At 60.9% G+C, this 57,466-nt stretch carries 51 protein-coding genes (1 of these 51 cut by a window edge); 17 read left to right on the top strand and 34 right to left on the bottom strand.

The genetic code is table 11. The annotated features are described in order from the left end of the window. Positions 1 to 311 precede the first annotated feature (311 nt). The 3 genes from gltX (at position 312) to ACQZ5K_RS19950 (ending at position 5,560) form a co-directional block, all read left to right on the top strand. Positions 312 to 1,769, top strand: a complete 1,458-nt coding sequence (gene gltX, locus ACQZ5K_RS19940) for a glutamate--tRNA ligase (RefSeq protein ID WP_448741187.1) — start codon at positions 312 to 314, stop codon at positions 1,767 to 1,769. 247 nt (positions 1,770 to 2,016) lie between these two features. After that, positions 2,017 to 3,516: a lysine--tRNA ligase gene (gene lysS / locus ACQZ5K_RS19945; RefSeq protein WP_174040420.1), complete on the top strand. Its 1,500-nt coding sequence runs from the start codon at positions 2,017 to 2,019 to the stop codon at positions 3,514 to 3,516. A 304-nt stretch (positions 3,517 to 3,820) separates the two neighbouring features. After that, positions 3,821 to 5,560 (top strand): patatin-like phospholipase family protein, encoded by a 1,740-nt coding sequence (locus ACQZ5K_RS19950; protein ID WP_448741188.1) that lies wholly within the window; start codon positions 3,821 to 3,823, stop codon positions 5,558 to 5,560. Between the two features lie 52 nt (positions 5,561 to 5,612). Here ACQZ5K_RS19950 and ACQZ5K_RS19955 read toward each other — a convergent pair whose 3' ends face one another. Continuing rightward, entirely contained in the window at positions 5,613 to 6,515 is a 903-nt protein-coding gene (locus tag ACQZ5K_RS19955) for a hypothetical protein (RefSeq protein WP_448741267.1), read from the bottom strand. 314 nt (positions 6,516 to 6,829) lie between these two features. On the opposite strand from ACQZ5K_RS19955, the gene ACQZ5K_RS19960 reads away from it, so the two are divergent. From ACQZ5K_RS19960 to ACQZ5K_RS19980, 5 genes are all read left to right on the top strand, one after another. Then, complete coding sequence (locus ACQZ5K_RS19960) at positions 6,830 to 7,720, top strand: metal ABC transporter substrate-binding protein (RefSeq protein ID WP_162927615.1); 891 nt, start codon at positions 6,830 to 6,832, stop codon at positions 7,718 to 7,720. Beyond that, entirely contained in the window at positions 7,717 to 8,625 is a 909-nt protein-coding gene (locus ACQZ5K_RS19965) for a manganese/iron ABC transporter ATP-binding protein (protein WP_448741189.1), read from the top strand. The genes ACQZ5K_RS19960 and ACQZ5K_RS19965 overlap by 4 nt, the downstream gene beginning before the upstream one ends. After that, a complete protein-coding gene (locus tag ACQZ5K_RS19970) occupies positions 8,606 to 9,466 on the top strand; it encodes a metal ABC transporter permease (protein ID WP_077985025.1) in 861 nt (286 codons plus the stop codon). Before ACQZ5K_RS19965 ends, ACQZ5K_RS19970 begins: the two co-directional genes overlap by 20 nt. After that, positions 9,463 to 10,317 carry a metal ABC transporter permease gene (locus ACQZ5K_RS19975; RefSeq protein WP_448741190.1) on the top strand — a complete coding sequence of 285 codons (855 nt, stop codon included), beginning with the start codon at positions 9,463 to 9,465 and terminating at the stop codon, positions 10,315 to 10,317. The genes ACQZ5K_RS19970 and ACQZ5K_RS19975 overlap by 4 nt, the downstream gene beginning before the upstream one ends. 108 nt (positions 10,318 to 10,425) lie before the next feature. Then, positions 10,426 to 10,599 (top strand): DUF1328 domain-containing protein, encoded by a 174-nt coding sequence (locus tag ACQZ5K_RS19980; RefSeq protein ID WP_003499086.1) that lies wholly within the window; start codon positions 10,426 to 10,428, stop codon positions 10,597 to 10,599. 57 nt (positions 10,600 to 10,656) lie between these two features. Here the strand turns inward: ACQZ5K_RS19980 and ACQZ5K_RS19985 are convergent, their stop codons facing one another. Continuing rightward, positions 10,657 to 11,388 (bottom strand): SDR family oxidoreductase, encoded by a 732-nt coding sequence (locus ACQZ5K_RS19985; protein ID WP_448741191.1) that lies wholly within the window; start codon positions 11,386 to 11,388, stop codon positions 10,657 to 10,659. Between the two features lie 198 nt (positions 11,389 to 11,586). Between ACQZ5K_RS19985 and ACQZ5K_RS19990 the strand changes: the two genes are divergently transcribed. Beyond that, positions 11,587 to 12,360 carry an IclR family transcriptional regulator gene (locus ACQZ5K_RS19990; RefSeq protein ID WP_137005572.1) on the top strand — a complete coding sequence of 258 codons (774 nt, stop codon included), beginning with the start codon at positions 11,587 to 11,589 and terminating at the stop codon, positions 12,358 to 12,360. A 106-nt stretch (positions 12,361 to 12,466) separates the two neighbouring features. Here the strand turns inward: ACQZ5K_RS19990 and tal are convergent, their stop codons facing one another. Further along, positions 12,467 to 13,432: a transaldolase gene (tal, locus tag ACQZ5K_RS19995; protein WP_065656345.1), complete on the bottom strand. Its 966-nt coding sequence runs from the start codon at positions 13,430 to 13,432 to the stop codon at positions 12,467 to 12,469. 206 nt (positions 13,433 to 13,638) lie between these two features. Between tal and ACQZ5K_RS20000 the strand changes: the two genes are divergently transcribed. Then, on the top strand, positions 13,639 to 14,613 hold the full coding sequence (locus ACQZ5K_RS20000; RefSeq protein WP_065656361.1) for a sugar-binding transcriptional regulator: 975 nt from the start codon (positions 13,639 to 13,641) through the stop codon (positions 14,611 to 14,613). A gap of 152 nt (positions 14,614 to 14,765) precedes the next feature. On the opposite strand, the gene ACQZ5K_RS20005 is transcribed toward ACQZ5K_RS20000, so the two are convergent. Both ACQZ5K_RS20005 and ACQZ5K_RS20010 read right to left on the bottom strand, forming a co-directional pair. After that, positions 14,766 to 15,638 (bottom strand): methylated-DNA--[protein]-cysteine S-methyltransferase, encoded by an 873-nt coding sequence (locus tag ACQZ5K_RS20005; protein ID WP_448741192.1) that lies wholly within the window; start codon positions 15,636 to 15,638, stop codon positions 14,766 to 14,768. Between the two features lie 259 nt (positions 15,639 to 15,897). Next, complete coding sequence (locus ACQZ5K_RS20010; RefSeq protein ID WP_003523126.1) at positions 15,898 to 16,380, bottom strand: DUF2244 domain-containing protein; 483 nt, start codon at positions 16,378 to 16,380, stop codon at positions 15,898 to 15,900. 37 nt (positions 16,381 to 16,417) lie between these two features. Between ACQZ5K_RS20010 and nth the strand changes: the two genes are divergently transcribed. Then, complete coding sequence (gene nth / locus ACQZ5K_RS20015) at positions 16,418 to 17,200, top strand: endonuclease III (protein ID WP_080853582.1); 783 nt, start codon at positions 16,418 to 16,420, stop codon at positions 17,198 to 17,200. Here nth and ACQZ5K_RS20020 read toward each other — a convergent pair. Then, positions 17,162 to 17,899, bottom strand: a complete 738-nt coding sequence (locus ACQZ5K_RS20020) for a sulfate transporter family protein (RefSeq protein WP_448741193.1) — start codon at positions 17,897 to 17,899, stop codon at positions 17,162 to 17,164. The two genes, nth and ACQZ5K_RS20020, sit on opposite strands and share 39 nt — an antisense overlap. Before the next feature lie 298 nt (positions 17,900 to 18,197). Between ACQZ5K_RS20020 and ACQZ5K_RS20025 the strand changes: the two genes are divergently transcribed. Then, complete coding sequence (locus ACQZ5K_RS20025) at positions 18,198 to 19,031, top strand: MurR/RpiR family transcriptional regulator (RefSeq protein ID WP_125146079.1); 834 nt, start codon at positions 18,198 to 18,200, stop codon at positions 19,029 to 19,031. 212 nt (positions 19,032 to 19,243) lie between these two features. On the opposite strand, the gene ACQZ5K_RS20030 is transcribed toward ACQZ5K_RS20025, so the two are convergent. From ACQZ5K_RS20030 to ACQZ5K_RS20080, 11 genes are all read right to left on the bottom strand, one after another. Further along, on the bottom strand, positions 19,244 to 20,818 hold the full coding sequence (locus ACQZ5K_RS20030) for an FGGY-family carbohydrate kinase (RefSeq protein WP_448741268.1): 1,575 nt from the start codon (positions 20,816 to 20,818) through the stop codon (positions 19,244 to 19,246). A gap of 60 nt (positions 20,819 to 20,878) precedes the next feature. After that, entirely contained in the window at positions 20,879 to 21,598 is a 720-nt protein-coding gene (locus tag ACQZ5K_RS20035; RefSeq protein WP_448739268.1) for an HAD family hydrolase, read from the bottom strand. A gap of 7 nt (positions 21,599 to 21,605) precedes the next feature. Next, complete coding sequence (locus tag ACQZ5K_RS20040; protein ID WP_448741194.1) at positions 21,606 to 23,090, bottom strand: mannitol dehydrogenase family protein; 1,485 nt, start codon at positions 23,088 to 23,090, stop codon at positions 21,606 to 21,608. A 61-nt stretch (positions 23,091 to 23,151) separates the two neighbouring features. Continuing rightward, entirely contained in the window at positions 23,152 to 23,928 is a 777-nt protein-coding gene (locus ACQZ5K_RS20045) for an L-iditol 2-dehydrogenase (RefSeq protein ID WP_448741195.1), read from the bottom strand. Beyond that, positions 23,925 to 24,923: an ABC transporter ATP-binding protein gene (locus tag ACQZ5K_RS20050; RefSeq protein ID WP_448741196.1), complete on the bottom strand. Its 999-nt coding sequence runs from the start codon at positions 24,921 to 24,923 to the stop codon at positions 23,925 to 23,927. Before ACQZ5K_RS20050 ends, ACQZ5K_RS20045 begins: the two co-directional genes overlap by 4 nt. A 12-nt stretch (positions 24,924 to 24,935) precedes the next feature. Continuing rightward, positions 24,936 to 25,760 (bottom strand): carbohydrate ABC transporter permease, encoded by an 825-nt coding sequence (locus tag ACQZ5K_RS20055; RefSeq protein WP_003525171.1) that lies wholly within the window; start codon positions 25,758 to 25,760, stop codon positions 24,936 to 24,938. Positions 25,761 to 25,772: 12 nt separating this feature from the next. Further along, positions 25,773 to 26,645 carry a carbohydrate ABC transporter permease gene (locus ACQZ5K_RS20060; protein ID WP_104679882.1) on the bottom strand — a complete coding sequence of 291 codons (873 nt, stop codon included), beginning with the start codon at positions 26,643 to 26,645 and terminating at the stop codon, positions 25,773 to 25,775. A 174-nt stretch (positions 26,646 to 26,819) separates the two neighbouring features. Beyond that, a complete protein-coding gene (locus ACQZ5K_RS20065; RefSeq protein WP_065655300.1) occupies positions 26,820 to 28,133 on the bottom strand; it encodes an ABC transporter substrate-binding protein in 1,314 nt (437 codons plus the stop codon). A gap of 144 nt (positions 28,134 to 28,277) precedes the next feature. Continuing rightward, positions 28,278 to 29,231 (bottom strand): sugar-binding transcriptional regulator, encoded by a 954-nt coding sequence (locus ACQZ5K_RS20070; protein WP_003524928.1) that lies wholly within the window; start codon positions 29,229 to 29,231, stop codon positions 28,278 to 28,280. 262 nt (positions 29,232 to 29,493) lie between these two features. Then, positions 29,494 to 31,344 (bottom strand): ABC transporter ATP-binding protein, encoded by a 1,851-nt coding sequence (locus ACQZ5K_RS20075; protein ID WP_448741197.1) that lies wholly within the window; start codon positions 31,342 to 31,344, stop codon positions 29,494 to 29,496. Between the two features lie 48 nt (positions 31,345 to 31,392). Then, positions 31,393 to 32,556, bottom strand: a complete 1,164-nt coding sequence (locus ACQZ5K_RS20080) for a M20 aminoacylase family protein (protein WP_448741198.1) — start codon at positions 32,554 to 32,556, stop codon at positions 31,393 to 31,395. Positions 32,557 to 32,861: 305 nt separating this feature from the next. On the opposite strand from ACQZ5K_RS20080, the gene ACQZ5K_RS20085 reads away from it, so the two are divergent. The 3 genes from ACQZ5K_RS20085 (at position 32,862) to ACQZ5K_RS20095 (ending at position 36,637) form a co-directional block, all read left to right on the top strand. Next, on the top strand, positions 32,862 to 34,571 hold the full coding sequence (locus tag ACQZ5K_RS20085; protein ID WP_065655297.1) for a peptide ABC transporter substrate-binding protein: 1,710 nt from the start codon (positions 32,862 to 32,864) through the stop codon (positions 34,569 to 34,571). Between the two features lie 142 nt (positions 34,572 to 34,713). Further along, positions 34,714 to 35,724 (top strand): ABC transporter permease, encoded by a 1,011-nt coding sequence (locus ACQZ5K_RS20090; RefSeq protein WP_020813216.1) that lies wholly within the window; start codon positions 34,714 to 34,716, stop codon positions 35,722 to 35,724. Next, positions 35,717 to 36,637 carry an ABC transporter permease gene (locus ACQZ5K_RS20095; RefSeq protein WP_448741199.1) on the top strand — a complete coding sequence of 307 codons (921 nt, stop codon included), beginning with the start codon at positions 35,717 to 35,719 and terminating at the stop codon, positions 36,635 to 36,637. Before ACQZ5K_RS20090 ends, ACQZ5K_RS20095 begins: the two co-directional genes overlap by 8 nt. A 130-nt stretch (positions 36,638 to 36,767) precedes the next feature. On the opposite strand, the gene ACQZ5K_RS20100 is transcribed toward ACQZ5K_RS20095, so the two are convergent. From ACQZ5K_RS20100 to ACQZ5K_RS20165, 14 genes are all read right to left on the bottom strand, one after another. After that, positions 36,768 to 37,118: a ribbon-helix-helix domain-containing protein gene (locus ACQZ5K_RS20100; RefSeq protein ID WP_020813218.1), complete on the bottom strand. Its 351-nt coding sequence runs from the start codon at positions 37,116 to 37,118 to the stop codon at positions 36,768 to 36,770. Between the two features lie 70 nt (positions 37,119 to 37,188). Further along, positions 37,189 to 37,755 carry a DJ-1/PfpI family protein gene (locus tag ACQZ5K_RS20105; RefSeq protein ID WP_020813219.1) on the bottom strand — a complete coding sequence of 189 codons (567 nt, stop codon included), beginning with the start codon at positions 37,753 to 37,755 and terminating at the stop codon, positions 37,189 to 37,191. 97 nt (positions 37,756 to 37,852) lie between these two features. After that, a complete protein-coding gene (locus ACQZ5K_RS20110; protein ID WP_448741200.1) occupies positions 37,853 to 39,250 on the bottom strand; it encodes an amidase in 1,398 nt (465 codons plus the stop codon). 53 nt (positions 39,251 to 39,303) lie between these two features. Further along, a complete protein-coding gene (locus tag ACQZ5K_RS20115; protein ID WP_175422206.1) occupies positions 39,304 to 40,125 on the bottom strand; it encodes an ABC transporter permease in 822 nt (273 codons plus the stop codon). Further along, on the bottom strand, positions 40,122 to 41,072 hold the full coding sequence (locus ACQZ5K_RS20120) for an ABC transporter permease (RefSeq protein ID WP_137005555.1): 951 nt from the start codon (positions 41,070 to 41,072) through the stop codon (positions 40,122 to 40,124). The genes ACQZ5K_RS20115 and ACQZ5K_RS20120 overlap by 4 nt, the downstream gene beginning before the upstream one ends. A gap of 212 nt (positions 41,073 to 41,284) precedes the next feature. Beyond that, positions 41,285 to 42,820 (bottom strand): ABC transporter substrate-binding protein, encoded by a 1,536-nt coding sequence (locus tag ACQZ5K_RS20125; RefSeq protein ID WP_448741201.1) that lies wholly within the window; start codon positions 42,818 to 42,820, stop codon positions 41,285 to 41,287. A 180-nt stretch (positions 42,821 to 43,000) separates the two neighbouring features. Next, positions 43,001 to 43,903 carry a LysR substrate-binding domain-containing protein gene (locus ACQZ5K_RS20130; RefSeq protein WP_137005553.1) on the bottom strand — a complete coding sequence of 301 codons (903 nt, stop codon included), beginning with the start codon at positions 43,901 to 43,903 and terminating at the stop codon, positions 43,001 to 43,003. A 177-nt stretch (positions 43,904 to 44,080) separates the two neighbouring features. Continuing rightward, the gene (locus ACQZ5K_RS20135; protein ID WP_137005552.1) at positions 44,081 to 44,830 is read right to left on the bottom strand and encodes an ABC transporter ATP-binding protein; all 750 of its coding nucleotides are present in this window, start codon (positions 44,828 to 44,830) and stop codon (positions 44,081 to 44,083) included. Continuing rightward, complete coding sequence (locus ACQZ5K_RS20140) at positions 44,827 to 45,663, bottom strand: ABC transporter ATP-binding protein (RefSeq protein ID WP_137005551.1); 837 nt, start codon at positions 45,661 to 45,663, stop codon at positions 44,827 to 44,829. Before ACQZ5K_RS20140 ends, ACQZ5K_RS20135 begins: the two co-directional genes overlap by 4 nt. Then, on the bottom strand, positions 45,660 to 46,592 hold the full coding sequence (locus ACQZ5K_RS20145; RefSeq protein ID WP_065655287.1) for an ABC transporter permease: 933 nt from the start codon (positions 46,590 to 46,592) through the stop codon (positions 45,660 to 45,662). Before ACQZ5K_RS20145 ends, ACQZ5K_RS20140 begins: the two co-directional genes overlap by 4 nt. Then, the gene (locus ACQZ5K_RS20150; RefSeq protein ID WP_137005550.1) at positions 46,589 to 47,656 is read right to left on the bottom strand and encodes an ABC transporter permease; all 1,068 of its coding nucleotides are present in this window, start codon (positions 47,654 to 47,656) and stop codon (positions 46,589 to 46,591) included. The genes ACQZ5K_RS20145 and ACQZ5K_RS20150 overlap by 4 nt, the downstream gene beginning before the upstream one ends. A gap of 18 nt (positions 47,657 to 47,674) precedes the next feature. Continuing rightward, the gene (locus tag ACQZ5K_RS20155) at positions 47,675 to 49,315 is read right to left on the bottom strand and encodes an ABC transporter substrate-binding protein (RefSeq protein ID WP_448741202.1); all 1,641 of its coding nucleotides are present in this window, start codon (positions 49,313 to 49,315) and stop codon (positions 47,675 to 47,677) included. Between the two features lie 49 nt (positions 49,316 to 49,364). Continuing rightward, entirely contained in the window at positions 49,365 to 50,420 is a 1,056-nt protein-coding gene (locus ACQZ5K_RS20160) for a dipeptidase (protein ID WP_448741203.1), read from the bottom strand. A gap of 207 nt (positions 50,421 to 50,627) precedes the next feature. Next, on the bottom strand, positions 50,628 to 51,326 hold the full coding sequence (locus ACQZ5K_RS20165) for a phosphoribosyltransferase (protein WP_448741204.1): 699 nt from the start codon (positions 51,324 to 51,326) through the stop codon (positions 50,628 to 50,630). Between the two features lie 311 nt (positions 51,327 to 51,637). Between ACQZ5K_RS20165 and ACQZ5K_RS20170 the strand changes: the two genes are divergently transcribed. After that, positions 51,638 to 52,810 carry a M20 aminoacylase family protein gene (locus ACQZ5K_RS20170; RefSeq protein ID WP_448741205.1) on the top strand — a complete coding sequence of 391 codons (1,173 nt, stop codon included), beginning with the start codon at positions 51,638 to 51,640 and terminating at the stop codon, positions 52,808 to 52,810. A gap of 24 nt (positions 52,811 to 52,834) precedes the next feature. On the opposite strand, the gene ACQZ5K_RS20175 is transcribed toward ACQZ5K_RS20170, so the two are convergent. Then, complete coding sequence (locus ACQZ5K_RS20175; RefSeq protein WP_003520902.1) at positions 52,835 to 54,082, bottom strand: MFS transporter; 1,248 nt, start codon at positions 54,080 to 54,082, stop codon at positions 52,835 to 52,837. A 92-nt stretch (positions 54,083 to 54,174) separates the two neighbouring features. Here ACQZ5K_RS20175 and ACQZ5K_RS20180 point away from each other — a divergent pair, with 92 nt between their 5' ends. Continuing rightward, positions 54,175 to 55,098 (top strand): LysR family transcriptional regulator, encoded by a 924-nt coding sequence (locus ACQZ5K_RS20180; protein ID WP_448741206.1) that lies wholly within the window; start codon positions 54,175 to 54,177, stop codon positions 55,096 to 55,098. Positions 55,099 to 55,126: 28 nt separating this feature from the next. On the opposite strand, the gene ACQZ5K_RS20185 is transcribed toward ACQZ5K_RS20180, so the two are convergent. After that, positions 55,127 to 56,917: an adenine deaminase gene (locus tag ACQZ5K_RS20185; RefSeq protein WP_448741207.1), complete on the bottom strand. Its 1,791-nt coding sequence runs from the start codon at positions 56,915 to 56,917 to the stop codon at positions 55,127 to 55,129. Then, positions 56,914 to 57,466: the 3' portion of a nucleoside hydrolase gene (locus ACQZ5K_RS20190; protein ID WP_448741208.1), read on the bottom strand. 368 nt of this gene lie beyond the right edge of the window; 553 of the gene's 921 nt are visible here — the last part of the coding sequence; its start codon lies off the right edge, out of view — the gene reads right to left on this strand; its stop codon occupies positions 56,914 to 56,916. Before ACQZ5K_RS20190 ends, ACQZ5K_RS20185 begins: the two co-directional genes overlap by 4 nt.

Consider the following 57,466-nt stretch of genomic DNA (forward strand, 5'->3'; position numbering starts at 1 on the left):
CGTCGCTCAGTTCGTGACGGCGCATGACGATCTCCCTTCAAGGGGAGTGAATCATAATCCGCTCGCCACATGAACCCCGTTTATGGGGACGCGTCCTAGGACTCTCAGCTGGGACGCTGAACCAGCGCGGGCTTCGTATTTCCTTGACGCCTGCGGCAGAATATGGCCTAAGCCGAAGCCGAACGGGAATGTGCAAAAGGCGCTTTCATTGCGTCTTCCAACATGATTTCCTGCCGCATCCAAACGAAAACATCGTGACAGAAGGGTGAAACCGCCCCGATGTCACTGCCACGTCACGACGAGTGAATTTCATGACCACTTCCGGCGTTCGCGTCCGCATCGCACCTTCCCCCACCGGCGAGCCGCATGTCGGCACCGCCTATATCGCGCTGTTCAACTATCTCTTCGCCAAGAAACATGGCGGCGAGTTCATCCTGCGCATCGAGGATACCGACGCCACCCGCTCGACCCTCGAATATGAGCAGAAGGTACTGGAAGCCCTGCGCTGGACCGGGCTGACCTGGTCGGAAGGCCCGGATGTCGGCGGCCCTTACGGTCCCTACCGCCAGTCCGAGCGCAAGGCCATGTATTGGCCCTATGCCGAAGAGCTTCTGGAAAAAGGCCATGCCTTCCGCTGTTTCTGCACGCCCGAGCGGCTGGAAGAAATGCGCGAAGCCCAGCGCGCCGCCGGCAAGCCGCCGAAATACGATGGCCACTGCCTCAACCTGAAGGCCGAGGAAGTCACCGCCCGCGTCGCCGCCGGCGAGGCCAACGTCGTGCGCATGAAAATCCCGACCGAAGGCTCGTGCGATTTCCATGACGGCGTTTATGGCGATGTCTCGATCCCGTGGGATTCGGTCGATATGCAGGTGCTGATCAAGGCCGACGGCATGCCGACCTATCACATGGCCAACGTCATCGACGACCATCTGATGAAGATCACCCATGTGGCGCGCGGCGAAGAGTGGCTGGCTTCGGTGCCCAAGCACATTCTGCTTTACCGTTATTTCGGCTGGGACCAGCCCACGTTCATGCATCTTTCGCTGATGCGCAACGCCGACAAGTCGAAGCTTTCCAAGCGCAAGAACCCGACCTCGATCTCCTATTATTCCGCTCTCGGTTACCTGCCGGAAGCGCTGATGAACTTCCTTGGCCTGTTCTTCATCCAGATCGCCGAAGGCGAAGAGCTCCTGACCATGGACGAGCTGGCGGCGAAGTTCGACCCCGAAGCGCTGTCCAAGGCCGGCGCCATCTTCGACATCCAGAAGCTGGACTGGCTGAACGGCCGCTGGCTGCGCGAAAAGCTTTCGCCGGAGGAGTTCATTTCCCGCACGCTGGAATGGGCGATGGAAAATGCCCGCCTGACCGAAGGCCTGAAGCTTGCCCAGAGCCGCATTTCAAGACTCGGCGAATTGCCGAACCTCGCCGGCTTCCTGCTGGCAAGCGATGTCGGCCTGACGCCGGCTTCCTTTGCCGGGCTCAAAAGCAAACCCGAGGAAATCCACGAAATCCTCACCACGGTTGCCGCCGATCTGGAAAAGATGCCGGATTGGAATGTGGAAGCGATCGAGGCGGAGCTGCGCGATGTCGCCGAACGCACCGGCAAGAAGCTGCGCGTCGTGACGCCGCCGCTGTTTGTGGCCATGTCCGGCTCGTCGCGCTCGCTGCCGTTGTTTGACTCGATGGCGCTGCTTGGCCGCTCCGTGGTGCGCCAGCGCCTGAAGATCGCGATTGCCGTCGTGGCTACGATGGTGGGCAGCGGAAGCTGATAGTTATGTGCTGGCGGCGACGGCAGCATTCTGAATATACCCCTCTGCTTGGGGCTTACCCCCTCTGCCCTGCCGGGCATCTCCCCCTCAAGGGGGAGATCGACAAGCGGCTGACACCTTGCCCATGGAACGGGCGGGCGCGGCATCTGATCTCCCCCCTTGAAGGGAGATGTCCGGCAGGACAGAGGGGGTAAGCCCGGAGCGCACAGGGTAACCGCAACGAACAAGGCCGCTGAAGGCGAATACGATGAACGACAAGACGACCGAAACCACCGCCCTCTCCTCCGACGCCACCGAAGTGCGCCGCCAGAAACTCGCGCTGCTGCGCGAGCAAATCGGCGATGTCTATCCGGCGCATTTCCACCGCACGCTGACCAATGCGGAGCTGGCGGAAAAATACGCCGATATCGAAGCCGACGTCGAAACCGGCGATACGGTGACGGTGGCCGGTCGCGTTTATTCCTCTCGCAATTCCGGCATGTTCATGGATATCCATGATGCATCCGGCAAGGTGCAGATCTTCTCCCACAAGGATACGACGCCGGAAGCGGCGCGCAACCTGCTGCCGATGATCGATATCGGCGACATCATCGGCGTGACCGGCAAGGTGCGTCGCACCAAGCGCGGCGAGCTGACGATCAACGCCGAAGAAATCACCATGTTGACGAAGTCGCTGCTGCCGATGCCGGAGAAGTGGCACGGCGTCTCCGACATCGAGCTGCGTTACCGCAAGCGCCACCTCGACATCCTCTCCAACGAGGAATCCAAGCTGCGCTTCCTGCAGCGTTCGAAGATTCTCTCCGGCATTCGCCGTTTCATGGAGGCCGAAGGCTTCCTCGAAGTGGAAACGCCGATGCTGCAGACTATCTATGGCGGCGCGACGGCCGATCCGTTCAAGACCTTCCACAACACGCTGAAGATGGACATGTATCTGCGCATCGCGCCGGAACTGTTCCTGAAGCGCACGCTGGTTTCGGGCCTCACTGACAAGGTGTTCGAAATCAACCGCAACTTCCGCAACGAAGGCGTCTCCACCAGGCACAATCCTGAATTCACCATGATGGAGTGCTACTGGGCCTATGCCGACTACGAAGACATCATGGGTCTCGTGGAGCGGCTGTTCGAGACGCTGGCGATTGCCCTGCATGGTACCACCGAAGTGGAATTCCAGGGCCAGACGATCTCCTTCAAGGGTCCGTTCAAGCGCGTGCCGATGCCTGAGGCGGTGAAGGAAGCAACCGGTATCGACTTCCTTGCCATCAAGACCGACGAAGAAGCCCGCGCCGCCGCCAAGGCTGCCGGTTTTGCTGTCGAAAAGGACTGGACCTGGGGCGAATGCCTTGCCTTCATCTTTGAAGAAAAAGTGGAAGGCACGCTGATCCAGCCGAGCCACGTCACGCATTTCCCGAAGGATATCTCGCCCTTCGCCAAGGAAGTGCCGGGCGAGCCGCGCCTCGTCGAGCGTTTCGAAAGCTATTGCAACGCCTGGGAAGTGGGCAACGCCTTCTCCGAACTCAACGATCCGGAAGAACAGCGCCGCCGCATGGTGGAACAGCTGGAACAGGCGCACGCCCGCGGCGAAAAGGACAAGCAGCTGGACGACGAGTTCCTCGATGCCATCGACCAGGGCATGCCGCCCGCCGGCGGCCTCGGCATCGGCGTCGACCGCCTGATCATGCTGCTCACCAACGCCCCGTCGATCCGCGACGTCATCCTCTTCCCCGCCCGCCGCAACAAGGCGGACTGATAGGACGAAACCCGGGGCGGCCTTGCGGCCGCCTTCCGCGCCCCGATTTTCTCGCTGGTGGGGAGGGGCGTATTTTCTTGACGTCGGAGAGTGTGGCGAGGTTTCGCCCGTTTGTCTGCCGGTTTTCCCCTCCATAGATAGACGCCCGCAAGTAATCATCCGGCTTTCAGCGAACGGATCGCGCAAGTTTATTTAACTTTCAGTAGAATATACTGGCGATATCGCCTCAACTTGTGACACCCATTCCCCATCATTCGCATTGTGTTTGACGGCTTTCGATCAGGAGCCGCCGGGGGAGATACGCATGCCCGAGAATGAGCTTCCCAAATACCAGCCTGATATGTTCGCCGCACCTGAAAAGGAATGCGACGTGGTGATGAAAGGCGGCATCACCTCCGGCGTCGTTTATCCCTATGCCGTTCTGGAACTGGCGCGCCGGTATCGCTTCCGCTCGATAGGCGGCACATCGGCCGGGGCGATTGCCGCCGCCTTTGCGGCGGCGGCTGAATATTCCCGCACGGTCAGAAACGATCCGGATGGTTTCACCCGCCTGCAGGCTCATTGCGACACGATACCCACTATTCTGGACAGGCTTTTCCAGCCGCAGCGCCGTTTTCGCCCGCTGATGCGTTACCTGCTATGGGCGCAGGCCGGCGGCTGGCCGGGCAAGGTTTTGGGCTTGCTCCTGGCTTTTCCGCTGGCAGCCATAGTTGGCATCGTCATCGGCGCCGGCGCCCTGTGGGTTCTGGGCGACGGTTGGGCCGGGTCGGTTCTCGCCGGGCTGGTGGGAATGCTGGCCGGCATCCTCGGCCAGATCCTGTGGCTGGTTTTCTACCGGTTGCCAAGGGACGGCTTCGGTTTCTGCTCGGGACTGACGGTTTCCGATGTCGAGGTTCCGGGCCTGACGGAATGGCTTCATGCATCGATCCAGGACATCGCTTTCGGCAGCGACGCCGCAACCGCGCCGCCGCTCACCTTCGGCGATCTCATCGGTGCGGAGCCGGAGAAGCCGGTCATCAACCTGAAGATGGTCACGACGAACCTGTCGATGCGGCGGCCGCATACGCTTCCGACCACCAGTCTCATGGTGGCTTACGACCCGACGGAATGGAGCCAGCTCTTTCCCGCGGCCGTGATGAACTGGCTGAAGCAGATCGCAACACCGGGCGGCCCCTTTCCCGAACTCAAGGCTTTTCCGGAACCCGCCCAGTTGCCGGTCATCATCGCAACGCGCATGAGCCTGAGCTTCCCGGTGCTGTTCAAGGCCATTCCGGCCTATACCAACGATCGCGGCACGCTGGATATCGTGCAGCGTCTCGGTGGCAAAGCGCGGCCCGTCATGAAGGCGAAAATCTGGTTCTCCGACGGCGGCATCAGCAGCAACTTTCCCATTCATCTTTTCGATGCCCTGCTTCCGTCGCGTCCCACTTTCGCGCTTAGCCTCGATGAATTGCCGAAATCCATCGCCGGCAGCATGAAGCGCGTCACGATCCCGCAGGCGGCGGGTGAAGGGATCGGCGTGCCCGTTCACAAGATGGAAAAAATGAGCGGCTTTCTCGGCAGCATCCTCAGCTCGGCGAAGGACTGGCAGGATCAGTCGCTCGCCACCATGCCGGGCCAGAGAGAACGCATCGCCCGCGTTTTCCTTAACGAAGAGGAAGGCGGGCTGAACCTCACCATGCCGCCGGAACGCTCTGCGAAGCTGATGAGTTACGGCCTCGAGGTCGGATCGCTCTTCGCCAACGGCACGCTGGATTTCGACGAGCATCGCTGGCGACGGACGCTCGTTGCCTATGATCGGCTGGAAGACACGGTGTTTGCGACTGAGCGGCTGTGGAACGAAGGCAAATATCAAGACTGGCTGACGGGCTATATCGACGAGGTCAAGAGCTACGAAGCCGTGACAAAGGGTGATCGGGAAAAGCTGATCGCCCGCATTGCCGCCTTTGCCGCCCTGTCGCAGAGTTTCTCTCCGGCAATCGTCAACAAACGGAAGAAATTTCCAAATCCGGCTGGCCGCCTGCGGATCGGGCCGGATATCTGACACGTCAGATGCGAGCCCCGGAAGGGTTCGGGGATAAACCGACCTCGCCCGCTTAGTGGCTCGCGGCCTTTTTCTCCGCACCGGGTTCTTCCGCCGGCGCATTTTCGGCAGCCGGCTTTTCTTCCGCCGCCTGTGCGGTCGTCGAGCCTTTGCCGAAGATCAGCGATTTCAGATAGGACAGGCTGAAGATGCTGCCGCCATCGGCTTCCGGCGTCGAGGTCAGAAGTTCGTCGGCAGCCGGTTCCCCATGCGCTTCGGGAGACGGGGTTTCGCCATGGGCAGCCCCGCCTTCGTTGGCTTCCGCCGGCGCGCCGCCGTGGCCGCCTGTGCCGTCATCTTTGGTTTCGCCGTGTCCCGTCGCAGTTTTCGCGGGTTTTCCTTCATGGCCTTCAGAACCGGCATCCAGAGCCGGGGTCGCACAATCGGCCGAATCGCTGAGGCCTGCCGCCAGCGCCTCGGCATCTTCCAGCGGCAGATCGATACGCAAGCCGTAAAACTGGCCGCTGGCATTGGCGGCGCCATCGTAATAAAAGGCCGAATAACGATGGGCATCCGCGCCTTCGGGAATTTTTGCCGGATCGGGAATGAAAACCACCTGTGCGGCAATGGCACGGCCACGCATTTCCGAGCGCAGCTGCGGACCGTTCTTGTCGAGCACGGAGACCTGAACCAGATCGGGTTTCTGCTTGTCGTAAACCGCCCTTGCCACACGAAGCGCAGTCTTCAGCCGCTCTGTGCCGTCACCGCCCTGGGTGCGAATGAATTTGCGGATCCATAGGGAACCGTTCTTGCGGATATTGACCGTCTGGACCGCGTCGCAGGAAAGCCCGTTGGTGGAGGCATAGGATGGGCCGAGCAGCCGCTCGCTGCCGATAAACACGGCAGCAGAGCCGGTCGCACCCGCCAAAAGCAGGATCCCGCCTCCAATCATAACGAGCTTGCGCGAAAACCGCATTCGTCTGAATACAGCTTTCACCCGCAACATCCTGACATCAAGTACCCCGTCTTACGCCCTCACCCCAAAACGTGGCTCGAAGGATGAGGAACACACGCGGGACAAGCTCCGGACCACGCTGTCCGAGCCTTGCGATAGTGCCGCTTTCTCATTGAAAAAAGTTTAATCCCGCCGGTGCAACACCGGCAAAAACGCGCCATTTTCGGACATTTGCGAAATGCACTAATTTGCGAATGATTTGCAATAGCGTTGACAAGCGTGATTTTATAACAGATGGTATTGCGAATTAATCGCAACAAAATCTGGTGAGCCCCGTGAACTTCCATAAAATCCGCCACGCGATTTTCGCTTTTTCGCTTTTTCTGCCCGGCGCTGCCCTTGCTCAGGAAAAACCGACTGTCGTGACGACCTTCACCATCATCGCCGACATGGCGCGCAATGTGGCGGGCGATGCGGCCGAAGTGGAAAGCATTACCAAGCCGGGCGCTGAAATTCACAACTACCAGCCGACGCCGCGCGATATTCTCAAAGCCCGCAAGGCCGATCTGGTGCTTCGCAATGGCCTCAATCTGGAATTGTGGTTCGAAAAGTTCCTGGCCAACCTTTCCGGCGTGCCAAGCGTGACGGTGAGCGACGGCGTGGAACCCATGGCGATCAGCGGCGGCGCCTATCAGGGAAAACCCAATCCGCACGCCTGGATGTCGCCCGATAACGCCTTGATCTACGTGGAAAATATCCGCAAGGGCCTGACCGAGATCGACCCCGCCCATGCCGATGTCTATGCCGCCAATGCCAAGGCCTATTCGGACAAGATCAGAGCCACCGTGCAGCCGATCCGCGACACGCTTTCCGTTCTGCCGGAAAACAAGCGCTGGTTGGTAACGAGCGAAGGCGCGTTTTCTTATCTCGCCCGCGATTTCGGCCTGAAGGAACTGTTCCTGTGGCCGGTCAATGCCGACAGCCAGGGCACACCGCAGCAGGTGCGCGGCGTGATCGACGCCATGCGCGAGCACAATATCCACGTCATCTTCAGCGAAAGCACGGTTTCCGCCGATCCCGCCCAGCAGGTGGCCAAGGAAACCGGCGCGGCCTATGGCGGCATCCTCTATGTGGACTCGCTGAGCGAGGCGGACGGTCCCGTTCCGACCTATCTGGACCTTTTGCGCGTGACCAGCGAAACCATTGCCAAGGGGCTGTCTTCATGAGAATGGGCAGTAAAAAATCGGGCGGCGGCCTGACGGTTCAAAATGCGACAGTGACCTATCGAAACGGCCACACCGCATTAAGAAATGCCAGCTTTTCCATTCCCCGCGGAACGATCACTGCACTTGTCGGCGTCAATGGCGCCGGCAAGTCCACGATTTTCAAGGCCATCATGGGTTTCGTGCCGCTGGCCGCCGGCTCCGTCTCTATTTTCGACCTGCCGGTGAAGGAAGCGCTCAGGAAAAACCTCGTCGCTTATGTGCCGCAGGCCGAGGAGGTGGACTGGAGCTTTCCGGTGCTGGTGGAGGATGTGGTGATGATGGGCCGTTACGGCCACATGAATTTCCTGCGCATTCCCTCGAAACGCGACCATCACATGGTCGAAGAGGCGCTGAAACGCGTCAATATGCTGGACTATCGCAAGCGCCAGATCGGCGAACTCTCCGGCGGGCAGAAGAAGCGGGTGTTTCTGGCCCGCGCGCTGGCGCAGGAGGGTCAGGTGATCCTGCTGGACGAGCCTTTTACCGGTGTCGACGTAACGACGGAAGAGCAGATCGTCGCACTTTTGAAGGCGCTGCGCGACGAGGGCCGCGTCATGCTGGTCTCCACCCATAATCTCGGCAGCGTGCCGGAATTCTGTGACCGCGCCGTCTTCGTCAAGGGCACGGTGCTGGCATCGGGCAAGACGGCGGATACCTTCAACGAGGAGAACCTGCAAAAAGCCTTCGGCGGCAGCCTGCGCCACTTCGTGCTGGGCGGGGTAGACCTGCATAACGACGCCGATCCGCGCCGGGTGAAGGTCATCACCGATGACGAGCGGCCTTTCGTAATCTACGGCAAGAACGGCCAGAACCGGCGCGATCCTGAGGCTCCGAAAGATAAAGTCGATGATAAACAGCCTTCTTGAGCCCTTCACTTATGGTTACATGCTGAACGCCATCTGGGTCAGCGCACTGGTGGGCGGCGTCTGCGGCTTTCTCTCAGCCTATCTGATGCTGAAGGGCTGGTCGCTGATCGGCGATGCGCTTTCCCACGCCATCGTTCCGGGCGTGGCGGGCGCCTATATGCTGGGCCTGCCCTTTTCGCTCGGCGCGTTCCTTTCCGGCGGGCTTGCGGCCGGTTCCATGCTGTTCCTGAACCAGAAGACGCGGTTGAAGGAAGACGCGATCATCGGGTTGATCTTCACCTCGTTTTTCGGGCTTGGCCTGTTCATGGTGTCGCTCTCGCCCACCTCGGTGAATATCCAGACCATTGTGCTCGGCAATATTCTGGCGATCACCGCCGAAGACACCATCCAGCTCGCGCTGATCGGCGGCATCAGCCTCATCGTGCTGGCGCTGAAATGGCGTGACTTCATGGTGGTGTTCTTCGATGAGAACCACGCCCGCACCGTGGGGCTGAAGCCGGAAGTGCTGAAGGTGATCTTCTTCACCCTGCTGGCCGCCTCCACGGTTGCCGCCTTGCAGACCGTCGGGGCCTTCCTTGTCGTCGCCATGGTGGTGACGCCGGGCGCTACCGCCTATCTCCTGACCGACCGTTTCGAACGGCTGATCCTGATGAGCCTCATCATCGGCGCGGCCACCAGCTTCGTTGGCGCTTATCTCAGCTATTTCCTCGACGGTGCGACCGGCGGCGTTATCGTTGTGCTGCAGACCGCGATATTCCTTGCTGCCTTCGTTTTCGCGCCCAAGCACGGCCTGCTTGCTTCCCGCGCCAAGGCCCGCAAGGCGCTGGAGGAAACGCCATGAGCGACTATCTCGAGCTCGCGATCCTGCCGTTTCAGCTGCCTTTCATGCAATATGCCTTCGTGATCACTTTGATGATCGCGGTGCCTATGGCGATGCTCTCCTGTTTTCTGGTGCTGAAGGGCTGGTCGCTGATGGGCGATGCGGTTTCCCACGCCGTGCTGCCCGGTGTGGTGCTGGCCTATATCGTCAACATCCCGCTTTCCATCGGCGCCTTCATCGCCGGCATGATCTGCGCGCTCGGCACCGGTTTCATCAAGGAAAACAGCCGCATCAAGGAGGACACGGTGCTGGGCATCGTCTTTTCCGGCATGTTCGGGCTGGGGCTGGTGCTGTATGTGAAAGTGCAGAGCGATGTGCATCTCGACCACATCCTCTTCGGCGACATGCTGGGCATTGCGCCGTCGGATATGCTGGAGACGGGCCTGATTGCGCTTTTCGCCACGCTGTTTCTCGGCATTCTGCGCAAGGATCTACTTGTCAACGCCTTCGATGCGCAGCATGCGAAAGCCATAGGCCTGCCGGTGCGTGTCCTGCATTACGGTCTGCTGATGGTCCTGTCGCTCACCGTCGTCGGGGCGCTGAAGGCGGTAGGTATCATCCTCTCGGTCGCCATGCTGGTCGTGCCGGGCGCAATCGCCTTCCTGCTGACCCGGCGGTTTTCCGCCATGCTGCTGGTGGCCATTGCGGTGGCGATAACCTCATCGCTGGCAGGCATATGGCTGAGCTTCCTCATCGACAGCGCGCCGGCCCCCACTATCGTCATGTTCATGAGCCTTGCTTTCGTTGCCACCTTCATCCGCACCACCTTGAAGGCGAGGCGGATCGATGCGGCAGGGGAAACAGGCTTCTAAAATAACGATTTTTGCGGGCGTATGGAACATTTTCGCCTTTTGCGCGTCATTTTACCGAGCCTGTCGCGGGGCGGCGGGCTCGGGAAATTATGCAAAAGGGGAAGCGCCATGCTGAAGTGGGCTCTTATTTTCTTTGTTATCTCTTTGATCGCGGGCGTATTTGGCTTTACCGGCATTTCGGCAGCCGCGGCGGGCGTGGCCCGAATCCTGTTCTTCATCGCCGTGGTGATCTTCCTGGTCTTCCTCGTGCTTGCACTGATGGCCGGAAGCGCCGTCGTCTGAATGAAAAAAGGCGACCGGTTTTCACGCCGGTCGCCTCTCCTCTCTCCATTGAAAGATTCAGCCCGTCCAGCCGCCGTCAATGACGTGAATCTGGCCGGTGGTGAAGCCTGCCTCGTCCGAAGCGAGATAGGTAACGAGTGCCGCGATTTCTTCCGGCGTGGCGATACGACCCATCGGTTGGCGGCCGATGAAATCGGCCAGCGCCTGTTCGTAATTGCCGGTGGCGCGCAGGCGGTCATGCAGGGACGGGCTATCGACCGTGCCGGGGCAGATGGCGTTGCAGCGAATGCCTTTGGTGACGAAATCGGCGGCGATGGCTTTGGTCAGACCCACCACGGCCGCCTTGGAGGCGGTATAGGCGAAACGGTTCGGTACGCCCTTCACACTGGAAGCGACGGAGGACATGTTGACGATTGCGCCCTTGCCCTTTTCCAGCATGCCGGGCAGGAAGGCGCGGCAGGTGCGATACATGGCCTTGGCGTTGAGATCGAAGGAGAAATCCCAGTCCTTCTCTTCGCAATCGAGAATGGTGCCGGAGTGAACGAAACCGGCGCAGTTGAACAGCACATCCGCATGGCCGATATCGGCGGCGAAATCCTTGACGCCATCGCCATCGAGCACGTTCAGAACCCGGGTTTCCGCGCCTTTAAGCGTCGAAAGCGCCTGCTCATTGATATCGGTGGCGATGACGCGTGCACCGAGCGAGACGAACCGCTCGGCCGCCGCCCGGCCGATACCCTGACCGGCGGCGGTGATCACCACTGTCCGGCCGTTAAAATCCTGCACCATGAATAGCCTCCCGCTATAGCGCGCCCGCCCATCAGGGTTCAGGTCGCTGAATTTCGATGATCTCAAATATGGATCGACAATTCATATGTAAACGCGGTATTCATATAACGTCAAGCAAACTTGCGTGGATGGCGGGTATCGGGCAACCATATTTTCAGGCTGCCACCCGGCGACCGCGCAAAACACCTTCGAGGCCAGATGACTGACGACGACAGCGAAAGATATCGCGCTCCCGCCCTCGACAAGGGTCTGGACATTCTCGAACTTTTGGCCCGTACCGACGGCGGGTTGACCCAGATCGAGATCGCCAAGTCTATCGGCAAAAGCCCGAACGAGCTTTATCGCATGCTGGACCGGCTGGTGCGCCGAGGCTATGTGCAGCGGCTTGAGGGAGACCGCTTCTCACTGACGCTGAAAATGTTCGGGCTGGCGCATTTCCACGCGCCGATCCGCCGGCTGGTTTCTTTCGCCGCACCGGTCATGCGCGATTTTTCGGCAAGCGCCGAGCAGGCCTGTCATCTGGCGGTTTATGATCGCGGCAGCGTGGTCGTCATCGCCCAGCAGGAATCGTCCACCTATTGGGCAATGTCCATGCGGGTCGGCGCGCAGATGAGCCTGTTCCACACCGGCTCCGGCCATGTGCTTCTGGCCTTCCAGACGGAAGCGCAGCGCCAGATCATGATAACCGAACAGGTGCGCGGCAGCGGCGAAACCGTGCCGCCGGACCTTGCCGGGCGGCTGGCGGAGGTGCGCAAAAACGGTCTCGAATCCATGGACAGCCTTCAGACCGCCGGCGTGCGCAATATTTCCGCCCCGGTGCTGACGCTGGACGGCACGGCGCTTGCCGTCATCACCTGCCCCTATATTACCCCGCTTGGGGGCAAGGCCCCGACACGCGAGGCCTGTGAAGCGCTGATCCGCGAGGCGGCAAAGCGGATTTCCGAAGTGGCGACGGGAAACGGAAATTTCTGAAGCGCACAAAAAAACGCGACCGGCAGGGACCCGATCGCGTTTTGAGTGACTGGAGATTTATATCTCTTAAACGCAGGGGGAACGTGGATGGTTCCCCCTTTTTGTATCAGGCCGCAGCCAGCGTCAGTTCCTTGCGGACCATTTCGCGCAGCGTCACCAGATCCTTGGCGAAGAGGCGGATGCCTTCAGAGAGCTTCTCGGTGGCCATCGCATCTTCGTTGAGCGCCCAGCGGAATGCCTTCTCGTCGAGCGACTGCAGCGGCTCTGCCTTGACATTGTCAGGCGAAAGCTTGCGCTCCAGCTTGCCGCTGTCCTTGTCCAGCTCTTCCAGCAGCGCCGGGCTGATCGTCAGGCGATCGCAACCGGCCAGCGCTTCGATTTCGCCGACATTGCGGAAGGAGGCGCCCATGACGACGGTGCTGATGCCATTGGCCTTGTAATAATTGTAGATGCTGCGCACCGAAACGACGCCCGGATCGGTTTCGGCGGTGTAGGTCTCACCGGTGGACTTCTTGTACCAGTCGAGAATACGGCCGACGAAGGGCGAGATGAGGAAGACCTTGGCTTCGGCGCAGGCAATCGCCTGTGCCTGCGAGAACAGCAGGGTCAGGTTGCAATCGATGCCTTCGGACTGGAGAACCTCGGCAGCCTTGATGCCTTCCCAGGTGGAGGCGAGCTTGATGAGGATGCGTTCACGCTCGATGCCGCGCTCCTTGTAGGCGGCGATGATGTGGCGCGCCTTGGTGATGGAGGCTTGCGTATCGAAGGAAAGGTCGGCATCGACTTCGGTCGACACACGGCCGGGAACGAGGCCGGCAAGGGCTGCGCCCACGGAAATGGCAAGACGGTCGGCAACGGCGGCAACCACGGCGTCGGACTGGCCGCCCTGCTTCTTGCCCCATGCGACGGCTTCCTTCACCGCATCGGCAAAGGCCGGTGTGCCGAGCGCTTTGAGAACGATGGTAGGGTTGGTGGTGCAATCCACCGGCTTCAGGCGCGCAACCGCCTCGATATCGCCGGTATCTGCAACGACCGTGGTGATGGCGCGAAGTTGTTCGAGTTTGGATGTCATATCTGATGATCCTTCATGATCTCTTGAAAACTTGCTCAGCCGTCATTTCGTTCCCGCACCGGGGGTGCGCCCAAGGCCGAAATCGCGGTTTCGTCGGTTCCAACTATCGCAAGTCGAAGACGCGAAAGTCAAGACATTTGCGCATCGCAATTGACATAAGTTTCACGCCTGCGATACTCGGTCGCTAATAATGAATGGCGGAAACCGTGGCGAAACTGAGAAGAGAAACCCATACGGCCTATTCGGAAGCGGCGTCTCTGCGGCTGCGCGCCGCATGGCTCTATTATAATCAGGGCATGACGCAGAAGGATGTCGCCGAGAAACTGGGCATCAGCCGCTCCACCGTCATCCGCCTTCTGGACGAGGCGATGAAGCGCTCCGAAGTGCAGATATGGATCAACGAAGGCATTGAGGATTTCGTCGAGCTGGCCGGCCGGCTGGAGGCGGCCTACGGGCTGGACGAGGCGGTGATCATCCCTTCCCCGGATAAGGCGAACGCCGAAGGCACGGCCAAGGCCGTCGGGCTGGCGCTCGGGCAATTCCTCTCAGAAGCGGTGCCGAACGAGGCCACCATCGGCGTCGGCTGGGGCCGCACCATGACCGCCTCGCTTTCCAGCTTTCGCCCGCCGCGCCGGGAAAACTGCAAGGTCGTCTCGCTGCTCGGCGGCATCGTCGCCGTGCACCAGACCAACCCGCTCGATTACACCTGGCGGCTGGCAAGCGCGCTCGGAGCGGAATGTTACATGTTCCTCGCGCCGCTGCTGGTGGATTCCGTCGAGACCAAACGGGCGCTGATCGAAAAATGCGGGCTAGCGACGCTTTATGATCTCGCCGAAACGCTCGATCTCGCCATCGTCTCCTGCGGCGATATCGGGCCGCATTCGACCTCGCTGTCGGAAGGCTTCATTTCGAAGGCGACGCTGCAGGAACTCATCGATGCCGGCTGCGTCTGCGATACCATGTTCAATTTCATCGATGCCGAAGGCCGCTCGGTCGATCACCCGATCAACCAGCGCGCCATGGCAATCGATCTCGATACGCTGCGCAAGGCCAAACACATCGTGCTGGCCTCCGGCGGCGCCCACCGCGCCATCGCCATCCGCGCCACGATCAAGCGGATCGGGTGCAATACGCTGATTACAGACGAGGCGGCGGCACGAGCGTTGATGGAGCTGGTTTAGGCTTCGTCAGTCGGTTTAGGCTCTCCCTCATTCCTGTGCTTGTCACAGGAATCCAGTCGGTGCGCGTCTGCGCGACGGGAAGAGTCTTTTCAGCCCAAGGACTTGGGCTGACTGGATCCCTGTGGCAAGCACAGGAATGAGGGAGACCAAACTCACACCTTCCCCGTTTCCCAGCCGAGCATCGCCCGCTTGCGGGTCAGGCCCCAGTGATACCCCGTCAGAGCCCCGCTTTTCCCCACGGCGCGATGGCAGGGAACGACGAAGGAGACCGGGTTGGCGCCGACCGCCGCACCCACGGCGCGGGAGGCGGTAGGCTGGCCGATATCGCAGGCGATGTGCGAATAGGTAACCGCGCGGCCCATCGGAATTTTCAGGAGGCTTTCCCAGACCCGCACCTGAAAATCCGTGCCGAGCAGCACGACGCGCAGCGGCCTGTCTGCCGACCACATGCATGGATCGAAGATGCGGGCGGCGTAGGGCGCAGTCGCTTCGCGATCCTCGACATAATCGGCATTCGGCCAGCGGCCGGCCATGTCCTCGAAACAGGCCCTTTCCTCGCCCGGATCGGCGAAGGCGCAGCCGGCAAGGCCACGATCTGTCACCATGACCAGCGCAAGACCGAAGGGCGAGGTGTGGAAACCGTAACGGATCGTCAGCCCACCGCCCTTGGCCTTCCATTCGCCGGGTGACATGGCCTCATGGGTGACGAACAGATCGTGCAGGCGTCCGGGGCCAGACATGCCGACCTCGATGGAGGTTTCCAGCAGCGGCAAATCCTCTTCGCGCAACAGCCTCTTGGCATGATCGAGCGTTACGGCCTGCAGGAATGCCTTGGGCGAAAGGCCGGCCCAGCGGGTGAAGGTCTTCTGCAATTGCGTCGGCGACTGGCCGAGCTCTGCGGCAATGGCTTCGAGGGAGGGTTGCTCGCGATAATCCAGCGTCAAAAGCTCGATAACCCCGCGCACCGTGTCGTAATCCGATCCGATGGGGGTGATGTCTTCGTTCAGCGTAATATTGGCGTTCATCGCAAATCTCCTAACGGGTAAGAGAAAATCATTAAAGCGACTTCGTCTCCACCCGTTTCTTGCGCGGCATCACGATACGCAAGGAATGTTCGTTAGCCGGAACACCCACGCACCCTCATTCCTGTGCTTGTCACAGGAATCCAGCATACACGCGTCCGCGTGGCGAGGGACTCTTTTCAGCCTAAAGACTTGGGCTGGCTGTGACAAGCACAGGGATGAGGGAAGGAGACCACCGCGCCACGACAACTTCCTGATCCCCTCACATCCGCCGCCGCACAGTCGCCAGCGCGCCGCCAAACGCCTTGGCGAAACTTTCGCGGTCATCCGGGTTGAGAAACGAACCGATATCGGTCGCCCGGCCTTCACCCGTCACATGCATGGAGACAATGCCGATCTCGTCATGCCGCCTCACCCTGAAGCGCGCCCAGAAGGGATTGAAGCGATGCTCCACCATCCGCCCGGCGGGAGAAAATTTGCGGATCGACAGGCTGGTGCGCGAGACGCTGACCTCTTCCCGCGCCTTCGCCGCCCGGTAATTGGCGCGGAAGGCGGCATAAAGAAGCAGGAAATCCAGCCCGAAGAACAGGCCGACCGGCCATGCCCCGGTGGCGAGGAAAAAGCCGCCATAGACAAGGCAGGCCAGGCCGGAGAAAAGCAGGAGCAGCCGGAAACCCCTTCTGCCAAGCGAACGGTGCGGCACGAGTTCCGCCGCGAAAATCGGCTGGTCGTTGAGCGTATCCACGTTGCTTTCCTCAGGGCGGGCTGGCTATAGATAGTCCATGACAGTCGCCAAAAAACGATCCAGCACCCAAACATTGAAAAAGTCAAATCCGGCATCCGCGCGCAAGCCGGCGCGGGTGAAAACGGCCTATTCCAAGGACGAGCTCACCGAGATCTTCCGGCGCTTTTCCATTCAGCGGCCGGAGCCGAAAGGCGAGCTGGAACATACCAATCCCTTCACCCTGCTGGTGGCCGTGGCGCTTTCCGCACAGGCGACCGATGTGGGCGTGAACCGGGCCACGCGCGCGCTGTTCAAGGTGGCCGATACGCCGGAAAAGATGCTGGCGCTCGGCGAGGAAGAACTGATCGGTTATATCAAGACCATCGGGCTTTACCGCAACAAGGCGAAAAACGTCATTGCCCTGTCGCAGATGCTGATCGACAATTTTGGCGGCGAGGTGCCGAAAACCCGCGAGGAACTGGTGACGCTGCCGGGTGTGGGCCGCAAGACGGCCAATGTGGTGATGTCCATGGCCTTCGGCGTGCCCACGCTTGCGGTGGATACACACGTCTTCCGCATTGCCAACCGGCTCTGTCTTGCGCCGGGCAAAACCCCTGACGAGGTTGAAGACCGGCTGATCCGCATCATTCCCGAACAATATCTGTTCCATGCCCATCACTGGCTGATCCTGCATGGGCGTTACTGCTGCAAGGCGCGCAAGCCGGAATGCGAACGCTGCGTGATCGCCGATATCTGCAAATCGCCGGAAAAGACCTTCGATATTCCAGCGCCGCTGGTGGAATTACCCGCGCAGCTGTTCGGTGCGGCCAGCGGCGAATGAGGGATCGCGCCGGCTGACGGCTTTGTGCAGATGCACCATCATCGAGGCGGCAAAAAGCGGCGTTAACAGGTTGAGGAACGGCACCGCCAGGAAGGCCGCTATCACCAGCCCGGCCATGAAGACGGTGGTGCGGTGTTTTGAGCGGAACAACCTCGCTTCGACGGGCGAGCGGAAACGCATCGCCGCGAATTCGAAGAATTCCCGGCCGAGCAGATAACCGTTCACCAGAAAAAACGCGATGAGATTGATACCCGGCACCAGAAGCAGCAACAGCGCAACAAGGTTGCCGGCAATGACGACACCGAAGAACTTGATGGACGACAGAACGGCCTCGCCGACCGGCATCGCCTTGCCCGGCGGATCGCTCGGGTAGCTCTTTTTCTCAACCACTTCGGCGACATCGTCGAGAAACAGGCCGGCAATGACGGCGGTGACCGGCGAAATGAGCAGCGCGAGCGCCAGCGCCAGCCCGATGCCGGCGAAAATGGCGAAAACGAAGGTCAACCAGCCCGCCCAGTCCGGCACGCCGGGGATCAGCGTATCCACCCGCGGCAAGGCGAAATAAATGAAGATCGAGCGGATGGCGAACCACAGCGCCGCAAGCACGAGAAGCGTGAGCCCCAGAACCTTCCAGAAGACTGACCGGGTTTCGGCGGCAAAGAGATTGTGGAAGGCAAGCCTCGCCGCATCAAAAATCATCCGGAACTCCTCGACGCCTTTCGCGTTGAAACACACTTACCAGACGAGAGATAAGCGCTGCCCGCCTGCTCTGCAAGACGGGCGGAAATATGCCAAATGGCTGGATTTAAACCGCAGATGGAATTTCTCTTGAATAAAAGGTATCTCTAAAATATAATAATATACCTATTACATTTCGCATTCCGGTCCGGTGGAGGACAAGGCCGGGAAAGCTATCCCCCACCGTCAAATTGCGGTTCGCACGCTCGTTTGCGCGCGCGCATGCATCATCGTTCAATAAAGATAAAAGAATGAGGCGTTGGTGGAAAAGCTGCTGTTGAACCTTACGCGCGCCATGAAGGCAGGCACCCCTTCAGAGCGCAAGATCGCCAAATATCTGATCGAACATCTGGACGAATTGCCGTTCGAGACGGCGCAGACGCTGGCCGCCAAGCTCAGCCTCAGTCCGATGACGGTCGGCCGTTTCCTGCGTTCGCTGGGATACCGGCAATTCAGCGATATACGCGCCGATCTGCGCCATGCCGAAGAAACGGCCGGCGCGGACCAACCCGCCATGGCCGAAGGCGGCGAACGCCATTCCAACCCGTTTTCACAGCTTCTGTCCCAGCAGATTCAGGCCATCCAGACCGCTTTCGACATGACCACCCAATCGATCTGGCGGGTCGCCATGAACGAGATCGCCACGGCGGGCAATGTTTTTCTGGCAACCTCTCCGGAAGGTCTCGATGCCGGGCGGCATTTTTACGGGCGGCTTCTGGAGAGCCGGGGCCATATCCATTATCTCGGCAGCGACAGCGCGGCCTATGTGGCCCTGTGGGATTTCGACCCCGCGCAGGCGCTGCTCGTCATCATGGATTGCGGCGGCGCCCTGTCGCCCCTGCAACGCCTGTCGGCAATGGCGCGCAAGAGCGGCTACAGGACATTGCTGATCACCACACGCTTTTATGAATGGGGACCGGAAAGCGCCGATCTCTGCCTTGCCATGCCGCAGGCGCAGAATGGCGGCCAGGGCCTGCTGCAACTGGTCTCCCTGCTGGAATTTACCCTTTGTGCTCTTGGCGCCAGCGCCGATGACAGCGGCAGGGCAAGGGCGAAGAACCTCACGGCCCTGAAACGCTCGCTGCGCAGCTAATTGCGTTTGGCGGCAATACGGGGCCGAGGGATCGAGTGGTTACCGCTCGTTTTTTCTCCTCGTCGGGGAGGAGGTCGCGGCAGCGGGATGAGGGGGCTAGAGTGCGTTCTATCGCTGGCGTTCCCCCGCATCCGGCCCTTCGGACCACCTTTTCTCCGGCGGGGAGAAGAAATGAGCGGCGGCCGTTAAAGCCAGTCATTACACTCTAGAAGTCAAAGGCTTTCCAGTTCCTGACGATGGCGGTGCATGGCGAGAAAACGGCGGTAATCCCGCTCATAACGGGGGGCCCGCGCCGGATTGCCTGATATTTCCGCATTGCCCGGATACATGGCGGCCCCTGCAGCCGCAAGGTTCGCATGCACCTCGCCGGCCGTCGCCGCCGTCATCGCCGTGCCGAGCAGCACCGCATCGGCGGTGGCGGGAACGACGATGCGCTTGCCCGTCACATCGGCGTAAAGCTCCATCAGCAACGGGTTCTTCACATGCCCGCCGGTAACGTGCAGGCTTTCCACCGCATACCCGAAACGCTCCATCGCATCGAGCACATGGCGCGCGCCAAGCGCAATGCCGACGGCCGTGCGCCAGTAAAGACGGCAGAGACTGTCGAAAGATGTATCCAAAGTCAGTCCGCTGATGACGCCGACCGCATGCGGGTCGGCAAGCGGCGAGCGGTTGCCGTGGAAATCCGGCAGCACATGCAGCCGCTCGGCGAAGGCCTCGCCCTCAAGCGCGCGCAATTCCGTTACCCGCGCAACGATGCGGGCATGCAGCGCCGTATCCGGCTCACCGCCTGCCGCATGCATGCGCACGATATGGTCGAGCAGCGCGCCCGTGGCCGATTGCCCGCCCTCCACCAGCCAGTGACCCGGCAGGATCGCCTGCCAATAGGGACCCCAGAGGCTGTGGCCGGGCATCTGCCGCTCCGACATGGCGACAAGGCAGCTCGATGTACCGGCGATCAGCGCCACATGCCGGCCCACATCCGCAGACAGACAGCCGCCCAATGCGCCGAGCGCGCCGGCATAAGCGTCGATCATGCCCGCCGCCACCTGGCAGCCGGTATCGAGACCCAGTTCGGCGGCGGCTTCGGGCGAAAGCGGGCCGATGCTTTCCCCCGGCATTACCGTGGTTTCGGGAAGCCCTGCCCGCTCCCTCAAATCGGCAAGGCCCGCCAATTCGAGATAATCCGCCTGCCAACCGGGATTTTCCTGCGCCAGAAAATTCCACTTCGCCGTCTGCGTGCAATTTGAACGCTGCGCGGAACCGGTCGCCTTCCACGTCAAAAAATCCGCCAGATCGAAAGCGAAGGACATGCGCGACCAGCTTGCCGGCATATGCGTCTTCAGCCACATCAGCTTCGGCATCTGCATTTCCGGCGAGACGCTGTTGCCGGCGAAATCCAGCACCCGGTGGCCGGATGCCGTCAGCCGGTCGGCCTCGCCTATCGCCCGGTGGTCGAGCCAGACGATGGTGTCGAACCGGTCCTCCCCGGTAACGGAAACCGAAACCGGCTCACCCCGCCCATCGCGGATGACCAGCGAGCAGGTGGCGTCGAAACCGATGGCGGCGATGCTTTGCGACGAAACACCGGCCTCGGCAAGCGCCGCCCTCACCACGATGCAGACCGCTTTCCATATGTCGGTGGAATCGTGCTCGGCGTGGTTTTCCTGCGGCCTCTGCATCAGGATGGGATGGGTGGAACGGGCAAGCAGCCGGCCGGCCGGATCGAAAATGCCGGCCCGGGCGCTGGCGGTGCCGACATCGACAGCGACGAGATTTTGACGCATCAAGACTGCAATTCCATCCCTTGCGCAACGACCCGGCGACGGCGGCAGGCAAAATCTGCTTCAGCCCGCATCACGTTCCATTTGGCCGTCAAAACCGCCCTTCCCCACATAATTTCCGACAAGTTGGACCAAATCCGGCATCGCGTCAAACACCGCATCCGCGCCAAGCCCGGCGATCTTTTCACGGAATGCGGGAAAGCGCGCATGCGAACCGCCGGTAAAGGCAAAAACGCCCATGCCGGCCGCCTTTGCGGCGGCAATGCCGGCCGGGCTGTCCTCGATCACGATGCAGTGACGCGGCTCGACGCCCATTTCGCGCGCCGCATGCAGGAAGAGGTCGGGCGCCGGCTTGCCGTTCTTCACCATGGTGGCGCTGAAGACATGCGGTTCGAATTTGTCGATCAGGCCCGTCAACCCCAGCGAATAACGGATGCGTTCCGGCTGGCTTGAGGAAGCGACGCAGCGCCGCAGCGGCAGGAGCCTGTCCAGCGTTTCGCCAATGCCGTCAATCGGCCGAAGCTCGGTGCGGAAACGCTCAAACAGCGTCGCCCGCATATGGTCGAGAAAATCGATGTCGGTTTCGACACCGTAATCCTCAAACAGCGTCGCCGTCATGCTGGCCACACTGCGGCCGAGAAAGCGCTCATAGGCTTCTTCCTCCCCCATCGTCACGCCGAGATGGGAGAGCATATCGAGAAGGACGGAGATGGAGACCGGCTCGCTATCGACGAGAACGCCGTCGCAATCGAAAATCAAAAGGGGCCCGGTCTCGTCTTCCATCTCTCAGTCACTTTTCAGCCAGCTTGTCATCCAGATAAAGCTGCAAAGTCTTCGCCGTGCCTTCTTGCCACAGCGTCTTCAATGCATGGGCAAAGCGTTTACGGAAAAGCTCCGATTCGGCAACCGTTCCGAAGATGTCTTCAAGCGCGAGGAAGGCCATCGGATCATCCTTGGCCTTGATGGCAGCCGCCTGAAGCCGGTCGGCGCTGGCGTCGTTGAAGGCGATTTCCTTGCCGCTATCGGAGGTGCCCTGGAAATAACGGCACCACAGCGCCGAAACCAGCGAAAGGCCGACAATATCCTCGCCGCACGCCAGACGGTCGGCGGTGGATGGCAGGATGAATTTCGGCTGACGGTTGGAACCGTCCTGCGCCAGACGCGGAATGGTGTCGCCGATCTTCGGATTGAGGAAACGCCGCTCGATCAGCGCGAAATAATCGGCGAGATTCGTATCGGGAACCGGCGGAATGACGGGAATGATCTCGTCATTTTCAAGCTTTGCCAGAAACGCCCGGATCAGCGGATGTTCCATCGCCTCATGCACGAAATGAATGTCGAGCAGCGCCGCCGGATAGGCGATTGCCGCGTGGCCGCCATTGAGGATGCGGATTTTCATGTGCTCATAGGGCGCGACATCTTTCACGAACTGCACGCCGGCCTTTTCGAGCGCCGGGCGACCGGCGGGAAAATTATCCTCCATCACCCATTGCTTGAACTCCTCGCAGAAGACCGGCCAGTTGTCCTCGATGCCGAAATCGTCACGGGCGATATTGCGTTCGCGCTCGCCTGTCGCGGGCGTGATGCGGTCGACCATGGAATTCGGGAAAGCGACATTTTCGCCGATCCAGTTGGCGAAAGCCGGATCGGAGAGAGCCGCGAGCCCGACGACAGCATTTTTCGTGACCTTGCCATTATGCGGAATGTTGTCGCAGGACATGACGGTAAAGGGTTGCAGCCCCTTGTCGCGCCGCGCCTTCAGCCCGGCGACGATGAGGCCGAACACGGTTTTCGGCGAAGCCGGGTTCTTGCCGTCTTCTGCAATGGCCGGATGCTGCGGATTGAAGGAACCGGAAGCATCGATAAAATAACCGCCTTCCGTAATCGTCATGGAAACGATGCGGATTTTCGGATCGGCGAGCGTATCGATGATGGCCTTTGTATCGCCGACCTTCAGAATATCGATCATCGGCCCGGTGACGCGCGCACCGGTGCGGTTATTGTCCTGCTCCACCACCGTGGTCAGGAAATCCTGCGCGGCAAGCTTTTCGCGCATCACCGCATCGGACGGCAAAACGCCCGCGCCGATGATGGCGAAGTCATGATCCGTTCCGGTGTTGAAGAGGTCATCCAGATAAACCGCCTGATGGGCGCGGTGGAAATTGCCGACGCCGAAATGCACGATGCCGGCGGAAAGATCGGCCCGGGAATAGGCTGGAACAGCCGCGGTTTTTCTGGCGTCGTCAAGCGTTGCGAGGGAGAGTTTGCATGTCATGTCACGATCCTCGAAGGGGAAACGTTGTTCGTGCCAAGGCCGGGCGGCAGACGCCCGATACTCAGCTCATCCAGTTGCCGCCATCGACATTATAGGTCTGGGCGACGATGTATTCGGCCTCATCGGAGGCAAGGAAGATCGCCATGCCGGTCAGGTCTTCGGCACGGCCCATGCGGCCGAAGGGCACGGCCTCCCCAACCAGCCGCTTCTTTTCACCGGCGGGGCGGTTTTCATATTTCGCAAACAGCGCATCCACGCCGTCCCAATGCTCGCCATCGACCACGCCCGGCGCAATCGCATTGACGTTGATGCCGTGCCTGACGAGATCGAGCCCCGCCGATTGGGTGAGGCTGATGACGGCGGCCTTGGTGGCGCAATAAACCGCCACCAAGGCCTCGCCGCGCCGGCCCGCCTGGCTTGCCATGTTGATGATCTTGCCGCCTTTTCCCCGAGCGATCATTGTTTTTGCGGCGGCCTGCATCATGAACAGCGTGCCGGACACGTTGATCGAAAACAGTCTTTCGTAACTCTCGCGTTTGATCTCGACAATCGGTGCGAGGTCGAACAGCGCGGCATTGTTGATGAGGATATCGAGCCCGCCGGTCTGGCCCTCCACCGTGCGAATGGCGGTGTCGATGGAATGCTGTTTGGTCACGTCGAGTTCGACGGCATAGGCATTCTCGCCGATCTCGCGGGCGGTCTTGCTGGCGCGCTCGAAATCGATATCGGCAATGGCGACGGTTGCCCCCTCGCGTATATAGGCTTCGGCAAAGGCACGGCCGATGCCGCGCGCCGAACCCGTTATCAGCGCGGATTTGCCTTCCAGTCTTCCCGTCATATCGCCACACCCTTTTCATCGAACCTGTGGATCTTGGTGTCATCCGGCGTGATGAAGACGGTATCGCCGTGTTTGCATTCGAACTCGCCATCTGTCCTTGCAGTGATCGGCCCGATGCCGTCGACCTCGAGATGCAGGAAGGTATCCGATCCGAGATGTTCGGCCACCGTCACCTTGCCCTGCCACAGCCCGCTCTCTTTCGACAGCACCAGATGCTCCGGCCGCACCCCGGCGGTGGTGGCATTCTTGCTGCGGGGGTAGTCGCCGGTCACCAGGTTCATGCGCGGCGAGCCGATGAAGCCGGCGACGAAGAGGTTGGCGGGGGAGCGGTAAAGCTCCATCGGCGAGCCGACCTGCTCGATATTGCCGCGGTTGAGCACCACGATCTTGTCGGCCATGGTCATCGCCTCCACCTGGTCGTGGGTGACATAGATCATCGTCGTCTTCAGCGTGTTGTGCAGCTCGGAGATTTCCAGCCGCATGGTGCCGCGCAGCGCCGCATCGAGGTTGGAAAGCGGTTCGTCGAACAGGAAGGCAGACGGTTCGCGCACAATGGCGCGGCCGATGGCGACACGCTGGCGCTGGCCGCCCGACAGCTGCGAGGGCCGGCGCTCGAGATAGTCGGTAAGGTTCAGCACCCTTGCGGCGTCCTCGACCTTTTTATCGATGATCGCCTTGTCGAGCTTGGCCATCTTCAGCGGGAAGGCGATGTTGTTCCTGACACTCATATGCGGATAAAGCGCATAGGACTGGAACACCATGGCAAGGCCGCGCTCGGCCGGCGCCTTTTCCGTCACATCCTTGCCGTCGATGACGATCTTGCCGCCGGAAACATCTTCCAGCCCGGCAATCAGGCGCAGCAGCGTGGACTTGCCGCAGCCGGAGGGACCGACGAAGACGACGAATTCGCCGTCGTGGATATCGAGATCGATCGACGGGATGACTTTCGCCTCACCGAAGAGCTTGGACACGTTCTGAAGGGAAATGCTGCCCATGTTTGTCGTTCCTTATTTCACGGCGCCAAAGGTCAGGCCACGCACGAGTTGTTTCTGCGAGAACCAGCCGATGACGAGAATGGGGGCGATCGCCATCATCGAGGCGGCCGAGAGTTTTGCCCAGAACAGCCCCTGCGGCGAGGAGAAGGAGGCGATGAAGGCCGTCAGCGGGGCTGCATTGGTGGTCGTCAGCCGGATGGTCCAGAAGGATTCGTTCCAGGCAAGGATGACGTTCAAAAGCAACGTCGAGGCAATGCCCGGAACCGCCATCGGGGTCAGCACATGCACGATCTCGTTCCACAAGGATGCGCCATCCATGCGGGCGGCTTCGAGAATCTCGCCGGGGATTTCCCGGAAGTAGGTGTAGAGCATCCAGATGACGATCGGCAGGTTGATGAAGGTCAGCATGATGGTGAGCCCGATGCGGGTATCGAGCAGGCCGGCATTGCGGAAGATCAGATAGATCGGCACCAGCACGGCGACGGCCGGCATCATCTTGGTGGAGAGCATCCACATCAAAATGTCTTTGGTGCGCTTGGTCGGCGAGAACGCCATGGCCCAGGCGGCGGGAATGGCGATGATCAGCGCGATGATCGTCGAGCCGAGCGACAGCACGACCGAGTTCATGAACGGCTTGAAGTAATCGCGCTGGGTCTGGACCGTCACATAGTTTTCCAGCGTGCCGGACGGAATGAGGCTGAAGCCTGCGATTGCCTCGGGCTCGGTCTTGATCGAGGTGAGGAAGGCATAGAGAATCGGGAAGAACAGCAGCAGCGCCACGGCCCAGGCCGCGATGGAAAAGCCGATCTTTGCGCGTGTGGTTGTCTTGCGGGCCATGATGTTTCCCCCTTACCGGTCGAGGTTCTTGCCGACGGCGCGCATCAGGAAGATGGCGACGATATTGGCGAGGATGACGGCGATGATGCCGCCGGCCGAAGCGCCGCCGACGTCGTAGCCCAGAAGTGCTGTGCGATAGATGAGGAAGGCGAGGTTGGTGGAGGCGTAACCGGGGCCGCCATTGGTGGTGACGAGGATTTCCGCATAGACGCCAAGCAGGAAGATCGTCTGGATCAGGATGACGACGGTGATGGCGCGCGACAGATGTGGCAGCGTCAGGTAGACGAAGCGGTTGACGAAGTTGGCGCCATCCATCTCGGCGGCTTCCTTCTGTTCGCCATCGAGCGACTGCAGGGCGGTCAAGAGGATCAGCGTTGCAAACGGCAGCCATTGCCAGGCGACGATGATGATGATGGAGAGCAGCGGAAACTGCGCGAACCAGTCGACCGGCTGGAAACCGAAGAAGCGCGACAGATCGGCCAGCACCCCGTAACCGGGATGCATGATCATGTTCTTCCACACCAGCGCGGCCACCGGCGGCATGACGAAGAAGGGCGAGATGATCATGATGCGCACGATGCCCTGGCCAAAAATGTCATTGTCGAGCAGAAGCGCAATGGCGATGCCGCCAACCACCGTGATGAGCAGCACGCCGCCGACGATCAAAAGCGTGTTCCAGATCGACTGGAAGAAGGCCGGATCGGTATAGAAATACTGGTAATTGAACAGACCGGCGAAGCTGACATTGGCCGGATTGAGGAGATTGTAGTTCTGGAACGAGAACCACAGGGTCATCGCCAGAGGCACGATCATCCACACCAGCAACAGCAGCACCGATGGCGCAAGCATGACCCGCGCTAATCCGCTTGTGTTTCGGGTTGCCATTGCACTCACCTCCCCTTGGGCCTGGACGTCACGACATGCGCCCGGCATATCCGGAAGAACCGGCTCATTCTTGTTTTGATTTGAAAGGCTTAAACGCCGCCGTACAGACCGGCGGCTTGCCGTCCCCAAGGTTCGCTGCCCGGCATTGGCGCCGGACAGCGATCTTCGGGAGGATTACTTGATGTAGCCGGCGCGGGTCATTTCACGCGTCGCGGTCGACTGGGCGCCCGCAAGCGCATCATCGACGCTGGACTGACCGGCAACGACCGCCGAGAACAGCTGACCGACCGTGGTGCCGAGCGCCTGGAATTCAGGGATCGCCACGAACTGACCGCCGGTGTAAGGCACGGGCTTTACGGTCGGCTTGGTGATGTCGGCGGCATCCATCGCGGCAAGCGTCGGCTTGGCGAAGGCGGCGGCCTTTTCATACTCGGCATTCTTGTAAAGCGAGGTGCGGGTGCCCGGAGGCACGTTTGCCCAGCCTTCCTTGGAAGCGACGAGCTCGGTATATTCCTTGCTGGTTGCCCAGGAGATGAACTTCTCGGCCGCTTCCGCCTTCTGCGAGCTCTTCGGGATCGCGAGGTTCCAAGACCACAGCCAGTTGCCGTGGTTCTTCAGCTCACCATGCGTCGGGAAGATGGCATAACCGACCTTGTCGGCAACGGTGGAATCCTTCGGGTTGGAGACGAAGGAAGCAGCGACCGTAGCGTCGATCCACATGCCGCATTTGCCCTGCTGGAACAGCGTCAGGTTTTCGTTGAAGCCGTTGGAGGATGCACCGGAAGGGCCGGCATCTTTCATCAGATCCACGTAGAACTGCAGGGAGCTCTTCCATTCCGGCTGATCGAATTGCGGCTTCCAGTTTTCATCGAACCAGCGGCCGCCGAAGGAGTTGGTCAGCGCGCTGATGAAGGCCATGTTTTCGCCCCAGCCGGCCTTGCCGCGCAGGCAGATGCCGTTGATATCGGCCTTGCGATCCGTAATCTTGCGGGCAGCGTCGCCGATGAATTCCCAAGTCGGGTTATCGGGCATCTTCAGGCCGGCTTTTTCGAACAGGTCCTTGCGATACATGATCATGGCGGATTCGCCATAGAAGGGCGCGGCGTAAAGCTTGCCTTCGCTGGAGAGGCCGCCGCGGATCGCCGGCAGCAGATCGTCGACGTCATATTTGTCGCCGAGCTTCTCGAGCGGCAGCAGCCAGCCCTGCTTGGCCCAGATCGGCACTTCGTAGTTACCGATGGTCATGATGTCGTATTGGCCGCCATTGGTGGCGATATCGGTGGTCACGCGCTCACGCAGGACGTTTTCTTCAAGCGTCACCCACTCGACCTTGATGTCGGGGTTCTTGGTGGTGAAGTCCGAGGTCAGACCCTGCATGCGGATCATGTCGCCGTTGTTCACGGTCGCGATGGTCAGCGTCTCGGCGGAAGCAAGGGTCGAAAAGGCGAGTGCCGAGCATGCGCCCAGCAAAATGGTCTTCAATGTCATATCTTCCTCCCAGAAGAAAAATGATGAGCATTCGCTTTGCTCTAGGGCATTTACTCACCTCATCAGCAAAAAAGTCAAGCGACATCCTGTGCTGCGACGCACATGGAAAAACCAAGCTATTGATTTTATGTGTTTAATTTTTGCTCAGTGCGTGAGCAAATATTCGCTTGTGACTTCATCGGTGATGAGGCCGTTTAGCAGACCGCCCCTCAACGCCGCCAGAATCGAGGCGTTCTTGCGTGCGCCCTGCGCCATGCCGATGACGGTGCAGGTCTCTCTTGAAGGGATGGGAACGGAGGCGACGCGCTCGTTGACGGAATGCTCGAGAATGCGGCCATTGGCATCATACATCCAGCCGCAAATCTCGCCAACGGCACCGCTTGCCATCAGCGCCTTCATCTCGTCGACACCCAGAAAACCGTCGACGCAGAGCGGTGCGTTTTCGCCAAGTTCGCCGACACCGACGAAGGTGACATTGGCCGCAGAACCCAGCGCCAGCGTGGAGCGCACCATGGACTGGTCGTGCAACAATTCGCGCTCTTCCGCAGAAGAACATAGAACCGGCAGCGGCATTGGGAAATGCCGGGCCTTGATGGCATCGGCCATGCTGAAGATGACGTTATAATAGGCGGCCGAGCCATCCGGCCCGATATTGCCCGTCAGCGACACGATGCGATGCTGGGGGCATTCCATCGGCGGCAGCTGGTCGACAGCGGCCTTCAATGTACGGCCGGTACCGATGGCGAGCACGATGGGATCGGCATTCTTCAGCCAGCGCTCGATTTCCGCCGCCCCGGCCTCGGCAATGCCGACAGTGGAGGAGACGCCGGCCGGATCGCTCGGCACCACCTCGATATATTTGAGGTCGAATTTCTCTTTCAGCCGCTCGGCTTTTTCGAGACAGGCGGCGATGGGGTGATCGAGCCGGACCTTGATCAGCCGTTCGGCAACGGCGAGCGATACCAGCCGCTGCGCCGATTGCCGGGAAATGCCCATGGCGGCGGCGATCTCATCCTGCGTGCGGCCCGCGACATAATAAAGCCAGCCGGCACGGGCCGCATCGTCCAGCCGTCCATGTGCGTCGTTTCGTCTGGCCATGCCGCTGCCCTTTGAGAATTATGCTTGCGCATTTGCTGGCATTTTTTTGCGTCGGCTGTCAAACGGCGGATGGGCGGAAAGACTATACGGCGCGAAAATCGGCGGATGAGGAAAGGTGACTGACGGCTTATACGTCCGTGTCGTTATTTTTCCGTCATTCCGGCCTTGAGCCGGAATCCAGCCACGGCGCGTCTGCGCCGTGAAAGAGTCTTTCGCGATCAAGGCCGGGGTGACGATGCTGGGTTAATGCCCATACCCTCAATCAAGCCGCTTCCTGCACCAGATGCCCGGCAGAAACCTCACGGTAATGGCGCTGCGGCGGCACATAGTCCACCGGCCGGATCGGGCTTTTGATCTCGTCGGTCGCCATATTGCGCCGGATCTGCCGCCGCGCCGGGTCCGGCACCGGAACGGCGGACATCAGCTTTTTCGTATAGGGATGCTGTGGATTGTCGAAAACCGCCGCGCGAGGCCCGATTTCGACGATCTCGCCGAGATACATCACCGCCACACGATGGCTGACGCGCTCCACCACCGCCATGTCATGGCTGATAAACAGGAAAGCGAGGTTGAGGCTCTGTTGCAGGTCGAGCAGCAGGTTGCAGACCTGCGCCTTGATCGAAACATCGAGCGCGGACACCGCCTCGTCGGCGACGATGACCTTGGGGTCGAGCATCAGCGAGCGGGCAATGGCGATACGCTGGCGCTGTCCGCCGGAAAATTCGTGCGGGAAACGCCGCATCATATCCGGGCTGAGGCCCACCTTTTCCAGAAGATCAGCCGCCTTTTCGCGAGCCTGCTGCTTGGTTCCGAGGCGATGCTCGATAAAGGGCTCCATGATCGCCGTGCCGATGCTCATGCGCGGATCGAGCGAGGCGAAAGGGTCCTGGAAGATCATCTGCACGCTGCGGCGCATGGTGCGCAGCGTCGTCTTGTCGAGCTTCAGCACCTCGTAGCCATCGAGCATGACATTGCCGGATGTCGGCTCGATCAACCGGGTGATGGAGCGGCCCGTGGTGGACTTGCCGCAGCCCGATTCACCCACGAGAGACAGGGTTTCGCCCTCGGCGAGATCGAAGGAGACCTTTTCCACCGCATGCACGGCGCCGGATTTGCGGCCGAAAAGGCCGGTGCGGATATCGAAACGGGTGGTGAGATCCTTGACGGAAAGAATGGGCGTGCGGCCGCCGGAGACCGTATCCTTCACCTCCGCGACGGGCTGGCTTTCACCGGTCTTGATATCGATGATCGGGAAACGGGCCGGCAGCACCCTCTCCTTCATCGAGCCGAGCTTCGGCACCGCCGAAAGCAACGCCCGCGTATAAGGATGGCGGCCACGATGGAAGATGTCGTCGGTGGTGCCGGTTTCCACCACATCGCCGCGGAACATGACGATGGTGCGGTCCGAGACTTCCGCCACCACGCCCATATCATGGGTGATGAACAGGACCGACATGCCCTCCTCTTCCTGCAACGTCTTGATGAGGTCGAGAATCTGGCCCTGAATGGTCACATCGAGCGCCGTTGTCGGCTCGTCGGCGATCAGCAATTTTGGTTTGGAGGCGAGCGCCATGGCGATCATCACGCGCTGGCGCATGCCGCCGGAAAACTGGTGCGGATAATCGTCGAAACGGTTCTTCGCATTGGGAATGCGGACTTTTTCCAGAAGCCGGATGACCTCGGCCTTTGCGGCAGAGGAGGAAATATCCTGATGCACGGTCAGCGCTTCGGCGATCTGCTTACCGATCGGAAAGATCGGGTTGAGGCTGGTCATCGGCTCCTGGAAGATCATCGAAATGTCCTTGCCGCGGACCTTGCGCATCTCTTCTTCCGGCAGCGCCAGCAGATCGCGCCCGCCGAGCATGACCTTGCCTTCGATGCGGCTCGTCTTTTTATCGAGCAGCCGCATGGTGGAGAGCGAGGTAACGCTCTTGCCTGAGCCGCTCTCGCCGACGATCGCCACCGTCTCACGCGGCGCGATCTCGAAACTCATATTGCGGACCACGGATTTCCAGCCGCCATCGACGCGGAAGGATGTGGTGAGATTTTGAACCGATAAAACCGGGCTTACCGAACCGCCGGTCTGTTCCATGGACGTTGCCGCCAAAAGCATGCCGATCTCCTGAAAAGCAAAAGGCGGCCATGAAGGCCGCCGGATGTCTTACGCAGCAAGTGCGGTTTCGGCCATCGAAACCCAGTAGCTGATGCCGTAAGGCAGCGCATCGTCGTTGAAATCATAGGCCGCATTGTGCAGCCCGGCGGTATCGCCATTGCCGATGAAGATGAAGGCGCCGGGGCGAGCTTCCAGCATGTAGGAGAAATCCTCCGCCCCCATATGCGGGTTGGGATTGGTGTTGACGGCGTTCGCACCGGCCACGCCCATCGCCACGCCGGTCGCGAATTCGGTCTCATCACTATGGTTGAAGGTGACGGGATAACCGCGATGATATTTCACCTCCACGGTGGCGCCATGCGCCATGGCGGTGGCGGTCGCCAATTCCTTCAGGCGCTTTTCGGCGAAATCGCGGGTTTCCGGCAGCAGCGTGCGCACCGTTCCCGTCAGCGTCACCGCACCGGGAATGACATTGACGGCCGTGCCGCCATGGGTGGTGGCGACGGTGACGACCAGCGATTTCAGCGGATCCGTCTCCCGCGAGACGATGGATTGCAGGGCGATGATGACATGCGCCGAGGTCAGCACAGGATCGATGGAAAGATGTGGGGCGGCCGCATGGCTGCCCTTGCCGGTGATGACGATTTCGAAACTATCCGCCGCCGCCATGGTCGATCCCTTGCGGATGGCGAAATTGCCGACCGGAATGCCCGGCTCGTTATGCATGCCATAGACCTGCGAAATGCCGAATTTCTCCATCATGCCGTCGTTCAGCATGGCGAGCGCGCCAGCGCCGCCCTCTTCCGCCGGCTGGAAGATCACCGCCACGGAGCCCTTGAAATTGCGGGTCTCGGCCAGATATTGCGCCGCACCCAAAAGCATGGCGGTGTGCCCGTCATGACCGCAGGAATGGGCCTTGCCCGGCGTCTTCGAAGCCCAGGGCTTGCCGCTCGTCTCGAGGATCGGCAGCGCGTCCATGTCGGAGCGGAAACCGATGGTCGGGCCATCCCCGTGCCGGCCCTTGATGATGCCGACCACGCCGGTTTTGCCGATGCCGGTCTCGACCACGTCGCAGCCGAAGGATTTCAGTTTTTCCGCCACGAACTTCGATGTTTCGAAGACATCGTAGAGCAGTTCCGGGTGTTCATGCAGATGGCGCCTCCAGCCGGCAACTTCTTCCTGCATTTCAGCCACACGGTTCAATATCGGCATTCTCTTTTTCCCTTTTTTTGTTCCCCGCCGGGTTGTCGGACGCCATATTGCGTTTGGAATTTCTCGTTTTGCAAGCATGAAATTTGCTGCATGAGCGAAAAATAGGCCCAAAACTGAATGGCTCAATTTTTGTTCATCAAAGAAACATTGGGACTTGCTTTTCAAAAAAACTGACAATAGCATCATCGGGAATGGAGGAATATTCCTTAGCAAAGTCAAATACTTAGAATAACAGACCTTGCACATGACGACGGGAAAAGCGTCAAACATTCAAATAGATAAAATCCAAAAAGGGGAAAACTACAATGAAGAAGCGCAGCGTTCTCTTTGCCAGCACGGTGGCGGCCATGGCCTTGGCAGGCTCTGCCGCCCATGCCGAGCGCGGCAGTGACGGCGAACTGAAAATCCTGTTCTGGCAGGCCGTATCGACACTCAATCCTTATCTTTCCGGTGGCACGAAGGAAGTCTACAGCTCATCTATGGTGATTGAGCCGCTGGCGCGCTACGACGAAAAGGGCGAGCTGGTGCCGATGCTGGTCACCGAAATTCCGACGATCGACAATGGCGGCGTCGCGAAGGATCTGCTCAGCATGACCTGGAAGCTGAAAAGCGACGTGAAGTGGTCGGATGGCACGCCGTTTACCGCCGAGGACGTTATTTTCACCTGGAAATATTGCACCGCACCGGATGGCGGCTGCGCGCAGGCGGCGCAATATGAGGGCGTGAAGAATGTCGAGGCCGTCGACGCCCACACCGTCAAGGTCAGCTTCACCGAACCGAAACCCTACCCCTATTCTGCATTCGTCGGCGCACAGTCGCCGGTCATCCAGAAGAAGCAGTTTGAAAAATGCGTCGGCGCTGCCGCACCCGGCTGCACATCCGCCAATTTCGGCCCGATCGGCACCGGCCCCTTCGTGGTCAAGGATTTCAAGCCGAATGACGTGATCAGCTTCGTCGCCAACACCAATTACCGCGACCCGGCCAAGCCCGCCTTCGCCACGGCGACCCTGAAGGGCGGCGGCGATGCCGCTTCCGCCGCACGCGCCGTTCTCGAAACCGGCGAATTCGACTATGCCTGGAACATGCAGGTGGAGCCGGAAATCCTCGCCACCATGGTAGCCGCAGGTAAAGGCAAGCTTGAGACAGCCTTCGGCACCCAGGTCGAGCGTATCAATCTCAACTGGTACAATGCCGATCCTTCGCTGGGCGACAAGCGCTCCACCAAGCAGGCAGGCCCGCACCCTGCCCTTTCCGACCCTGCCGTGCGCCGTGCATTGTCGCTCGCCATCGACCGCGATGTCATCGACGAAGCGGGTTATGGCGAAGCGGGCAAGCCGACCTGCAACATCGTGCCGGCTCCGGAAGCCGTCGCTTCCACCAAGAATGACAGCTGGTGCCTGAAGCAGGATGTGGAAGGCGCAAACAAGCTGCTGGACGATGCCGGCTGGGTTAAGGGCGCCGATGGCATTCGCGCCAAGAATGGCGTGAAGCTCTCCTTCCTCTACCAGACCTCCACCAACTCGGTTCGCCAGGCCACGCAGGAACTGGTGAAGGACATGTGGTCGCAGATTGGCGTTGCCTCCGAACTGCGCAATGTCAGCGCCTCGGTCTTCTTCGGCGGCGACCCGGCAAGCCCGGATACCTTCCAGAAATTTTATGCCGACGTCGAAATGTACACCAACAATTTCGACGGCACGGACCCGGAAAAATATCTGGCGGAATGGCTGTGCGACAAGATCCCGGCCCCGGAAAACGGCTGGCAGGGCCAGAATATTCCGCGTTATTGCAACCCGGAATTCGACAAGCTGGTGGGTGAACTCTCCAAGACCGCTGAGCTTGCCAAGCGCGCGGAGATTTCCAAGCAGCTGAACGACATGCTGACGGAGGAAGGCGCGCATATTCCGCTCATCCACCGCGGCAGCGTTTCCTCACATTCGCTGACGCTGGAAGGCGTTCGCATGAATGCCTGGGATTCGGAACTCTGGAACGTCGCGGACTGGTCCCGCAAGAAGTAACACGCGGATGCGCCGGCTTCTCCCCCGGAGAGGCCGGCCTTCTGCATGCCCCTGGACCATGATCTGAAGACACATTTGCCGCGTTGAGGCGAAAACGCTCCCAATTTTCGTCCTGTCGCGCTCTGGGTCTGGAGAGTTTCAGATGTTTACCTTTACGCTCCGGCGGCTTGCCTTTGCCGTACCGACGCTGCTTGTCATCAGCTTCGTCATCTTCGCGCTGCTCGATCTTGCGCCAAACGACCCGACCGGCGACCTGCCGCTCACCATCCCGCCGGAAGTGCGCGAACAGATCCGCGCCTCGCTTGGCCTCGACCAGCCCTTCTTCATCCGCTATCTGATGTGGCTGCAGCAATTCTTCATCAACGAACCGCTGAACCTCATTGAAAGGCTGACCGGCTGGCAGATCGGCGATGGCAGCCGCATGCGGGTGCTCTCCTGGGCGACACGCAGCCCGGTGGTCGATCTCGTCATTCAGCGCATGCCGCAGACACTGTGGGTGGTGGGCCTCGCCTATCTCTTCGGTGCGCTGCTGGCGATCCCGATCGGCGTCATCTCCGCCTATAAGCAATATTCGATCTTCGACCAGATCGGCACCTTTGTCTCGATGGTCGGTTATTCGGTGCCGACCTTCTTTACCGGCGTGCTGCTGGTCGTCATCTTCAGCTCCTACCTGCAATGGTTCCCGTCCGTTTACGACACCAACCTTCAGGTGACCGACTGGGGAAGTTTCGTGGCGCAGGTGAAGCAGATGTTCCTGCCCGTGCTGGTGCTGACGCTCTACAATGTCTCGCAGATCAGCCGCTTCGTACGCGCCTCCATGCTCGACAATCTGCATCAGGATTATGTGCGCACCGCGCGCGCCAAGGGCGTGAAGGAAAAATCCGTCCTGCTCATCCACGTGCTGCGCAACAGCCTGATCCCGGTCGTGACGGTGATTGCGCTCGGCGTGCCGACGATCTTTTCCGGCGCCATCATCACCGAGCAGATTTTCCGCGTGAACGGGCTTGGCCAATTGCTGATCACCGCCGTTCAGGGTGCGGATATTCCGCTGGTGCAGACGCTCACCTTCATTTTCGCGGTGCTTATCGTGCTCTTCAACCTGATTGCCGACGTGCTGTACGGCATTCTCGACCCGAGGATCCGCTATGACTGACGCCACCATCGCAGCGCCGACGGTTGCGGCCACCCCCACGCAATCCGCCCTTGCCGATATCTGGAAACAGTTCCGCGATCACAAGGGCGGTGTGGCGGGCCTCTTCGTCTTCGTCTTCATCCTGCTGGCGGTCTATGTCGGCCCCTATATTCACACCGTTGCGCCCAACGCCATCAATGTGAAGGCGCGCAACCAGTGGCCGTCGCTCGCGCATCCCTTCGGCACCGATAATCTCGGCAAGGACATGCTGGCGCAGGTTCTGGCCGGCGGGCGCATCTCGCTTGCCGTCGGCATCACCGCCATGTTGCTGGCGCTGTTTCTCGGAACGCTGGTGGGCGTGCTGTCCGGCTATTTCCGCAGGCTCGACGGGCCGCTGATGCGGCTGACCGACCTGTTCCTGGCGCTGCCGCTCTTGCCGCTGCTGCTCGTCATCCTGATGCTGTTTCGCGATACGCTGCGCGCCGCCTTCGGGCCGGAAACCGGCATCTTCATCCTCATCGTCTTCGTGATCGGGATAACCAGCTGGATGCATACGGCCCGTATCGTGCGCGGCGATGTGCTGACGATCAAAAGCCAGGAATTCATCATGGCGGCGAAATCGAGCGGCATGCGCGAATACCGCATCATCCTCAGGCATATATTGCCGAATGTGCTGAGCTCGATCATGGTCTCGGCCACGCTCGGCATTGCCGCCGCCATCATCACGGAATCCGCGCTGTCCTTCCTCGGCCTCGGCTTCCCCTCCGATTTCCCGACCTGGGGACGGCTGCTGTTCGACGGCGCCAACTTCCTGCAACTGACACCCTCGCGCGTGCTGTGGCCGGGGCTGGCGATTTCGCTGACGGTTCTGAGTGTCAACTACATCGGTGATGCGGTACGCGATGCGCTCGACCCGCGGGCGCTGAAGAGCTGAGGGGAATCGTGGAACCATTCCCACCTCATCCTCGGGCTTGTCCCGAGGATCTAATCACGTCGAAAAAAAACGATACGTCGGCAGATCCTCGGGACAAGCCCGAGGATGACGTCGAGTGTACTGTGACCACCTAGTGATAATTCACCTTCTCCGCATCGAGAATGCTGTCCGCATCCAGCGCCGCAATCGGAATATCGCTGCGCGCCGGAATATCGCCGGAAAGCTGAAGCGCCAGATAACGCCCGCAGCAGACCCGCAGGAACGAGGTGAAATTGCCCAGATCGTGCCCGGCATCGATCGATTCATTATAAAGCTTGGCGATAAGCTGCACGCTGTTCATGCCGTCGCGCCGCGCGATCTCGTCCAGCGTCGCCCAGAAGAAGTTTTCAAGCCTGACACTGGTGACCATGCCATCGATCCTGAGCGACCGCGTATGGCTCTCCCAAAGCGCCGGGTCTGCCTTGATGAAAAGCTTGCACATGGTTTCCTCCCTCACCACGCCTGAAAGATAGGCGGAAAACGGGGCTGGAAAAAGCCCCGTTTCGCCGACCTTATTTGCCGAGCACGGCCATGAATTGCGAAAGCCACGCCGGATGCGCCGGCCACGCGGGCGCCGTCACCAGCTTACCGTCGGTAACGGCCGCATCGATGGCGATATCGGCATAGGTGCCGCCGGCCAGTTCCACTTCCGGGCGGCAGGCGGGATAGGCCGAGCAGGTGCGGCCCTTTAAGACGCCCGCAGCCGCCAGCAGTTGCGCGCCATGGCAGACGGCGGCCACCGGCTTGTCGGCCTCGAAGAAATGTTTCACCGCCGAAAGCACATCCGCATTGAGCCGCAGATATTCCGGAGCGCGGCCGCCGGGAATAACCAGCGCATCGTAGTCCGCAACCTTGATATCGGCGAAGGTGGCGTTGAGCGCAAAATTATGGCCGCGTTTTTCCGAATAGGTCTGGTCGCCCTCGAAATCATGGATGGCCGTGGCAATGGTCTGGCCCGCCTTCTTGCCCGGGCAGACGGCATGCACCGTGTGGCCGACCGCAGCCAAGGTCTGGAACGGCACCATGGTCTCATAATCCTCGGCGAAATCGCCGGCGATCATCAAAATCTTCTTTGGCATGTCTGCTCCTCCTGTTTTCGAACGCCTTTGGGCACCCTAACAGGCGGGATCGAGATGCGGGTATTATGGCAATACTACAGGGTCGATAAAGCTGGGATCAACGGGCCTGCGGCGGCTGCGGCCAGCGTCTCACACCACCGCCCCAACTCTCGAAGGCTTTTGAAAGCTTCAGCACGAACAAATCCTCGTAACGCGGCCCGACGATCTGCAAGCCGATGGGCATTCCCGATCTGGAGAAACCGCAATTGATCGAGGAGGCCGGCTGTTCCGACATGTTCCACGGCACGGTGAAGGCGATATGTTCGAAGGGCCGTTCCGGATCATTGGTGGGCGAGGCCCAGTCGGCCGGGTAGGACACGATGGGATTGACCGGCGAAATCACCGCATCAACGGACTGCATCAACCGCCCGCAGGTCTTACGCATTTCCATGGTCTGGTTGAAACCGAAAATGGCGCGCGAACCGGAAATATCCGCCCCCTTCTGCGCCCATTCATGAATATAGGGAAGGATCGCGGCGCGACGGTCAGCGCTCAGCGCCACCATGTCGCCCCAGAACTTCGCCCGCCAGAAATCGTCCAGCCCATCCAGCATTTCCCGCGTCAGCACCGGCTCGACCGGGATGACGATGGCGCCAGCCACCTCGAACAGTTTCGCGGCGGAAAGCACGGCGTCGCGCACCTCCTCGTCCAGCGGCAGGCCGCAGCCGGCATCCAGCATCAGGCCGATTTTCAGGCCCTTTACATTAATATCGAGGTCCATCCAGTCGATATCGTTGGGCGGCAGCGCCGTGCCGTCGCGCCAGTCGGGGCGGGAAAGCGTCGCCATGGCATAGGCGGCGTCGGCAACAGTGCGGGTCATCGGTCCGGCGCAGCGGCCGGTATAATAGGGATCGACCGGGATGCGGCCCTGGCTTGGCTTGAAACCGAAGAGCCCGGTCCAGCCCGCCGGCAGCCGCACCGAGCCGCCAATATCCGTGCCGATATGCAGCGTGCCGTAACCCGCAGCCCCTGCCGAGGCCGCACCGGCGCTGGAGCCGCCGGGGTTCTGGGTGGGGTCCCACGGATTGCGGCTCAGCTTGTGGAAACTGGAAAGGCCGGAGGAAAGCATGCCGTAATCCGGGCACGTCGTCTTGGCGTAAATAATCGCGCCATCCTCACGGCAGCGGGCGGCCACCGGCGCGTCCTCGACCGCGGGCACCAGTTCCACCGCTTTGGTGCCGAGCGGCACGGGATGGCCTTTCGTGGCGATCAATTCCTTCAGCGAAACCGGAATGCCATCGAGGGCCCCGAGCGTTTCGCCCTTTTGCCAACGTTCCGTCGAGGCCAGCGCCTGCCTGCGTGCATCTTCCGGATCGTAGGCATAAAGCGCGTTCACCACCGGTTCGAAAGCATCGATGCGCGCCTCCACCGCCTGCCAATATTCCGATGGCGAAAGCTTCCTCTCCCGGTAAAGCGCCAGGATTTCGAGCGTGTTGAGGTCTATGAGATCGGTCATGGCATCGTCTCGTCAGAAAAACAGGAAATAAGGGCGATATCGACTTGAAACGGTCAGCTGGTATCGCGCGGGTCCAGCAGGTCGCGCAGGCCGTCGCCGAGAAGATTGAGGCCGAAGACCGCGAGCGCAATCGCAAGGCCGGGCATGATGGCGAGCCAGGGTGCCACGCCAAGATAGGTCTGGGCATCGGCCAGCATCCGCCCCCAGGTGGCGGCGGGCGGCGGCATGCCGAGACCGAGGAAAGAAAGGCCTGCTTCCGTCAATATCGCAAGACCGAGCTGGATCGTCACCTGCACGATGATCTGGTTGGAAATATTCGGCACGATGTGGAAAAGCGTGATCTTGGCGCGGTTCTGGCCGATGCTGGTGGCGGCGGTGACATATTCCCGCGACCATATCTGCAACGCCGCCCCCAGCGTCAGCCGGGCAAAGACCGGCACCATGAAGGTGGCGATGGCGATGATGGCGGTAAAACGCCCCGTGCCGATGAAAGCGCCGAGCATCATGGCCGACAGGATGGGCGGCACGGCGAAGATGATGTCGCAGATGCGCATGACCACGGTTTCGGTGAAACCGCGCAGCGCCGCAACCGCAACGCCGATGGTCGTGCCGACAGATGCGCCGATGGCGACGGCGGCGATGGAGGTGGACAGCGAATTCCACGCACCGGCCATCAGCATCGACAAGACGTCGCGGCCGAAATGGTCCGTGCCGAGGCCGCCATAAACGAAGGGCGATTTCAGCTTCTGGACGATCTGCATCTTTGTGGGGGACACCGGCGTCCAGACCAGCGACAGCAGGGCGACCGCGACCAGAAAGACCGTGACGGCGATGCCGACGGCAAAGGCGGGGCGGCGGCGGATCAATCGCATCATCGCGCACCTGCCCGCAGTCTCGGATCGATGAAGAGATAGGCGATATCGACCACGAAATTCATGACGATCACCAGCGCCGAGAAAAACAGCACGACGGACTGCATGACGACGATATCGCGCTGGGTCAGCGCCTGATAGGCAAGCCGCCCGAGACCCGGCAGGTTGAAGACATTTTCCACCAGCACCGCGCCGGCAATGAGGAAGGTGAATTGCAGGCCGATCATGGTGACGACAGGGATCATCGCATTCGGCACCGCATGACGCCACAACGCCACCCGCTCGCTCAGCCCCTTGGCGCGCGCGGTGCGCACGAAATCCTCGTTCATCACTTCAAGCACGGCGGAGCGGCACACACGCGTGAGAACCCCGGCCTGCGACAGCGCCAGCGCGATTGCCGGAAGGATGAGCGCCGTAAGGCCCGCTGAAAAGCTCGGCGTCCAGCCGGGAAAACCGCCGGCCGGCATCCAGCCGAGCGTGGTGGAAAAGACGATGATGAGCAGCAGCCCGACCCAGAAGCCGGGCACGGCAATGCCCACATGCGAAAACAGCCCGGCCGCAAAATCCAGCACCCCGTTACGGCTCCTCGCCGCCGCAACGCCGAGCGGAATGGCGATGGTGACAGACAGGCAGACGGCGAGCAGCGCAAGCGGCAGGGTAACGGCCAGCCGCTCCAGGATCAGCCCCGCCACCGGCACGCCATAGGTATAGGATTGCCCGAGATCGCCCCGGAACACGCCGGCCAGCCAGTGGAGATAACGCAGCGGCAGCGGCTGATCGAGGCCCATCTGCTTCTGCAGCGCGGCGAGCGTATCGGGGCTCGCCGAGGTTCCGAGCATGATGGCCGCCGGATCGCCCGGCAGCAGGCCCATGACGACATAGATGATGAGGGAAACGGCAAACAGGGTGATGACGAGGCTTAAAAGACGCCGGATGAGGACGGCTAACATCTGGCATCTTCTCCTTGCTTTGTTTCGCCTGCGGTCGAAGGTCCAGTTACCTCTCTCCCGTCATTCCGGCCCTGAGCCGGAATCCAGCCGACGCGCATCTGCGCGGCGGAGAGAACCCTTTCAGCCCAAGGACTTGGGCTGGTTGGATGCCGGATCATCCTCGGGCTCGACCCGGGGACCGGCATGACGGAAGAAACGGATATCGACAAACGTCACTCTTCCCAATGCACATCCGTCAGGACATTCGAGGGAATCGGCTCGTTTTCCCACAGCCCCTTTACCTTCTTGTCCCAGACGCCGAGTTTCGGCATGACGAAAAGATAAAGGGCGGGAACGTCTTCCGCGAGGATTTTCTGGGCTTCGCCATAGAGCTTTTCCTGCTCGCCGGCATCCGCCGTCTTTTCCACATTCGCCACGACCTCGTTGAAAGTCGGGTTCTTGTAATTGAAATAATAGGGGTCGCGCGCATAGATATCGATATCCATCGGCTCGGCATGGGCAACGATGGTCATGTCGTAATCTGCGCCCTTCAGGACATCCGCCACCCATTTGGCAGGAAACTCGGTGGTCTCGATGGTCATGGTCACGCCGATTTCGGCAAACATCGCCTGCAGGATTTGCGAGGTGCGCTGGGCATAGGCCATTTGCGGGGCCTTGATAGTGAAGCTGAAACCATCCGGATAACCGGCTTCGGCAAGCAGCGCCCTGGCCTTGTCGATATCGTAAGGATGTACCCCGGTCGTATCGATATAGCCGCGGTCATTCGGCGTGTAATGGCTGCCGATGGCCGTGCCGAAGCCGGACCAGGCGCCTTCAATGACAGTGCCGCGATCCACAGCCATCATCAGCGCCTGACGCACGCGCTTGTCATCGAAAGGCTTGCGGGCATTGTTCATGCCGGCCACGACCTTCAGCTCGGTATTGCCGACGAAGGTGCCGAGGCGCGCGTCGCCATCGAAGGAGGTCATCAGTTCCGGTGCGCCGAATTCCGGGAAGGCATCGATATCGCCGGATTTCAGTGCGGCGGCCTGCGCCTGCGGATCGGAGACGAAACGGAAGGTCGCCTTGTCGAGCTTTACCGAAACGGCCTTGTCCCAATAGGCGTCGTTCTTCTGCAATTCGACCTTGTCGCCCTTGGCCCAGTTCACGAATTTGAACGGGCCGGTGCCGACAGGAGTGGTGCGGTTATTCTCCGCGCCTTTCGGCGCAACCATCACGGAGGCTGGCCAGCCGAGCCAGTAGAGAAGGCTGCCGGCCGGCTGCTTCAACTTCAGCACCAGCGTTGCGGCATCCGGCGTCTCGATACTTTCTATCGCCGCGAAGAAGCGTTTCTGCGGATTGACCGAGCTTTCGCCGCGCGCCCGATCCAGCGAAAATTTCGCGACAGAGGAATCGAAAGACTCGCCATCATGGAAGGTGACGCCCTTGCGCAGCTTGAACGTATAGGTCTTGCCATCAGGGGAAATTTCCCAGCTTTCGGCAAGCTGCGGCTTCACCTTGCCGTCGCGGTCGATCTTCACCAGACCTTCGAAGACATTCTGCCAGGTGACCTGGCCGATGGCGACGGGGGCGGCGATGGTCGGATCGAGACCGGCCGGCTCGACGGCCATGCCAAGCGTCAACGCGGTTTTCGGCGCGGCTTCGGCAACCGTTGCCGAAAGCGGCAGCCAGAGCGCCGTGCCCAAGGCAAGGGTCAGCGCGGTACGGCGCGAAAGCGTTGCCGCCTGCGAAAGATAAGTGCGTGGCATCATTGTCCCCTGTCTGGCGGCCGGGGCATTTTTGCCCTCGGAAGACCGCCCGTTGCAAAAAGAGTGTCATGTTGCAGGCGCACACACAATCTCGATTTTTGTGTGCTCCGTGTAGCTGAAATGGCTACATGGAAATGCGGATGGAAATCAACCTTCCGGGCAGATTTCCGGCCATCTCGCTTATCCCGCCGTCGCCTCGCGCATGAAGCGCTCAATGAAATCGGCGAGCTTGGAGGCGGCGAAGGACAATTGCCGGTCGGGCGCAACGCAGAGATCGATCTGGGTATGGATGCCTTTTTTCCCGGCCAGCGGAACGGCGACCATCTGCCCGCTGCGGACTTCCCGCGCCACCGAAAGCGCCGGCAGAAGCGTGGCGGCGGCGTGGCCCAGCACCAGTTCCTTCAGCATTTCCAACGAGCTGGTGATGAAGACGGGATCAAGCTCGATGCCCGCATCGGCAAACAGCGTATCGAAGGCCTGACGCGCAGCGAAACTTTTATCCGGCAGGGCAAGCGGCAGCCCGGCCAGCTCTTTCAGCGAGACTTCCGGCTGTGCCGCGAGCGCATGGCCGGCCGGGAAGATGGCATCGTAGCTGATGCGGGTGCGCGAGCGCACTTTTACGCCGGAAAGCTTCGGCGCGAACAGGCTGACGACAAGATCGGCTTCCGCCGCACCCAGCGCTTCCATCGCCTGCCGGGCGCTGGTAATATGCACCTCGAAACGCAGCTTTGGATATTTCAGGCTGAATTGCGCCAGCACCGGCGCCAGAAGATTGGCCACCGTCGCACCATTGGCATAGACCGTGACCCGGCCGCGCTGTAGCCCCTTCAGATCGTCGATGAGCTGATGCACATGGTCGAGTTCCCGCAACGTCTTGCCGGCGCGGGCGGCGAGCAGCTCTCCCGCAGCCGTCAGCTTCACGCCGCGGCTGGAACGCTCCACCAGCGGCGAGCCGAAATAATATTCGAGATTTTCGATCTGCCGGCTCACCGCTGTGGGTGCCACATTCAGGTTTTCCGCCGCGGCGCGCATGGAATTGGTGCGGACCAGTTCGTCGAAATACATCAGGGCGCGCAGTTGCATGGTCTGGATACCTTGTTTTGGCCGACACCGTCCGTCATGCCGGGCTTGACCCTGAATCCAGCGCGATCAAGTCCCTGATCGCAATAGAGTCTCTGACCGCGCTGACGCGCGGTCGCTGGATTCCGGCTCAACGCCGGAATGACGGAAGATGTCATTTGACCCGACTATAGCGGCACCTCAAGCGCGTTTGAAACCCTCGCTCGCCACAAGCAGCTGCCTTGTATAATCCGCGCTGAATTCCCGGCTTTCCAGCGCCTCGGCCTCCAGCATTTCCACCACCTTGCCGCTTTTCATCACCGCAAGGCGATCGCACATATGGCTGATGACGCCGAGATCGTGGCTGACCATGACGAAGGTGAGATTGCGGTCCTTGCGGGCCTGTTCCAGCAGGTTGAGGATTTCCGCCTGAATGGAGGCGTCGAGCGCCGAGGTCGGCTCATCCAGCAGCAGGATTTTCGGCTCGACGATCAGCGCACGCGCAATGGCGATGCGCTGGCGCTGGCCGCCGGACAGCTGGTGCGAATAACGGAAGCGGAAACCGGAACCGAGGCCGACTTCGTCCAAAGCGCGGGCAATGCGCTGTTCGCGATTGTCGAGACCATGGATGACCAGCGGCTCGAGCAGCAGCGCATCCACCGTCTGGCGCGGGTGCAGTGAACCGTACGGGTCCTGAAACACCATCTGCACATCGCGGTAAAAGCTCTTGTCGCGGTGCTTGCCCGAATAGGAGCGCCCGGCCACCATCAACGAACCTTCATCGAAATGGTTGAGGCCGGCGATGGCGCGCAGCAGGGTCGATTTACCGGAACCGGATTCACCGACGATACCGAAGGATTCACCCTCGGCCACATCCACACTGACGCTGTCGAGCGCGATGTAACCGTCGAAATCCACCACCATGTCTCTGATGGAAAGAACTGTGCTCATGCGCGCCACTCCGGCTTGCGTTCCAGAACGGGCAGCGGATGCCGATGGCCGCCAATTTGCGGCAGACAGTTCAACAGGCCCTGCGTATAGGGATGTTTCGCTTCCTTGAGGTTAGCGGAAGCAAGCTCCTCCACCACCTTGCCCGCATACATGACGAGAACGCGGTCACAGAAAGACGATACCAGCCGCAGATCGTGGCTGACGAAGATCAGCCCCATGCCACGGTCGCGCACCAGCTTGTCGAGAATGTCGAGCACTTCGAGCTGAACCGTGACATCGAGCGCCGAAGTCGGTTCGTCGGCGATCAACAATTCCGGGCCGCAGACCAGCATCATGGCGATCATGACACGCTGGCCCATGCCGCCGGAAACCTCGTGCGGGTAAAGATCGAAGACGCGTTCCGGGTCGCGTATCTGCACGGCTTCGAGCATGGCGAGCGTGCGCTGGCGCGCCTCGCTGCCGCCGATCTTTTCATGGGTGCGCAGGGTTTCCATGATCTGGCGGCCGATGGTCATGACCGGGTTCAGCGAATATTTCGGGTCCTGCAGGATCATGGCCATGCGCTTGCCGCGCATGATCCGCCGCTCTTTTGCAGACGCCTTGAGCAGATCGATATCGCCGAAGCGCAGCGCATCGGCCTCGATGCGCGCGTTTTTCGGGGTCAGCCCCATGATGGCGCGGCCGGTCTGCGATTTGCCCGAACCGGATTCGCCGACGATGCCAAGACGCTCGCGGCCGAGCGTGAAGGACACGCCGCGCACCGCCTCCACCAGCCCGGTGCGGGTGGGGAAGGACACGCGCAGGTTCTGAACTGTCAGAAGCGGCGCACTCATTGGCCCGCCTCCTTGGGGTCGAGCGCATCGCGCAGACCGTCGCCCAGGAGATTGAAACCGAGGCTGACGATGAGGATCGCCACGCCCGGCATGGCCGCGACCCACCATTGGTCGAGGATGAAGCGGCGACCCGAAGCGATCATCGCGCCCCATTCCGGCAGCGGCGGCTGTGCGCCGAGGCCGAGGAAGCCGAGGCCTGCGGCGGTGAGGATGATGCCCGCCATATCCAGCGTCACGCGCACGATGAGCGACGACAGGCAGAGCGGCATGACGTGTTTCAGCACGATACGGAAGGGCGACGCGCCCATGAGCTTGACCGCGGCGATGAAATCGGAATTGCGGAAGGTCATGGTTTCGGCGCGCGCGATGCGCGCATAGGGCGGCCATGAGGTAAGCGCGATGGCGAGCACCGCGTTTTCAATGCCCGGCCCAAGCGCCGCGACCAGCGCCAGGGCCAGAACGAGCTTCGGAAAGGCAAGGAAGATATCGGTGATGCGCATCAAGACCGCATCCACCCAGCCGCCGGCATAACCGGAAACCGTGCCGACGATGAGGCCGACAGGGGCCGCGATGATGGCGACCAGCAGAACCACGAACAGCGTCAGCCGCGAACCGTGGATGAGGCGCGAAAGAATATCGCGCCCCTGATCGTCGGTGCCGAGCAGATAGCCCTCCGTGCCGGGCGGCAAAAGCCGTGCATTGCGCAGATCGCCCTGCACGGGATTATGCGGGGCCAGAACATCGGCAAACAGCGCAACGAACAGCAGCGCGATGATGATGGCCAGCCCAAGCAGCGCCAGACGGTTTTCCGAAAAGCGCCGCCAGATGACATAGGCGCGGCCAAGTCGCGCCTGCCTGCGCGAGGCCGGCCGGTCGGAGAGAAGCCATTCGCGGCTATAGGGTTTGATCGTATCGGTCGAAAGGGTCATCGGCTGCGCGTCCTTGGATCGAGCGTCCGGTAAAGCAGATCGGAGAAGAGATTGATGCCGACGAAGATGGCGCCGATCACGATCGTGCCGCCGAGAACGGCATTCATATCCGCATTCTGCAGCGAATTGGTGATGTAGAGGCCGAGCCCCGGCCAGGCGAAGATGGTTTCGGTCAGCACCGAACCTTCGAGCAGGCCGGCATAGGAGAGCGCAATCACGGTCACCAGCGGCACGGCGGCATTGCGCAGCGCGTGGAACCAGATGATGCGGGTTTCCGAAAGCCCCTTGGCGCGGGCAGCGACGATATATTCCTGGCTTAGCTCGTTCAGCATGAAGGAGCGCGTCATGCGGCTGATATAGGCCAGCGAAAAATAGCCGAGCAGACAGGCGGGCAGGATGATGTGGCGGAAGAGATCCCACAACACGTCCCATTGCCGCTGCCAGATCGCGTCGATCAGGAAGAAGCCCGTGACCGGCGTGAAGGTGAATTCATAAACGATATCCATGCGGCCGGGATAAGCCACCCATTGCAGCCGGGCGTAAAACACCAGCAGCGCCAGAAGGCCGAGCCAGAAGATCGGCACGGAATAACCGATGAGGCCGATGACGCGCACCACCTGGTCGGCAAAGCTACCACGCTTGACGGCGGCAAGCACGCCGAGCGGAATGCCGAAGACGGCGCCGATGATGGTGCCGAGCGTGGCAAGTTCTATCGTCGCCGGAAACACCCGCTTGATATCCTCCATCACCGGATTGGTGGTGAGGACGGAGGTGCCGAAATCGCCCGATAGCGCCTGCTTCAGATAAAGGAAGAACTGCTGCCAGAGCGGCAGGTTGAGGCCGAGCTGCTCACGCACCCGCTCGACCACATGCGCAGGCGCACGGTCGCCGACGATCGCCAGCGCGGGATCGATCGGCACGACGCGGCCAATGAAGAATGTGACCGCCATCAGCCCCAGAAAGGTGGTGATGACGGTGACGGCAAAGCCGAGAACGGCTTTCACGCGGGCATTGACACGGCGTTTGCCGTGCCTCGCCCTGCTGTTGCTTTCAACCATGCTCAAGAGACCGATCCTTCCGGATCATTCCTTGGAAATGGTGTAGACGAAGTTGGTGTCGAAGCTCGGTCCGAGCTTCAGGCCCTTCAGCTTGGCGGAATATCCCGCCACTTCCGTCTGCTGGAAGATGATGACGAAGGGACCCTTCGCCAAAACTTCCTTCTGCAGGTTTTCATAGATGGCGGCGCGCTTGGCGCTGTCCTTCTCCAGAAGCGCCGACTGGGTTTCCTTGGTCAGATCAGGAACGTCCCAGGCATTGCGCCAGGCGAGCGTCTTGTTCTTGCCCTCGTCGGAATTGTCGTAGTTGATGGTGAAGGTTTCGGCATTCGAGTTCGGGTCGAAATAGTCCGAACCCCACTGACCGATATAGATATCATGCGTGCGGGCGCGATATTTGGTCAGCGTCTGCTTGCCGTCGCCGGGGATGATTTCCAGCTTGATGCCGGCCTGCGCCAGCGTCTGCTGCACGCTTTCGGCAATGCCGGTCACCGGCTGGGTGTTGCGCACATCCATGGACACGGTAAAGCCGTCCTTCAGGCCGGCCTTGGCCAGAAGCTCCTTCGCCTTGGTGACGTCGAGCTTGTAGGGGTTCTCGTCAAGCGCGCCAAGCTGGCCCTTCGGCAGGAAGGTCTGGTGAACTTCGCCGATGCCCTTGATGATCGTCGCGCCGATTGCGTCATAGTCGACCAGATATTTGAAGGCTTCGATGACCTCGGGCTTCTTCAGGTTCTCGTTCTTCTGGTTGAGGCTGAAATAATAGACGGTGCCCTTCGGAGCGGAGGTGACGGCAAGGCCTTCCTTCTTGGAAACGGCTTCCATGTCGCCCGGCTCGAGGTTGCGGGCCACATCGATATCGCCGTTTTCAAGCGCCAGGCGCTGGCCCGAGCTTTCCTTCATGTGGCGATAGACCACACGCTTCAGCTTCGGCTTCTCACCGTAATAATTCGGGTTGGCTTCGAGGATCACCGCCTCGTTGGCCTTCCAGCCAAGAATCTTGTAGGGGCCGGAACCGGCATAACCCGTCTTCAGGAACTCGTTGCCGAAATCGGTGTCGTATTTGTAATCGGCGCTCGGCGTGACCGACTTGGCCTTTTCCGTCACGAATTTCTTGTCGACCACCGAAGCGACGGTTGCGGTCAGCACGTTCAGCACGAAGCTCGGCGCGTAGGGCTTGTCGACCGTCAGAACGAAGGTGTTCGCATCCGCAGCCTTCGCCTTTTCGGTGACGTTGTCGCCGCTGAGGCCGAACTGCGTCAGCAGGAATGCCGGCGACTTGTCGAGCTTCACGGCGCGCTCGAAGGAGAAGGCAACGTCGTCTGCGGTGACCGGATTGCCGGACGCGAATTTCAGGCCGGATTTCAGCTTGAACGTATAGGTCAGACCATCGTCGGACGTCGTCCAACTTTCGGCCAGATCGCCGATAACCTTGGACGTGTCGTTGAGATCGATGGAAACCAGCTTGCTGTAGGTATTGCCGGTGACTTCGGCGGCGGAAAGTTCGAAAGCCTCGCCCGGATCGAGCGTGATGATATCGTCGATGGCGAAACCTTCGACCAGCGTATCGGCCGGCGTTGCGGCAAAAGCATGGGGCGCGGCCAGCATCATCAGCGACAAAGCGGCGCTGGTGCTCAGAATACGCATGGATTTGTTGAGCGATTTGATCATAGGATCTCCCCTTTTGTTATAAGCTTGATTTGGTTCGCTTCAGCTCTTCTCAGGCCGCCTCGTGCCAGGCCTGAGACAAAACACGCAGCCAGTTTTCCCGGCATATTTTAGCAAGTTCTCCATCACCGTAGCCCGCCGATTTCAGCGCCGCAACCAGATTGTGATTGCCGCTCGCATCGGCAACGCCGACGGGTATCGTCGCGCCGTCGAAGTCCGATCCCAGCGCCACGCAGTCGACGCCCATGCGCTCCACCATGTAATCGATATGGCGCACCATGTCGGAAAGCGGCGTATCGGCAATGTCGCGCGCATCCGCGCGCAGCATGGTCACGGCATAATTAAGCCCCACCAGCCCGCCGCTTTCCCTGATGGCATCCATCTGCCTGTCGGTGAGATTGCGGGCCACGGGGGTAAGCGCATGCGCATTGGAATGGCTGGCGATCAGCGGCTGGTTGGTGGTCTTCGCCACATCCCAGAAGCCTTTTTCGGTGATATGCGCGAGATCGATGAGAATGCCGAGCCTGTTGCATTCCTTCACCAGCGCAAAACCGGCGTCGGTGAGGCCGGGCGCCGTATCGGGAGACATGGGATAAGAGAAAGGAACGCCATGGCCGAAGATATTGTGCCGGCTCCAGACCGGGCCGAGCGAGCGCAGGCCGGCGGCGTAAAACACCTCCAGCGCATCGAGATCGGCGTCGATCGCCTCGCAGCCTTCCATATGCAGCACGGCGGCGAAGATATCCTCGGCAAAGGCCTTGCGGATATCGGCCGTGGAGCGGCAAAGCCGCCACGCGCCGGCGCGGTCGAGCCTCAGCGCAATAGCCGCCTTTTCCATGGCGATATCGAGCGAAGGCTGGCGCTCCAGTGGGGAGGCGAGCGGCGTGTTGTAATGGCCGCTTTCATCCGGTTCCTGAAGGATGAGATCGCCGGAGGGAATATAGATCGCGCAGATGCCGCCGCCGAGGCCGCCTGCCCTCGCACGCGGGCCATCTATGTGGCCTTCGCGTGTGCCGTTCCTGAATTCGGCCACCGGATCGGCGCCGGCCTTGCTGTTGCGCCACAACCTAAGCAGCACATCATTATGACCGTCGAACACTGCGTGCATGGGAAGAAATTCCAGTCATCGGAAAGAACAAAACGGGGGCGGGCAGACGCCGGGATGACACCGCGCGAAAGCAAACCGGCGCATTGTTCGCCGACCGCTATTGTCTGTCGGGGGCGATCTTAGGACGATCTCTTCGAGCTTCGCAAGACACAAATTAGGCAGCGGTGAAATTATCACCACTTGCCTTTTGCCGGAATTTGCGCTTCGTCAGGCGCGCCAGCCGCCTTCCGCTTTGGTGAGTAGCGGCGTTGAAAAAACACCCCTCACCCGCTCCGGCCATTCCGGCCCGAAAGCGGCGATTTTTTCCCGCCAGCGATCCGATTGCAGCATGGCCGCGCCGATGACGGCGGGCCGAATGCCGGAGGCGGCGAGAAGCGAAAGACCTGCTATGATGGAGCTGCCGCTGGAGATTACATCATCCACCAGCGCCACCCGCCGGTTCTCGATGAGCGGCAGCACGCGCGGATCGATATAAAGCCGTTTTTCCTGCCTTGTGGTGATGGAGGACATCGGCACCGACAGTTCCTCCAGATACCAGAATTTGCGCGAAGTGCCGAGCGGCACGTAACGGGAATGGCCGAGATGCCGGGCAACGGCGGCGGCGAGCGTCAGCCCCAGCGTTGGCAGACCAATGACGACATCGGGCTTGAAGGGAAGAAGCTGTGCGGCGAGATCGGCCGCCAGCGCCTCGAGCACTTCAAAAGAGGCCTGATTGACGATGAGTGAGGCGAGCGCATGTTCGCCATCCGCCAGCGGTCTTATCGGCAGGCATATCTGCCTTCCGTCATCCAGCGCCGCCGGAAAGAAGGCGGAATGCGGGCCGGCCGTTTCGAAGCTGCGGCGCGGATGGATCTCCTGCCAGAACTCATGCGGCGCGGCGGGAGAATGGGCGGCGGGCGACGGCATCGGTTTTTCCTTTCAGAACCGGGATGGCGCAAGGCGGAGGCGGTTTTCGGCCGCGCCAATCCCGTTCGGCAGATTAGTCATTTTAGCAACCACAGAGACACTGCGGGTTCATTTCATTGGCTTTTTCCGCTAGGGTATTTCCGTTTTTCTCCGAAACACGGAAATACCCTAGCTCTTTGTTTTACGTATTTCCGAACGCAAAACCGCTACACACTTTTACTGGAAATGCTCTAGAAGAGAAAAAAGCAACAGGCATTCGGATGAACCCACCTATGACGCGGGTTTTTCCCATATTCAAGGACAAGCTGCCCATGAGACTGCTGGACCGCATCGGCGAGGACCTGCCATTCCTGACGGAGCTTCGCCACGACCTGCATGCGCATCCCGAACTGGGCTTCGAAGAGGAAAGAACAAGCGCCATCGTCGCCGATCTTCTCGAGCGTGCCGGGCTGAAGGTGCATCGCGGTCTCGGCGGCACCGGCGTGGTCGCCACGCTGCAGGTGGGCAACGGCACCCGCAGCATCGGCCTGCGTGCCGACATGGATGCGCTTGCCATGCCGGAAGTGCCAGACCGGCCCTATAAATCGAAATTTCCCGGCAAGATGCATGCCTGCGGCCATGACGGCCACACCGCCATGCTGCTGGGTGCGGCGCGTTACCTCGCAAAGACCCGCGATTTTTCCGGCACCGTGCATTTCATTTTCCAGCCTGCGGAAGAAGGCCGTGGCGGCGCGAAAAAAATGGTGGAGGACGGGCTTTTCACCCTGTTTCCCTGCGATGCGGTCTATGGCCTGCATAATATGCCGGGGCTCGGCATCGACGAAATGGCGGTGGTGGAAGGCCCGCAGCTCGCCTCTTCCGACAGCTGGCGCGTGACCTTCAAGGGCGTCGGCACCCATGGCGCCAAGCCACATCTCGGCCGTGACCCCATAACAGCTGCCGGCACCTTCCTCGCTTCGCTTCAAACCATCGTCGGCCGCGTCGTCGATCCGCTGCAACCCGCCGTGGTCAGCGCCTGTTCGGTGCAGGCGGGAGATCCGAAGGCGCTCAACGTCATTCCCGATCTCGTCGAAATCGGCGGCACGGCGCGTGCTTATGCGGCTGACGTGCGCGACCAGCTCGAAGCGGAAATCGGCAGGCTGGCGAAGGGCACGGCGGCGATGTTCGGCATCGAGGCGCATTACGAATTCATCCGCCGGATTCCACCCGTCATCAACGAGGCGGATGCGACGAAACGGGCGCTGCGCGCCGCAAGAACCGTCTTCGGCAACAAGACCCGCAACGCCTTCCCGCCTTCGACCGCCGGCGACGATTTCGCCTTCTTCGCGGGGGAAGCGCCCGGCTGCTATGTCTGGCTGGGCAACGGCCCGGCTGTGGATGGCGCGCTGCACCACAACACCTCCTACGACTTCAACGATGCGGCCATCGTGCCGGGCGTGGCGTTCTGGGCAACGCTGGTGGAGCAGGAACTGGCGGCGGAGTGACGCCCCGGCCGGCGCGATGGCCGCTCAGGCGCGCCGCGCACCCGGGCGGGCGAGGCTGGCTAGAATTCCGGCAAGCGCGCAGCCGGCGGTAATCGCCATGATGCCGGGCCAGCCGGCATGGATCCAGAACCAGCCGCCGACCCAGCCGGTAATGCTCGCTCCGCAATAATAAAACAGCAGATAAAGCGCGGAAGCGTGGCTTTTGGCAGCGCCCGCATTCGCGCCCACTCCACTGCTGGCAGCCGAATGCCCGATGAAAAATCCGATGGTTATCGCCGCAATCCCCGCCACGATGAGAATGATGCTCGAGGCGAATGTGAGCAGGATACCGGCAAGAATGGTGGAAAAGGCAACCACCAGCATGATCCGCCGACTGAACCGGTCGACCAGCGCCCCGCCATAGGAGGACGCGACGATACCCAGGGCGAAGGTCAGAAAAATCATGCTGACGGCCGTGCGGCCCAATTCGTAAGGCGGCGCGACGAGGCGAAAGGCGCAATAGTTGAAAACGGTGGTGAACACGCTCGTCAGCATCGCCCCGAGGAAATAGAACCGCCGAAGTTCCGGGTTTCCAAGATGTTGCGCCCATATTCTCAGATGATTTTTAAGCGGCATGTGCTGCGGCCGGAAATTCCGCGAGGGCGGAAGCAGCAGCAGGAAGCCGATGGCCGCGAGGATGCAGACCGCCCCCAGCGCATACATTGCCACCTGCCAGGAGGTATAGGCGGAGACCAGCCCCATGCCGACACGTCCCGCCATGGAGCCGAAGGCCGTGCCGCCGACATAAAGCCCCATCGCCTTGCCGAGGCTGGAAGGTTCGATCTCCTCGGCAAGATAGGCCATGGCGACAGCCGGAACGCCACCGAGCACGAAGCCTTCCAGCGCGCGGGCAGCAAGCAGCCATGCCCAACCTTGCGTACTTGCTGCAATGATATTGGCGATGGCGGCCAGCATCATCGAAACAAACATCAGATTTCGGCGGGTGAAGAGCTGGGCGAAGGCCCCGCTGAGAAGAATGGCGAAGGCAAGCGTTCCCGTCGTCAGCGACAAAGCGAGCGATGCGGTTGCAGGGTTGATGCCGAATTCCGCCGGAAATTCCGGCAAGAGCGGCTGTACGCAATAGATCAGCGAAAAGCTGGCGAAGCCCGCGAGGAAAAGCGCCCAGCTCGCCCGGCGAAACTGGCGGCTTCCCTGCCGTATCCAGAGCACATCCGGCGGCTCCTCCGTCATGACGATCGGCGGGGTGAAATCCTGTTTTTTGAGCTGGCGCATCGGGTTTGTCCTTTTCGCTCCCAGCTATAGCGCAGCTCTGTCTTTCATTCTAATATATGGAAGGCATTCCCATCATATCTGGATCTAATATCGTGGAACTCAGGCACATCCGCTATTTTCTGGCCATCGCCAATGAAGGCAGTTTTACGCGGGCGGCAGAACATCTGAGAATCGCGCAGCCGCCGCTCAGCCAGCAGATAAAGGTTCTGGAACAGGAAATCGGCGTGCGGCTGTTCCGGCGTCTCGCGCATGGCGCGGAACTGACACCGGCGGGCCATGCCTTTCGTGCTGCGGTGGGCCATATTCCGCATCAGGTGGGCGAAGGTGTCCGGCTCGCACGCAGGGCGGCGGCCGGTGAAACCGGCATTCTCAGAATAGGCGTTACCGGCACGGCGGCGCTCAACCCTCTGGTTCCGGCCTGCATCCGCACCTACAGACGCCAATATCCCGACGTGGAACTTCAGGTGATGGAGGCAGCCGCCCTGGCGTTGACGCCGGCCCTGCTCGAAGATCGGCTGGACGTGGCGCTTTTGCGCCCTTCTCAATCCGATCCCGATACATTGCTTGAGGAAGTGCTCACCGACGAACCGCTTCTGGTCGCCCTGCCGGCATCCCATCCGCTCGCGCGGCGCGGCACCGCCATAGACCTGATGGAATTGCGCGACGACCCTTTCATTCTGACGCCACGCAGCGTCGGCACCAGCCTTCACGATGCATCGATAAAAGCCTGCCAGGAGGCCGGTTTCACGCCGCGCCTCGGGCCGGCGGCACCGCAAATCGCCTCGATATTGTCGCTGGTCGCGGCCGAACTCGGGGTTTCCCTCCTTCCGGAATCCGTCGCGCAGGTCAAAATGCAGAACATCGTCCTATTATCCTCCAGCGGCCCGCCGTCGCGGCTTTCCATATCGCTCGCCTATCGGCGCGGAACGACATCACCGGTAGTGAAGAATTTCGTGTTGGCGGCGCGCATTGCCGCGCGCGAAACACAGACGCCTGACGTGGCCGGGGTCGAATAAACCCGCAGCCCGCAGATGCGGGCCGCCGCTATTCGAGAACGGCAATCACCGGGCTTTCCATCACCCCGCCCGTCAACACATCGGCAATGCCCATATCCGTCTGATGCGGGCCGATATTGCAGGCGAGCGTGGCGCCGAAGCAGGCCTTGAAGACGAGATAGGGCGGCTGCCATTCCACCACCCTGCCGACGGCTTCGCGCAATTCTTCGAAAGCCTTTGCCACGTCTTCAAGCGGGGCATCGGAAACGAGGCCGGAAAGCGGCAACGGGAGAAGTGCGGTCACCTTGCCTTCGGAAGCGACAGCCATGCCGCCTGCCACTATCACCGCATTGGCGGCGAGCGCCATGTCGTCTTCATTACCGCCGAAAACGGTGAGGTTGTGGCTGTCATGCGAGACGGTGGTGGCGAAGGCGCCGTTCCAGTTTCCCCAGCCGGTGAGGAAGCCGGTTCTGGTGATCGGCTCGGCCATGCCGTGGCGATGGGTGACGGAAATCATCGTCGCGCCTTCGGGCGGAACGACGAAACCGTCCTTCACCTCGGCTTCCGCCTCGCCCCATTGCGTGAAGCGCGGGCGGTCGATGGTGGCGAGGCGCACCTTTGCGCCTTCGCAGGCAACCCGGAAATCATCGGCTACGCGCAGTGGCAGCTTCATCGAGCCTTCGAGCGCTGTCGCATCGCAGGCCGGAACGTCGACGAGCATATGCCCGCCTTCCGCAACCGCCCTGCCCCCGGCCAGAACGTGGCGGGCGGCAAAACCGCTCAAATCCTCAAAGACGACGATATCGGCGCGACGGCCGGCGGCGATGAGGCCGAGATCGGCACGGCCGAGCCTTTGGGCTGCATTCAGCGTTGCGGCGCGCAGCGCCCATTCGGGCTTCAGGCCATAACGGACAAGCCGGCGCACCACATCGTCAAGCCCACCGCCCTGCAACAGATCGTCAGGGAACACGTCGTCGGTGCACAACGTCACCGTCTGCGGCAAGTGGCCGAGCGCATTCAGAGCTTCCACGAATTCCGGCAGCAGGTGATCGTGCGAGCCGCGCAGCTCAATGGTCATTCCTGCCCGCAGTTTCGCCATCAGGTCTTCGCCCGAGACCAGCTCGTGATCGGAAGAAACGCCCGCCGCCATGAAGGCATTGAGATCGGCATCCTTCAGGCCGCGTGCATGGCCGCAGACCAGCTTTTGCGAGGCAAGCCCGGCCTGCACGATGCCGCTCATGCGCGGATCGCGCTCGATGACGCCGCGCATGTTCATGATTTCCGCGACACCGCCGACTTGAGGCCATGACAGGATATCGGCAAGAATGGCAGCGTCGAAATCCGCCCCGCCGCGCTCCAGCCCCGGTGCGGAAGGCACGCAGGAAGGCGCGAGCAGAATGGCGCGCAGGGGCAAGTTTTCGATGGATTTCGCCGCCCAGCGCACCCCTTCCACACCGTGCACATTGCCGAATTCATGCGGGTCCCAGACGATGGTGGTGACGCCACGGGCAACCACAGCCGCCGCATAAGCGGCCGGTGTGACCATCGAGCTTTCGATATGCATATGTGTGTCGATGAGGCCGGGCGAAACATAGGCGCCTGCCGCATCGATGATCCGTGCAGCGTCGCTGCGGCTTGCCCGCTCGTGCACGCTGGCGATCAGAGCGCCGACGATGCCGATATCGGCGACGCGAAGCTCTCCCGTCACCACATCCACCAATGTTCCGCCGGTGATGAGGACATCGAAAGGCGCATCGCCGCGTGCGGCAGCGACCGCGCGGCTGCGCAGCGCATCATCGGTGAGATCGGCAGGCTCGCGTGTCGAAGAGTTCGCGTTCATCGGACGGCCTCCCGGCGCAGCGCCTCGAGAATCGCCGTCTTCGCGCCTTCGGCATCCACCGTTTCGGCGAAATGCGCGTTGAAGGCTTTCGCTTTCTGAGCGCGCGTCTCGACCACGGTTCGCCCGCGCGTCAGCGTCGCCTGAAGCTCGACATCGATCCGCGCATGACGCCAACCGATGAGATCGGAGGTAAAGGCAACACCGGCCACGGGATCGTAAAGCGCCATGGCGGCCCTGCCACGGCTGGTGGCGATGCCGATAAACCCTTCCAGCAGATCGGCGATCAGCCCGGCATTCTTGCCGCCGGCATTACGGATCGGCAGCACATCGGCCGGCGCGGCGGTGACTTTGCGGCAGGCGTCCAGATCGACCATGCGCAGCGGCAGACCGTGGGAGAGCACGATGGCGAGCGCTTCCGGATCGGCAAAGGCATTGAATTCGGCCGAGGCGGTGTGGTTGCCGCTGGTCACGCCGCCGCCCATCCAGGTCAGATCGGAAATTCTGGCAGCAAGATCAGGCCGGGCAAGGCACAGGGCGGCAATATTGGTG

The sequence above is a fragment of the Agrobacterium sp. 22-226-1 genome, assembly GCF_053522345.1.

Coding starts and splice junctions, on each gene's coding strand:
- ACQZ5K_RS20030 (WP_448741268.1), bottom strand. CDS start 20,818: ATGCGTCAAAATCTCGTCGCTGTCGATGTCGGCACCGCCAGCGCCCGG.
- ACQZ5K_RS20070 (WP_003524928.1), bottom strand. CDS start 29,231: ATGGCCAGACGAAACGACGCACATGGACGGCTGGACGATGCGGCCCGT.
- ACQZ5K_RS20035 (WP_448739268.1), bottom strand. CDS start 21,598: ATGGAAGACGAGACCGGGCCCCTTTTGATTTTCGATTGCGACGGCGTT.
- ACQZ5K_RS19990 (WP_137005572.1), top strand. CDS start 11,587: ATGACTGACGACGACAGCGAAAGATATCGCGCTCCCGCCCTCGACAAG.
- ACQZ5K_RS20065 (WP_065655300.1), bottom strand. CDS start 28,133: ATGACATTGAAGACCATTTTGCTGGGCGCATGCTCGGCACTCGCCTTT.
- ACQZ5K_RS19970 (WP_077985025.1), top strand. CDS start 8,606: ATGATAAACAGCCTTCTTGAGCCCTTCACTTATGGTTACATGCTGAAC.
- ACQZ5K_RS20170 (WP_448741205.1), top strand. CDS start 51,638: ATGAGACTGCTGGACCGCATCGGCGAGGACCTGCCATTCCTGACGGAG.
- ACQZ5K_RS20120 (WP_137005555.1), bottom strand. CDS start 41,072: ATGTTAGCCGTCCTCATCCGGCGTCTTTTAAGCCTCGTCATCACCCTG.
- ACQZ5K_RS20160 (WP_448741203.1), bottom strand. CDS start 50,420: ATGCACGCAGTGTTCGACGGTCATAATGATGTGCTGCTTAGGTTGTGG.
- ACQZ5K_RS20155 (WP_448741202.1), bottom strand. CDS start 49,315: ATGATCAAATCGCTCAACAAATCCATGCGTATTCTGAGCACCAGCGCC.
- ACQZ5K_RS20100 (WP_020813218.1), bottom strand. CDS start 37,118: ATGTGCAAGCTTTTCATCAAGGCAGACCCGGCGCTTTGGGAGAGCCAT.
- ACQZ5K_RS20090 (WP_020813216.1), top strand. CDS start 34,714: ATGTTTACCTTTACGCTCCGGCGGCTTGCCTTTGCCGTACCGACGCTG.
- ACQZ5K_RS20125 (WP_448741201.1), bottom strand. CDS start 42,820: ATGCCACGCACTTATCTTTCGCAGGCGGCAACGCTTTCGCGCCGTACC.
- ACQZ5K_RS20040 (WP_448741194.1), bottom strand. CDS start 23,090: ATGACATGCAAACTCTCCCTCGCAACGCTTGACGACGCCAGAAAAACC.
- ACQZ5K_RS20135 (WP_137005552.1), bottom strand. CDS start 44,830: ATGAGCACAGTTCTTTCCATCAGAGACATGGTGGTGGATTTCGACGGT.
- lysS (WP_174040420.1), top strand. CDS start 2,017: ATGAACGACAAGACGACCGAAACCACCGCCCTCTCCTCCGACGCCACC.
- ACQZ5K_RS20115 (WP_175422206.1), bottom strand. CDS start 40,125: ATGATGCGATTGATCCGCCGCCGCCCCGCCTTTGCCGTCGGCATCGCC.
- ACQZ5K_RS20145 (WP_065655287.1), bottom strand. CDS start 46,592: ATGACCCTTTCGACCGATACGATCAAACCCTATAGCCGCGAATGGCTT.
- ACQZ5K_RS20050 (WP_448741196.1), bottom strand. CDS start 24,923: ATGGGCAGCATTTCCCTTCAGAACGTGTCCAAGCTCTTCGGTGAGGCG.
- gltX (WP_448741187.1), top strand. CDS start 312: ATGACCACTTCCGGCGTTCGCGTCCGCATCGCACCTTCCCCCACCGGC.
- ACQZ5K_RS20110 (WP_448741200.1), bottom strand. CDS start 39,250: ATGACCGATCTCATAGACCTCAACACGCTCGAAATCCTGGCGCTTTAC.
- ACQZ5K_RS20095 (WP_448741199.1), top strand. CDS start 35,717: ATGACTGACGCCACCATCGCAGCGCCGACGGTTGCGGCCACCCCCACG.
- nth (WP_080853582.1), top strand. CDS start 16,418: ATGACAGTCGCCAAAAAACGATCCAGCACCCAAACATTGAAAAAGTCA.
- ACQZ5K_RS20175 (WP_003520902.1), bottom strand. CDS start 54,082: ATGCGCCAGCTCAAAAAACAGGATTTCACCCCGCCGATCGTCATGACG.
- ACQZ5K_RS20140 (WP_137005551.1), bottom strand. CDS start 45,663: ATGAGTGCGCCGCTTCTGACAGTTCAGAACCTGCGCGTGTCCTTCCCC.
- tal (WP_065656345.1), bottom strand. CDS start 13,432: ATGACATCCAAACTCGAACAACTTCGCGCCATCACCACGGTCGTTGCA.
- ACQZ5K_RS19975 (WP_448741190.1), top strand. CDS start 9,463: ATGAGCGACTATCTCGAGCTCGCGATCCTGCCGTTTCAGCTGCCTTTC.
- ACQZ5K_RS20020 (WP_448741193.1), bottom strand. CDS start 17,899: ATGATTTTTGATGCGGCGAGGCTTGCCTTCCACAATCTCTTTGCCGCC.
- ACQZ5K_RS20085 (WP_065655297.1), top strand. CDS start 32,862: ATGAAGAAGCGCAGCGTTCTCTTTGCCAGCACGGTGGCGGCCATGGCC.
- ACQZ5K_RS20165 (WP_448741204.1), bottom strand. CDS start 51,326: ATGCCGTCGCCCGCCGCCCATTCTCCCGCCGCGCCGCATGAGTTCTGG.
- ACQZ5K_RS20055 (WP_003525171.1), bottom strand. CDS start 25,760: ATGGCCCGCAAGACAACCACACGCGCAAAGATCGGCTTTTCCATCGCG.
- ACQZ5K_RS19980 (WP_003499086.1), top strand. CDS start 10,426: ATGCTGAAGTGGGCTCTTATTTTCTTTGTTATCTCTTTGATCGCGGGC.
- ACQZ5K_RS20075 (WP_448741197.1), bottom strand. CDS start 31,344: ATGCTTTTGGCGGCAACGTCCATGGAACAGACCGGCGGTTCGGTAAGC.
- ACQZ5K_RS20005 (WP_448741192.1), bottom strand. CDS start 15,638: ATGAACGCCAATATTACGCTGAACGAAGACATCACCCCCATCGGATCG.
- ACQZ5K_RS20105 (WP_020813219.1), bottom strand. CDS start 37,755: ATGCCAAAGAAGATTTTGATGATCGCCGGCGATTTCGCCGAGGATTAT.
- ACQZ5K_RS19955 (WP_448741267.1), bottom strand. CDS start 6,515: ATGCGGTTTTCGCGCAAGCTCGTTATGATTGGAGGCGGGATCCTGCTT.
- ACQZ5K_RS20045 (WP_448741195.1), bottom strand. CDS start 23,928: ATGACGGGAAGACTGGAAGGCAAATCCGCGCTGATAACGGGTTCGGCG.
- ACQZ5K_RS20060 (WP_104679882.1), bottom strand. CDS start 26,645: ATGGCAACCCGAAACACAAGCGGATTAGCGCGGGTCATGCTTGCGCCA.
- ACQZ5K_RS19965 (WP_448741189.1), top strand. CDS start 7,717: ATGAGAATGGGCAGTAAAAAATCGGGCGGCGGCCTGACGGTTCAAAAT.
- ACQZ5K_RS19985 (WP_448741191.1), bottom strand. CDS start 11,388: ATGGTGCAGGATTTTAACGGCCGGACAGTGGTGATCACCGCCGCCGGT.
- ACQZ5K_RS20185 (WP_448741207.1), bottom strand. CDS start 56,917: ATGAACGCGAACTCTTCGACACGCGAGCCTGCCGATCTCACCGATGAT.
- ACQZ5K_RS20080 (WP_448741198.1), bottom strand. CDS start 32,556: ATGCCGATATTGAACCGTGTGGCTGAAATGCAGGAAGAAGTTGCCGGC.
- ACQZ5K_RS20130 (WP_137005553.1), bottom strand. CDS start 43,903: ATGCAACTGCGCGCCCTGATGTATTTCGACGAACTGGTCCGCACCAAT.
- ACQZ5K_RS19950 (WP_448741188.1), top strand. CDS start 3,821: ATGCCCGAGAATGAGCTTCCCAAATACCAGCCTGATATGTTCGCCGCA.